This window comes from Burkholderia cenocepacia (assembly GCF_900446215.1).
Lineage (GTDB): Bacteria > Pseudomonadota > Gammaproteobacteria > Burkholderiales > Burkholderiaceae > Burkholderia > Burkholderia cenocepacia.
Window position 1 is genome coordinate 1 of sequence record NZ_UAQZ01000005.1, and the last position, 56873, is coordinate 56873.

The following is a 56873-nucleotide window of genomic DNA, read 5'->3' on the forward strand; positions in this document are numbered from 1 at the left end:
ATGAAGCTGCGAACAATAGCGACACTAATCACGTTACTGGGGGCCGCGCAAGCCGCACTGGGTCTCACCCAACAGCTGCCTAGTCAGGCAACTGCCAACTGGACGATCGCCACGGCATATCCTGCGGACACGGTTTCCGGGCACGCAGCTGTAGACTTTGCTCGCACGCTCGAAGCCGCACTGGGTGGCACCGCGCACGTTTCCGCGCGCTTCGAGTTCAAGACCCTTGGCGCCGCGCTGTCCGACGATTCCACGCGACTCCCCTTCGCTCTCCTATTCGCTGGCGACCTGGCGGCGAAAGAGCCGATCCTCGCACTTTCCGTGCGGCCCTATAGCGTTACATCAGTCGATGAAGCGCGTGAGATGGCCCGACTTGCGAAGCCTGCTTACCGTACAGCGCTCGCGCATCAGGGTCTCGTGCTGCTTGCCGTCGTTCCATGGCCGCCTACGGGGATCTGGTCCCGCAAGCCGATCGATTCCGCTCGCGATTTCGTTGGAATGCGTGTTCGTGCATACGACGAGTCTTCGCGGCGTGTCATGGCCTGGTTGGGCGCGCAGGTCGTGTCCCTTCCAATCCAGGAGGCGCTCGTCGAACTCAAGGCAGGGGCGATCGACGCAATCATTTCGTCGGGCGATGGCGACGCGGGCCGGGCGTACGCGGACGTCCTGCCGAATTTCACCGCTCTGCGATACGCCTATCCGGTCTCATTTCTCGTCGTTAGCAAGCACTTTCTCGACGGCCTTTCAGCGTCGCAACGGTTCGCCGTGTTCCAGTCCGGCGCAGAAGCTGAACGGCTCGCATGGGATAGGCTGCCGGAGCGGGTCCATCGGAACTACCGGTCAATGTCGGCCTGGGGCGTTGCCGTGCACGACCCAGCGCCGAAGCCTTTAATCGCAGCGGTCGAAAGTGCAGCAAAGGCCGACACATCTATCGCGATCGAAAATGACTACGAGACCGCGCAAATGCTGTCGCAGTTTCACAGCTGTTCGGTATCCCGTAGAGCGTGCGATCGGCAAATCGACCGGGAGGCCGCACGATGAGCTCCACCAAGCGAACGCTGACGCTGGTCCTCTTGGCGCTCGGCTACCTCACCGCGCTCCTCATAGGTCAACGCCATGCCGACAGGTCGCCAAGCGAAATCGCCGTGCTGCCGATCGACGGCGTGAATGGAACCTGCCAAGTGGAGAACCACTATGTTGGCGACGGCCAGATTCGCGGCCGTCAAACTTGTTCTCCGCCCGACACGGAGGCGCCGCGCCGTGGCAGCAATTGACCTGAACGTCAACCTCGGGGAGGGGCGTGCACACGACGACGCCCTGATGACCTACGCGACGTCGATCAACATCGCATGTGGCTGGCATGCCGGCGACCCGACCACGATGCACAGGACCGCGTCCGCCGCGCTCGCGCGCGACATCGCGATTGGTGCGAATCCGAGCTATCCGGGTAGAGCGCATTGCGGTCGTCCCTCGTCGGAAATGGATCGCGACGACCTTTGTGCAGGCATCCAATATCAGATAGGCGCGCTGGGGGGCATCGTGAAAGCGCTGGGCGGCCGTCTCGCGCACGTCAAACCACACGGCGCGCTCTATAACGATGCCGAGCATGACGCCTCGATCGCCGACGTCGTCGTGGCCGCGGTTCGTCGCGTCGACCCGTCGCTGGCCTTGTATGGTCTGTCCGGCGGGCACCTTGTCGCCAAAGCTCGCGAGGCTGGTCTTGTTGCCATCGCTGAAACGTTTGCGGATCGTAGGTACCGTCCCGACGGCACTCTGGTGCCCTGCTCCGAGCCCGACGCGTTCATCGACGATCCTGGCCATATCGCCCGCCGCACCAAGGACATCGTTGTTGCGGGTCGTCTCCAGGCCGACGACGGCTCATGGATCTCGATAACAGCACAGAGCCTATCTCTGCACGGACACGGGCACCACGCCGTGGCGTTCGCCCGCGAGATACATGCGGCGCTTCGATCTGCGTCATGCACGCTGAGGCCGCCGATAAGGGTTGACACCAGATCTGCGATACCTTAGCCTATAAATCAAATGTGATATCAAAACATCAATTTTGATTTTTGATTATCTGAACTTGAGAAAACTGCGCAAATCGCCCAAAACGTCTGCTTCTTTGTCTTCGAGGAATGCCGACACCAACATGGGGATCACTCAGGAAGAGCTATCGCGCAGGGTAATTTTGATAGACGAGACCTATGAGGTTGACGTCTATGTAGGACCGTCCAAAACGTGGCAGGTGGATCTGGTCTTGAAGTCCGGAAAGCGGGTCGAAGTTGAGACCCAGCGCGGTACGCCGAAGATGTGGCGAACGCTGGATAAGGCACTGGACTTTGTGATTGCCTACTGCACCCAACGGTCCAGGCTGACCGTTCGGTACCAGGACTTTGAGCTGGTGAGTTTGTCGCAGGACTGAAGTGAGCGGTTGATGCAGGTGCGGGAACACCGGCATCAACCTGACCAATAGTAGTGTCTTGAGAGAGAGCACCCATGGCTTTGGCCATTGTACGCCATCCGGCGGGAGTGACTGCGCTCGCGCGTCTGCGCGCAAGCGTTAATTCGTTACGCGATGTAACGCGCCCCGCCGTTCGCCCGGCAGCTTTCGCAGCTGCGGCTGCGCTCGTCCGCCTCTCTCGCCCCCTCCGTTGCCGGCCCATTCGCGCCGGCGCGCCGCGCGAAACATCCCTCGAACATCGCCTCGCAACCCTTTTTCCTCGTGCCAGCGGATTTTCCGGCCCTCGGATGCTGGCCTTCCGCTTCGTGCAGCTCCCCCCGCACGAAGCGCTTTTTATTCCTGTCCGGTTTTGCAGCTCACCGCTGCGTGACCGACGCTCCTAGTAGCTAGCAGACATGCGTTATCCGGCTCCTACCATAAGACAAATAGGACTACTAATCGCACTCGCAGTCCTTTCTTGTCGAGTTGCTCACGCGTCCTGCTGGGAAGACGCCGGCTCGCAATACGGCATCGATCCCGCTCTCCTCAAGGCAATCGCGTGGAAAGAATCTCGAGGGTGGACGGGAGCACGTGGCCCGATTTTGAAGGACGGGAATCAGGCCATCGGCCTGATGCAGATCAACACCGTCCATCTTCCCACGCTCGCACGTGTCGGCATTCAACGTCGCGACCTGTTCGACGCGTGCACCAGCCAGCGCGTCGGCGCCTGGGTGCTGGCCAACTGCATCTCGCAGTTCGGCACCACTTGGAAGGCTGTCGGTTGCTACAACACCGGCCCGGCCTCCACCAATACGGCGGCGCAGCTTCGGTATGTACGCGACGTCCAGCGCTACTACGCCGCCTACAAACGCGCCCAACAGGAGGCCCAATGACCCGCTCAATCTTGTCGATCGCTGTCCGAATTGCAGCAGCGGTATTCGGAACCGCACTTGCCGCATCGGCGAGCGCCCAGACGCTCGCTTCTCCGCAACCAGTCGGCCGGATATCCGACGTCACGCAGTTCGGCATGCGTCCCGATGCCCAGTTCGTCATTTGCGAAGGCGAAGAATGCCCGCCGCGGACGGTTAAGCACATTGCGCAGGCGCCCGTCGCGCGCGCTCCCGAACCCGAGTGGACGGTTCCCGAGCCGACTACTCGGCCGGCCACGAAACGCAAGGCCGTCAAGCACAAGCGGCATGTCTCGCACAAGCCGCGCGTGCGTCTCTGCAAGTAGTTTTTAACCGCCACCGCAAGGAGCCAGCATGTCCGTCATTTTGAAGTCTGTCGCTAACTCGCTGATCGCGCCGGAAAACGTCGCCTATCAGCTCGATCCCGGACGTCGCGACGCGATGTTCGACGAGCTCCGCCAATGGGCGAAAGCCCTGCTCTTCACCATCCTCATCGTCTCGATCGTGTTCACCTGCATGCACGTCGGCGCCTCCGACGGCACCGAGTTCCAGGACGCATCGCAGAAGTTCGAGAACTGGGTCAAGGGCAACGCCGGCAAGCTCGCCGCACTCGTATGCGTGATGATCGGGATGTTCATGGCAGCGGTTCGCAAGGACTGGAACTGGCTGTTCGGTGGTGTCGCGCTGGGCCTGCTCGTCGGCATCATCGTCGGCATCATCAACGCGAGCTTCACCGCGACAATCTAAAGGAGAACGAAGAATGGCAGCCGAGGATCTCTCCCACGCCATCCCCGTCACGCTCGACGATGGCGCAAAGCTGTTGTTTTGGGATTGGGACGTTGCGATGGTCGTCATGACCGGCATCACTGTTGGCCTTGGCACCGGGTACCCGATCCTCGGCGTCGCATTGGGGCTCGGTCTGGCCACCATCTATTCAAAGTTCTTTAAGGCAGGCACTCACCAGGGTGCTCCCTTTCACCTGCTCGGTTGGATGACCGGGCAGCCGCCGATGTCGGACCTGCCCGACAGCTACCTGCGTGATTTCCAGGGGTAATCGACCATGACTCCCGACCGCGCCGCGAACGAGCGCGCCGACCTTCGCAGCCGCGTGAAATTCCTGAAGCTCTGCCTCGTCTTCACCCTCGGCACGATCGTTCTCGGCCTCATCCTCGTGATGTTTCTCGTCCTTCGTGACCCTACCCGAATTGTGCCCCCAGAAATCCAGCACGCCTACGTAATTGGCTCGGGCACCGCGAATGGCGACTACCTCAGCGACATGTCCGACTACGTGTTGAGCCTGCAGGCGACGACAACACCGGAAACGGTCGACCACAACAACGCCGTGATTCTCAAGATGACCGACCCGGCAGCGTACCCGGTCATCAAGACGATGCTCGACGCGGCCGCGATCCGGATTAAGCGCGAGCGCATTACGACGATTTTTGTGATGCGTACCAAGAGCATTGACCGGCCCAACAACCGTGTGATTACGACCGGCACGTTCAAAACCTACATCGGCGACAAGCTCGTCGGCGAGGAAGATCGGAGCCTTCTCGTCGCCTTCAACATCACCCTGACAGGACAGACCTATGTTCAGCAACTTGCGCAAGTGGATAGCCGCGGCAACGTTGTTCCCAATAGCGGCCGCTAACGTTCTGCCCGCGAACGCAGCGACAGCGGGGGCGAGCGAGCCACGGGAATACACGGTTTCGGCGACCGAGCAGAACCGTCTCGAGATCGCGGGGCGAGCCATCAAGAAGGTTGTGCCCAGTCACAAAGGCGCGCTGACCTATGTGAAGGACAAGGGGAACGGGGTCTTCTATTTTGCCTTCGCAAATGGCGGGGACGGGATGGGAACCGAAACCCTGTACGTGATCGATGATCAAGGCGCTACCTACCAGTTGCTGTTGCAGCCGCGCCGAGTGCCGTCCGCGAACATCATCGTGCCGGCCGCCGGCGACGCTCCCGGTCGGAGCGCCGCAGCCCGCACGGCGGCGACTTCGTCGGCGTACCAGAGCGCGATCAAGGATCTCGTGTACGAGATGGCCGCCGCTCAGGTCGATCCCAGTGCAGATCCTGCAGCTTCAGCTGTTCCCGTGCATCAGGACGTGCCGCTGTGGAAGGAAGCACGCCTCACTTTCGATACGAAGTACGTCGACGACACGTTCGTGGGTGAGCAATACACGCTCACGAACGTGTCCAGCAGCGACATGGTGATCGCAGAACAAGAGCTGTATCGCCCAGGCGTCGTGGTCGTCGCCGTCGAGCAACAAACGCTCGCACCGGGCGACAGCACGCGCGTCTACATTGTCAGGGAGCGAGGCCGCGATGAGTGACCGAAACGATTCTTCCGCAGGGGCGGGCACGAACGATCGCATCAAATCTCGCCAACGCGTGATCATGATTGTGGCGATGGTGTTGATTCTTGCCGCGACGGGTGTCGGCTTGTTTCTAAGCGGAGACGCTACGCCGACGGCTAAGCCGAAGCCTGTTGTTGAAACGATTCAACCGCCGGGCTCAATAAGTGATCGTGACGCGTGGCGGGGCCAATCCGATGCAAAGCTGCTCGACCTCGAGCAGCGAGTTCAACGCGTTGCTGCCGAACAGGCAACCGCCAAGGCCGCAATCGACAAAGTTGCATCCGATGTCGCCGGCCAGAAAGCTGCCGAGGCCAGTGCCGCGGCGAGTGCCGCCGCCGCCGCGTCTGCGGCAGCCGCTGCCTCTGCACCCTCGGGAACGACTTCCGCGACGACGGCGTCGCCGGCCACCCTCAACAAACCTCTCCCTGTTGGCACGACCGGTCGAGGTTTGGGTGGCAAGCGCGTACTGACGCCGCCGGGCGACAACACCGCACTGAATACACCAATCGGCGAGGGCATGCCTGTGTCGAATGAACTCGAGATCATCGATTTCGACGACAGCACAGACGCCGGTGGCGTCGGTGCCGGCCCCGGCGGCACCGGGGGGAAGCTCGAAGTTCAAGGATTTCCTGTCGACGCACGAGCGCGCCGCTACAAGATGACCACCTCAACCAACGGCGGAGCCGCTGGTGGTGCCGGTGGCAAAGGCGACGTCAACTTGTTACCGGCCGGCTCCTTCATCCCGGTTGCGATGCTCAACGGCGTCGACGCCCCGACTGGCGGGCAAGCGCAGAGTGATCCGCTTTCCGTAGACCTTGAAGCGATCAAACCAGCGAATCTCCCGAACGGAAAGAGCCTCGATGTTCGGGGCTGTCGGATCGTATCAAGCGCGTGGGGTGATCTGTCTGCAGAACGCATGATGGGCCGCACACAAATCTTGTCGTGCATTATCGCCGGCCATCCGATTGAGCTCGAAATCAAGGGAAAGCTTATCGGCGAAGACGGTAAGGAAGGCGTTCGTGGGCGACTTGTCACGAAGCAGGGCCAGGTTCTCGCGAATGCGATTCTGGCCGGCTCGCTTGGTGGCATCGGCCAGGCGTTCCAACAGTCCGCGACGGTGACGTCGTTCGGAGGCGGCGGCGTTGCGCAGACGATCGATGGCGGTCAGGTTGGCCGAGCCGCAATCGGCGGTGGTGTCGGAACTGCCGGCCAGATGCTCGCGCAGTACTACCTGAAGGCTGCTGACAAGCTCTTCCCTGTAATCGAAACGGACGCAACCCGAACGATCGAAGTCTCGATCACCAAGGGCGTGTACGTCGATGCGGCCACGGCCGCTCTCTTCGACGCGCGTTCGACGTTCGACCGTTCCCGCAATCGCAATCGGAGAACCCGAGATGAATAACCGCCTTTCGCGCGGTCGCGTCCGGCTGCTCGTCGCCGCGCTCGCTACGACCCTTACCTATACCTCGATCGCTTACGCCGCCGACGATACGGCAGCCGCCCAGCAGGTCTCGGACCACCTGGCGGCGACCTATCCGAAGACACCGTTTCGCGACGTCAAGCCGGCCCCACTGCCCGGCCTGTACGAGGTGTCGATGGGCGAGACGGTGGCGTACACGGACAGCACTGGCCGCTACTTCCTGTTCGGGCACCTGTACGACATGCAGGACCAGGTCGACATCACCGAACAGCGCAAGGCTCAGGGGTACAAGACCCGCTTCCCCGCGGCGGTCCTGAACCACGCAATCAAGACCGTTCACGGTAACGGACAGCGCGTCCTCGCTGTGTTCTCCGATCCCGACTGCCCGTATTGCCACCAGCTGGAGCAGCAGCTCGCCATGGTCGACAACGTGACGATCTACACGTTCCTCTATCCGCTCGAATCGCTTCATCCGGACGCCATGACGAAGTCGATTCGCATCCAGTGCTCGGCAGATCCAGCGAAAGCGTGGCGGGAGTGGATGACGGAGAGCCGGCTTCCGCCGCTCGGCTCCTGCCACCACCCGATCAACGACAACATCGTGCTCGGCTCCCGACTCGGCGTCACCGGCACGCCAACGATCATCGCCGAAGACGGTCGGATGCTGCCCGGCGCAGTGTCGGCGGCGCAGCTCAGCGCGTGGCTCGATGCCGGCACAAGTGCCGCCTCGTCGAACGCCTCGGCTCAGCCGCAAGGAGCCTTCAAATGAACCGGAATCCGATTCGTTGCACCGCGCTGATCACGGCGGCCGCTATCTGCCTCGCCGGCTGTTCCTTCTCTGGACTGGATGCTTCCAACAAATTCTCGTGCAAGGCGCCAGACGGTGTCGCCTGCGCGTCGATGTCCGGCGTGTACGCGAATCTCCGCGCGAACAACCTTCCTGGACAACAAATCAGCCACGGTGCATCGCTGGCGACGACTACCAAGACGCCTGCGCCGGGCAGTGCTGTGCTGTCCCGTCCGTTGTTCTCTGGATCACCGATCCGCAGCGCGCCGCGTGAGCTCCGCCTCTGGTTCGCGCCGTGGGAGGACGCCGACGGCGACCTCTACGACCAATCCTACGCGTATCTCGTGATTGATAACGGCCAGTGGTTAATCGCGCACAACCAACGCCGGATCCGCGATCTGTATCGGCCCGCTCCCGGCATTGCCGTTCGCGACGGCGCGGGTGCGCCGGCGGCGGTGCCCCCACCCGCGGCGCCGGCGGCTGCAACTGTCCCGGCGCTCGATTCCGGCGTGCCCGCGCCAACCGGAGGCCTCTCTGGCATGGCCGACGAAGCCATGCGCCAGGCCGCAATGGCAGGCGACTCGCTCAAGCAGTTCGCGGCCGGCGTACGTATGCCGGACGCGTCGACCGTGGGGCGTTGACCATGGCACAAATCTTCGACCGATCGTGGCTCCGGCAGGCGCGAGACGCCGCGCAAAGCTTCTGGCGCGACGCAGTTCTCGGCGAGACGCCGGCGCATGACGACATCGAGGCCACGCTGAATTCACGCGAGGGCTCGTCGCCATCCGGCCTTCATCACATCCTGAAGTACGACCAGTACGACGACGACACGGGCCTCTTCTACAACGACAACGCTGTGGCGTTCTGTTTCTCGGTCGTCCAGCAAACCGGTGCCGACGAGGACATGGTCAGCCAACTGACAACGCTGTTCACACCGATCCCTGCAGGTACAGGCGTCCAGTGGTGTCTTTTCGGCTCGACGCGCGTGGATGCCGTGCTCGAACACTACGAGGACTTGCGCCACGAAGCGGTCGAGGCCGGGAAAGTAGATCCTATGTTCCTCGAGATTGCCCGTCGGCGGACGGCATACATCCGTTCGATGCAAGGGCAATCGCTGTGGGACTCCGCTCCATTTCTCGTCAAGCAAACGCGGCTGGTGTTTTCGGTCACCCGCTCCGGATCGCACACTGATCACACGCTCGTCAGCGAAATGGCAGACCTGAAGTCGACGCTCATGTCGTCACTGCGCGCTGGCAAGCTGCCGGCGCGCCAGATGGACGCTGACGATCTGATTGCTTTTCTGTTCCCAATCTTTAACCCGGAATACTTGTTCAACGGCGAGCCGATGCCGGATCTTCGGTACGACCCGACACGCCCCATCAAGGAGCAGATCACGGCATTCGGGCACCGCGCACGCGTGCGCACTACCGAGATCCTGTTTGGCGTTCCTCCGGGCGAGGACGAGCCAGACACGCGAGTGGCCGTTCGAGCGTTTGGCGTGCAACGCTATCCGAGGAGCAAGCATCTGTGGGAAATGACGGGCATTGTCGGCTCGTTTACCGACACCCAGCTCCAATACCCGTGTCCGTACCTGATCTGCGGCGGGATCTTCACGCTTGACCGCAACGTGGTCGACAGCCGCGTCCAGGTTCGCACGGCGCGGGCGCAACAGAACGCCGAATCGAAGATGGCAAAGTTCCAGCCGAGTCTCGCTGCCCAGAGCCGTGACTGGAAGATGGTCCAGGTTCAGCTGGATGCAGGCGGGCAGATGTGCGAGCTGTATCACACGTTGATCCTCTTTGCTCCGAGGCAGCAGATCAACCGATACAGCCAGACGGCGATCAACCTCTGGGACCACGTCGGGTTTCGGATCGTCCCGCTTCGGATGATGAATCTGCAGGCGCTGTACGCGAGCATCCCGATGACGCTGACGAAGGGCGCGCGCGGCGACCTGAAGCGCAACCGCCTCATGAGCCAGAAGACCACCGTCAACGCTGTCGATATGTCGCCAGTGCTCGGCGAATGGAGCGGAAACGGCAATCCGATCATGTTGTTCTATGGCCGACGGGGGGCGATCACTCCGGTCGACTTTTACCGGAACAGACAAGGCAATTACAACCTGTTCGCGTCTGGGGTTTCGGGTGCCGGAAAAACCGTGACGCTCAACGAGGTTGCATTCGGCTATCGAAGTGTCGGCGCGCGCTGCGCCATCATCGACGTCGGTGGCGGCTACGAAAACTTCGTGAACATGCTGGACGGAGCGTTCATCCGCTTCACGCTGAACTCAAAAATCTGCGTGAACCCGTTCTCGTGGGTCGGCGTCGACGAAGAGAACACCTTCGAGCAGGAACTTCGGATGCTCAAGCCGCTGATCGGCCGCATGGCGTCGCCGGAGGCGCCGCTCAATGCGCTGCAGTACGCGTTCATTGAGGAGGCAATCACCGTCGTGTGGAATCGCCACAACCGGGCATCCAACCCGACGTTGATCGCCGAGTATCTGATGACCGAGATCAAGAACGAGAAGGGCGAAATCGAACGTATCGCTTACGAGCTCGGCCGGCAACTTCGCCCGTTCTGTGAAGGCGGCGTCTACGGCCGCTTCTTCAACGGCGAGGCGAACATCTCGTTCGACAACGACCTGACCTGCCTCGAGCTCGAAGAATTGAAGGATGCGCCCGAGCTGCGCCGCGTGGTGCTGTTCGCACTGACCAGCAAGATCGCACACGACATGTATATGTCGCCGCGAAACCTCCCCAAGCTGTGTGTAGTCGACGAAGCGTGGCAGCTCCTTGGCGACGATCGGGAGACAGCACTCTTCATCGAGGAAGGCTATCGGCGCGCGCGCAAGTACAAGGGCATCTTCGGACTGGGCACACAGTCGATCGAAGACGCATACAAGAACGACGCGTCAAAGGCTGCATACAACAACGCAGACTGGAAGTTCATTCTTCGCCAGGACAAGCAGAAGCTCGACAACCTCATCAAGGACGGTCTTGCGAGCTTCACGCCGGCGGTCGAGAAGATGATCCGCTCGCTGCAGAAGGAAGATGGCCAGTTCGCGGAGATGATCATCGATTCGCCGGACGGCCAAATGTTGGTGCGGCATATCCCCGATCCGTTCGCACTGCTGGTGGCGACGTCCACCGGCGAGGACGTTGAGGAGCGCAACCATCTTCTCAAACAAGGCTACACACACTTCCAGGCGCTCGAAGTGATGCTCGAACGCCGCCGCGCGAGGGCCGCAGCATGACGACTGAACCGAACGTCTCGCGTCAAGAGCCGACGCTGCCGGCAGATCCTCCGGTCCCCGCGTCGGACTCGGTCGCGGTCGATGCATCAACCGCTCCTAGCCGCACACGACGCGACTGGATGCGCCATGCAGTGCCGGTACTGGCGTCTTCCCTGGTGACGCTCGCCGTCATCGGGCCGGTGCTTTACTCCGTCTCGGCGCACCGTGCGGCGCCCGTTGCTACCGTTGACCTCCAGAAACTCGTTGAGGCGGCGCAGACGCGACAGCTTGCTGCATTCCGCTCGAGCCATGGCGCACAGGCCGCACCAAGCGCCAGCGACGCGCAGGCGGCCGTCGACGACACCGCCCGGTTCGCACGCGAACTCTCCGAGGCCGTCGATGTGCTCGGCCGCAGCTGCAAGTGCGTGCTCGTCAACAAGGCAGCGGTACTGAACACCGAGGCAGTTGTCGACTATACGGACGCGTTGAGCGCGCAGTTCAAGCTCGACCAACCGAAGGGAGCACGGAAATGAACGTGGTCGTCGACTATCCCGAGGAATTCCCGCTCGTCGGCGTGGACCGAAAGGTCTTCGACCATCAGGTTCGTCATGTGTTCGCGCACCTCGATGCGTACTCTGGGCGTGCACTCGCCCGACTCGCAGAGCGCATCGGTTTCGAATCGCGCTTCCATTCGCCCGAGTATGACGAACTCGAAGCGCTGCTTACGCTCGTGCGTACGCAGCCGAATCAGGCTGTGCTCGATCAACTGCTCTTGCGCGCTGGCGAATTCCTGCATGTTCGCCTGCGTCAGCCTGAGTTTATTGACTCGAGCGACGACCGTGACCCTCGACCCGCGCAGGTTCCGCGGGGCTGGGTGGTTGCTGGTGCGACTGCGCTCGTCGCAACCATGGCGGGTGCGTTCGTGTTGGGTGCGCCTGCAGCCGCGTCGGTCGTCGACTGGATCGTCGGCCGACCGAAGGTCTCGCCTCGCGCCGTTGCTCTCGCCGCGACGGGAACTCCGGCTTCATCTGCGCCCGCTTTCGATCTTTCGCGTCAGACAAGCCTTCCGGCCTCGACTGGCTCCGCACTGGCGGTCGACGAGACAACAGAACTCACGCTCACCACCTGGACGCGCGATCCGCTCGCGGCCATGGACGGGGTCAAGCGATTGACGCCCAGGGCTGACGGCAGCGAATACCAAATTGATGTCACTGTGTCGCGCGCTCTTCCGGCGCTGCGTACGCCCGATACCGGAGGTGATCAAAAGTGAAGATGAACATTGACCGTCGCGCCAGCATCGCTGGCGCGTTCGCCCTCGCTGCCTGCGCATTGAGTGCATGCAGCCAGGACTACCGAAATTCGGCCCCCGAACCGATTTTCAATCAGCAGCTGACCGACCTGTTGAGCAAAGCCACGCTTTCGCCGCAAGTCGCGCGGATCGACTGCTACGTTGACACTGGGTGGTTGGCCGATCGTTTGGTCTGCGATGTCGCGATGAGCGACGAACAGTCTCGTAAAGACGGCGCGACATTCCAGGTTCGTAGCTATATCGGGCCGTCTGGAATGAGGCCCGGTACGGAATGGCTTTTCGATGCCGAGGCACTGCACGATTCGAAGTTCCGAATTGTCATCGCGCAGCCGGCTCCGGCCGTCATCCGTGTTCGAGTTCACGCTGACCAGTCTCGGGTGTCCTTTGAGGATGCGGAGCGTCTGGCGGATAGAGCCGTAGCGGCAGTGGACGAATATCTCCGAGCTCATCCGACGAGCGATCCTAAGAGTCTGCGCGAGACGTGGGCGGGGCCTGCCAGCCACGTCAGCGTAACGCCAAGCGGGGCTGCGGGCACTGCGTCGGCTTCGTCAAACACCGGAGCCGCGCGATGAATGTATTAATGCCCGTCTTTCGGTTTCGCGGTGTGGTCGTCGCTCTTGCCATGGCCGCCCTGTCCACCGCATGCAGCAGCGACTACCGCGGTGATGCGAGTGCCTTGCTGGCCGTCATGGACACCGCGTCCGACTACACGGCGACACTGAAGGAGCTTTACGCGACCTCGCCGCGCGCAAATGCCCAGTCCTGGCGCGACATTGGATCTTCCCGGATCGCGGGTGCAAAGGCGCAGTCCATGTCTGGAAGCGCGTCCGCTGGGGCGGCGGACGCGGCCCCGGCAGCATCGGCTGCATCTGCGGTGGACGAATCAGCGCAGGCTAGCTCGGCCGATGCGTCCAACAGCAACCGGAACGACGTTGCTAACCGATCAGGTCGCGCGAAGTGACTGAGAAAAAACATCACTCCGGTTGGTTCGCGCTCGGGCTACTCGCCGAGTGCATCGCCGTGCTGTTTTGGATCGCCGCGGCGCTGTCGCTTGCGCCCGCGCCCAACCCCAACATGTGCCCGACCTTGCTTTACTTCGCCACTCCGGCGGCCGTCGCCATGTACTTGTTTCTTGCAACGAAGATCGGCTTCACGATCTTTCACGAATCGCCGGCGGCAGGTGTGAGCTACTTCCTCGTGCTCGCGATCGTCGCGTTGGTGGTCGGCATCGTCATCGGCTTGTTTTTCTTCGATCTAACGCAATTGTGGGCGCGCGGAGTCGCGCCGTGGTTGGGAAACCCGTTTCAGCGGCAGTGCTTTTGAGCCAATGCTGAAACACATAAGGACAGAGACATGAACAGAAGCGAAGTCGCACGTCACCAATCCTCATTGAGCAACATGCTCGCGGCCGCGATGATCGCGCTCGCGGCGAACGCGGCTGCCGCGCAGCCCGCGTACGCCGCGGTGACCTGTGCCGTCGACGTCGGCTATTCGCCTGAGGGGACTGCAGAGCAGCTCGTGCTGACCGCGCTCGAACGTGCGCGGCAGTCGGTCCGACTCGCGGCCTACACGTTTACGTCTCCGACCGTCGCACGCGCGCTGGTAGGCGCCAAGCGCCGCGGGATCGACGTCGCGGTCTTGGCCGACGCGAAGGAAAGCATGAAGCGCACACAACAGGCTGCGCTCAACGTGCTCGTGCAGGCCGGCATCCCGACGCGCACGATCTCCGCTTACGCGATCCACCACGACAAATTCATCGTCATTGACGGCGCCGCGGTCGAGACGGGCTCCTTCAATTTCAGCGCCGCCGCGGCGCGCCGCAATAGCGAAAACGTCGTGCTGCTTACCGGCTGCCCCGATCTCGCACGCAGCTATCTCAACCATTGGCAGTCGCGCTGGAACCAAGGCGCTGACTACACGCTTGCCTACTAAGCGAGGTGCAGACTTGAATAGCGACGCTCTCAACACCCTGCTGACGCCGTTGACAGCCGACGAGGCGGAGGACGTGACAACCGAGCCCGCGCGGAATGATCGGCAAGTAGCGAGCGCATTCGCGGATCTCACACGTTCACGGGTTGAAGTCAGCCTCGACTTGCTCGCTGGCACGATCGTGACACGCAGCTATCCCGACCAGTTGTTGCCCCCGCAAGATGTCTTGGCCGCCGAATTCGGAGTCAGCCGGACAGTGCTGCGCGAGGCGATCAGCAGATTGCTCGCGCGCAACATGGTTGAGGTGCGCCCGAAGTCGGGAACGCGCATTGTCGACGCGCGGCAGTGGCGCGTGAGCGATCAGGAGGTTGTCCGCTGGCGTCACCAGCGCGAGCCGGATCCGACCTTTCAACGCGATCTCGCTGCAGTCCGCCAATTGCTCGAACCCCTGGCAGCGGCGGAAGCAGCGGTCTATTCGAACGACCCGACGCGCGAGCGCATTCTGGCCGCCTGCTATCGCCGCCTTGCACCGATCAATCATGCGGACTACGAGAAGTACCGCGAAACGCTGCACGTCGCGATTCTAGCGGCAAGCCGCAATCAGCTTTTGAGGCAAATGACCTGCTTTGCGGAGGTCCGCCCACAGGGCGATCTGGATGGCGGGTCGACGCTGGTAGACGTCGCCGATGGCGAACGTCAGGCGATCGCGCAACTCGCCGCGGCGTTTCGCGAGCGCGATGCCGCTGCTGCATTCGATGCGATGGAGAGGGTTAACGCCTGGGACTTGACAGGCATGAGGAGCGGCCATGCTCAAAACGCCTCGTTCTGATTCCGCTCGAGCCGGCGAACAGTCCGTGCCGCCGCGCTGGACGGCCATCGCACTGTTCTGGCTGTTCATCGGGTGCTTGAGCGTCGGGTTCGCAGCAGTCACTCTCGTTGTTGCGGGCATGGATGGCGCGCTCGGCTGCATGACGTACGGCATTGTGGCGATCGTCATTGCCCGCAATGCACGTCGTTGGTCGTGACCGTGTGGAGACCTCAAATGATCCCCGCTCCGACCGAATCCTACTCATGGCCGCGCCGCTCGCGCCGATACTGCGCCGTACGGCTTGCGGCGATCGGCGCCTCCGGCACGCTGGGTCTGGCCGGCTTCGTATGCTGGTCGCTCAATCCGTGGTTTGACTATTCGATCAATCTGACGAGCAGCCTGCCGGGCACGCTCTACGTCACGCATATCGCTGAACCCGTCAAGCGGGGTGATTTGGTCGCGTTTCGTTGGCACGGCGGAGCAACTTATCCCCGTGGTGTGACGTTCATCAAGCGCATCGCCGGTGCAGGAGGCGACGTCGTCTCGGTACGAGACGGCGTCTATTACGTAAACGGTGTCGTGATCGGCCGTGCAAAGACCGTCACTCTCGCTGGCGTTCCGTTGAAGCCTGCCGCGCCGGGGGTGATTCCCGACGGCCACTATTTCGTCGCGACACCGAACCCGAACAGCCTGGATTCACGTTACGCGCTGACCGGAAATATTCCCCAGCACGACGTAATCGGGAGGGCATATGAAATTTTCTAAGGCGGTCGCCGCCGCTATGTTGGTCGCCGGTGCGATCGGCGACGTCCATGCCGGCATGCTTGGCGCAATCGGCCCCGCCTACCCGATCGCGGAGCCGGACGCCGTCGCACAGATCATGGCCAAGCTGCGCGTGAAGGAACGGAGCGGGGAACTGAAGCGGCTGCAAGAAGCGGCGACCCATCGATCGCTCGATAGCGCCCAGAACCCCGCACCGGTGGAGGGCATCCGCACGGCGACTGAGCGCAGCCTGCGACTCATCGATCCGACGGTCACCTATTCCAAGCCGGTCACGACGGATGACGGGCGTGTCGTTATCCCGGCCGGGACGAAGCTCAACCCGCTCGACTTGATGCCCTTCACAGAGACTCTCGTATTTTTCGATGGCCGCGACCGCGAACAAGCGGCCGGCGTTGAGCGCATGATGGCGCACGCCGGCGCACGCGTGAAACCCGTCCTGATCGCTGGATCGTGGCTCGACCTCACGAAGCAGTTTAAGAAACAGGTCTACTTCGATCAGCATGGCGTGCTGTCCGCCCGCTTCGGCATTTCGGTTGTGCCGGCCGTGATTCAGCAGCGCGGCAAACAGCTCGAGCTGTCCGTGATTCCGGCGAAGGAGCTGCAATGATTCGGCGCCTCACAACGATGATCTGCTTCGCCGCGGCGCTGGTGCTTGCTAGCGGTCCCGCATTGGCTGGGGTGTCCTCGAACTGCAACGGCAAATTCGCGAACCCCATCACCGACATCTGCTGGAGCTGCATTTTCCCGATCTCGCTCGGCGGGACACCGATCATCACCGCGGGCCAAGAGGACGGCGACAACCCTGGCGGCCTGCTGTGCGCATGCGGTCCAGTACTCGGGATCAAGATCGGATTCTGGGAGCCCGTACGTCGTGTCGACGTGACGCGTGTGCCTTACTGCTTCGTCTCGCTCGGCGGCATCAAGATCGATCCGGGCATTCGTACGCCCGAGGGTGAGGTGCGGATGCAGCAGGATCTGACAAAGCAATCGAGCTATCAGGTGCATTGGTACCTCGACCCAATCCTGTTCTGGCTGGAGGTGCTGCTCGACTTCGCGTGTCTCGAGACGGGCAACTTCGATGTCGCGTACCTCACCGAAATCGATCCGACGTGGAACGACGACGAACTCACGATGTTGCTGAACCCCGAGACGTTCCTATTCGGCAACCCCATAGCACAGGCTGCGTGCGCCGGCGACTGCGTGCTGTCGACCGCGGGCTTCGGCAGCAACGCGCTCTTCTGGTGCGCGGGCTGCAACGGGTCGATCTATCCGTTCAACGGTCACGTGCAGGCACACGTCTCGCATGTTCAGGCGAGCTCACTGCTCGTGCAGCGGATGACCGCGAAGCTTCATCGGGAAGGACTCCTGTGGGGAACGATGGGCGGCAGCGGGCTGTGCGGTAGCTACCCAATGCCCGTGATGGACAAGACCCAATACAAATACCAGATGCTGTACCCCATCCCGGAGACCGCCAAAACGAACGGGCGCTGTTGCCAGCCGTACGGGCGCACGACGGCTATTTGGGGCGCGGGCAAGAGCTATCCATACAAGGGCGAAGACTTCGCCTACATGGTGTTCCGCAAAAAGAACTGCTGCCTGGGAGTCTTGCCGTGAGCCATATCGCTTTCTTCGCCCGCCCGCGGAACTTCGTGCTCGCAATCATCGGGTTGAGCGCTTCCATCATCGCCAACGCCGCAGGCACCGTCGCCGCGATGCCGTCGGACGCGCAGATCTCTGCAGAACGGGCACGCATCGAGCGGGAGCGCAAACCAATGTTCGCCGACCCGAATCTCGGCCGTTCGACAGCGGGTAACGCATTTCCGGCCATACCGACGCCGCCGCGCGCGCAGCTCGATCCTCTCGCCGTCGCACAGCGCTACGCGGCGCGTGCACAGTCGCGTAAGCAGGAGGAACTGCTCGCGTTCGCCAGCCTGTCCATGCCGGCCGAATCGCTCAAGCGTCTGGTGCGCGACGTCGCGCGCGCCGGCGGGGCCGTCGTGCTGCGCGGCTTCAAGGATGGCTCGCTCAAGACCACTGTCAGTGCGATCCAGGCGCTCGGTGTCGACGCATCGGCTGTGCAGGTCAACCCGAATGCGTTCAAGCAGTACCGCATCACGGCTGTGCCGGCGATCGTGCTCGTCAAGGCGGACCGTGCCCTCGATCTCGATGCCGAAGGCTGTTCGCTGCCAGCGAATTTTGCAGGCGTGACGGGCGATGTGACCGTGGCGTATGCGCTTCGCGAGATTGGTCGCCGCTCGTCGGATTACCAACCCCTCGCCGACAGAATCCTGGCGAGCCTGGGGGAGCACTGACATGTTGACGACTTTCGCTATTGCAGTGGTGATCATCGCCCTTGCGATGAAGGTCGAGAGCGAGCGGATACGTCACTCAGGGAACTGGAAGCTTGTGGCACAGATCGCGCTGTTCGACATCGTCGTCGGGGTGACCTTCCTCATGTTCGTCTTGTGCCGATTCCTGGAACCGTCCCTGCTTCATATCGTTTCTATGCCGCTCTTGGCCGGTCTCGCTGTGGTGGCTTTGATCAGTTTCGGAGTTCGCACGTATGTCCGCAGCAGGAGCGGTGTGAAATCAGAGCTCAAGTGGGATTTCTTGATCCTCCTGACGGCTATGACCGTTCTCTCGTTTCTCCGCGACATGACGGCGGCCCTCCCGCACGCAGGAGGTTATTGAGATGAAACCGTTTGCATTCGCACCCGCAGCACGGCGCCGGAATGGCAGGCGCGCTCCACGCGCGATGTTCTGCATCGTGAGCCTCTTCGCGTCCACGGCATTCGCACAATCCACTCCCGACGCCGCATTCCAGGCTGGCAAGGATTTCGCCGGCAATGGCAAGAACGCGGCCGCTGGTGCGATCAACTCGACGACTGGCCAGCAGAACCTGCCATACTACAACACGAATGCGCCCGAGTCAGCCGATTTCGGCAACGGCATGGGTGCGATCGGCGCGGCCGGATCGCAAAAGCAGATCACCTGCCAGTCCTACAAGGCAGGTTCGGCATTCGACCAGCAAGAATGCGATGCCGTCAATTTCATGACGCGCAATCCCGGTCAGCGCCAGAAATTCAAGATCGACAAGAACAAGGATCCCCTGATGGCGGGATCGAAGAACATTATCGCGAACCCGGGTACCGCGCAGGGTAGCGAAACCCAGCAGTGCCACGTCGAACAGACGAAGATTCCCGGCAAGACAACGACGGAAACCTGCAGCGAGACCCAGACCCTCGGCGACCAGTCGTGCCAGAAGATCCTCTCGGTCGACGTGCAGATGAGCTGTCAGCCGGGAGAACTCTTTCAAGCGCTCGACTTACCGCGCAACGCGGTAGACCACGTGAAGATCTTCGCGAAGTGTGATCCGGCCGCGCAGAGCCATTCGTACATCGCGATGACCGCCGACGCATTCGGGATCCGCGGCGGTACGGTGCGTAACGCCACCGTTCAGATTCCGAAGGATGTCGCTAGCATCCCGCCTTCGTCTTGGACCCAGACGGTCGGCGGGCCGCTGGGCTACCAGCTGGTGATGACTCATCCCGACTGGGAGTACTCCATTCGCAACGTACCGGTATATATCCTGAAGGATTCGACCGGCTGTCAACCGGGCTCCGATCGATGCGCCTATCACATCTACTGGGAGTGGACCGAGCTGATGAACGTGTGCGACATCAACGACAACTGCCCGCTCAAACCGGTCCTGCAGGCGAAAAACGACGGCTGGGCTACCGGTGTGATCCAGAAGACATCGATCACCGACCACTGGGACAACCAGTGCCTGTATCTCGATTCTCGCTCGCAGTAGGTGTCCTATGTCTAAGAGATTCCTTCTCCGGATTGTACTGCTCGCCGCGGCGGCTCTTTCCAGCGGCGCGCATATCGTGCACGCCGAGCCCATGTGCCAGAAGATCAGTGAAGTGTGCGTCGACGGTCCGTCGACGAAGAACATTTCAGGCGTCGACGTGACGCGTGATTGCTGGAGATACACCGCGAGCTACCAGTGCCGGTCGACCGATACGTCGAGTGATTGTCAAGCGCTGCGGGATCGTGGCTGCGGTCAGGTGAGCACGCGGTGCCTGTCGGCAGCGGCCGACGGTTCTTGCATCACCCAGGAAAACACGTTCCTGTGCAAGACGACGCCCGATCAGGTCGTGAATCAGACCGTGTGCGACAAAGGTGCTTTCTGCCAAAACGGGGTGGGTTGTTTCGACACGAGCGCGCCACAAGACAAGGATTTTGGGCAGGCCGTCGCGATGCTCGAGGCGGCTCGCGAGGCCGGTGTGTACGGCGTTAGTTCGAAGGCAGTCGAGATCTTCAAGGGCTACCACGAGACCTGCAGCATCAAAGGTGTCGGTGGCGCCACGCTGTCGAATTGCTGCTCGTCGAACGATGGTGGGCAGACATTCGTCAACTACGCGATGCTCGCGGTCGGCACGGGTAAGGCGTTGGCTACCGGGTCGCACTACATGTACGACGCTCTGTATCAGAACATCGACGGCACGCTGATGAGCAAGGGTATTGGCGCGGCCAACAGCGTGACTTCGCTGTTTTCTGGCGGCGGCTTCACGCCGACCTTCGGTATGTACGGATTCACCTTCAGCTTCTCCTTCTCTTCCGGGTTCACGTTCGTCGGATTCGATCCGTCGAGTTTCGCCCTGTCGGTCGCGATTCAGCTCGTACAGATGTGGCTGAAATGCAATACAGCCGAGCAGACGCTCTCGCTGAAACGTGGCCAGAACCTCTGCGTCCAGACGGGCACGCGTTGCACGAAGAAGGTTCTCGGCGTCTGCCTCGAGCGGGAGCAAGACCATTGCTGCTTCAACTCGATCCTCGCGAAGCTGATTAACCGGCAAGGCCGTTCGCAACTCGGAATGCCGATGGACCAGTGCGGGGGATTCAGCGCAGACCAGATCACGCAGCTGGACTTCTCACGGATCGACTTTTCCGAATTCATCGCATCTGTCGCACCAAAGAACCCCGATCAGGGCGGTATCACCGGCAGCGTTCAAAAGACCGTGAACGATAAGGTGCAGAGCTATTACGGGAACGGGCAATGACCGCCAAACATCACGATCACGCACTGTCGGGCCTGCTCGAATGTGCCATCTGTATCGGCTGTGGTTGCGACGACTTCCATGCCTGCTGCGACGCGAACCGCATCCCTTGCCACTGGCTGAGGGTCGACTACCGCTCGGGCGTGGGCGTATGTAGCGCCTGCGCTGAGCACGTTCCGGCCTGGGACTGCGCGACTCGTCCCGCCGACAACTCAACCGACGTCCGGCCGAACATCGGCCCGGCTGATAAAGGGAGAACCTCGTGAGCCAACCCACCCTTCCGCACCAGGCGCACTCCGACGCGCAACTCGCTTTGGCGATGTTGGTCCGGCACGTCCAACGCATTGCCTCAGACCAGGCGGCACGGATCGCTTTGGGCGAAGTGACCCCACAGCAGGCGTGCTCTGCCGTAGTTCGACAAGGCGCGTCCCTCGCTGTTACCGCCCAGTACTTCGGCGCTGATGACGTCGCAACTGCGATCGCGGAGGCCGCCGACCAAGAGGCGGCCCGACTCAATCCTGAATGGCGAATCGCTCGCGAGCCGGCCGCCAAGATCGGGGCTTCGGCATGAATCGGCAACCCTTTCACCGCTCGGCGCGTTGGCTCAGCGCGCTCACGCTAAGCGCCTTGTTTGCGATCTCGTCGGCCCGAGCTGAGGGTGACGGTCAAGTCTACGACGACACGCGAGCGCTCACTGCCGACGCTATTCGCCATGGGCATGCGCAGGGGATCGTGACGGGCCCGATCGCGGAGCAGTTTCGGCGCCAGTTCCAGGCAACTGGAGCACTGATGGTAGTTGCGACCGTCGAGAGGGATCTGCCTCAGGCCGACTGCAAACGTGTTCAGTTCGTGTGGACTCAGGCGGGTGCCATGACCCCGAATGGCCGCGACGACGCAGTTTTGACCATGCACATGAACATCTGCGCGGACGGTAGCCCGCCCGGCGACCTGGAGTAACACCATGCGCCCTACGCTTCCCATTCTTCTTTCGTCCGCGATCGCCCTGTCCGGCGTCGCCCACGCGGCTGACAATCCGCTCGACTACCCGTCGATCTGGAATTGCCGTGCTGGCGATGTGAGCCCATACGCGCCGCGCACCAACTGGTACTGCGACGACGTGGACCAAGCGCCGCCCACAGCAGCTGCTCCTCCGGCCGCGCCGGCACCGAACGCAGAGCCCCAGCGAATTGAAATTCCAGATATCCGAACGGCAGAGCAGATGCGAAAGGAACTCGCGCGCCGGCTCGACCTCGCGACGATGGAGCCAACCGACGACCACATCCGCGACTACCTGCAGCTTTGGCAGGTGACCCAGCAGAAGGGCTCGACCTTTGCTGATACGTGGCGTCGCGTCGTCTGGCAGAACCCTGCGCTCGACTACACGTTGACCCGGCCCGCAAACAATTCGGCGATCAAGGTGTTCGACGCGCAGCGCGACCAGGATCAGGAAGCGCAGCTGCGTGCCCTAGCCAAGGACCATGGGCTGATCTTCTTCTTCCGCTCTGACTGCCCTTACTGCCACGCGATGGCTCCGGCCGTGAAGATGCTCGCAGACAAATACGGAATCGATGTCTTGGGCGTTTCAGTCGACGGCCGCGGCATCGACGAGTTTCCGCATCCGGCCGATGGCCGTGCACAGGCTGTCGCATGGGGCGTCGAGCGTGTGCCCGCGCTCTTCATTGGCTCGAAGCAGACGGGCGACCACGCCGCGATCGGCTTCGGGGCGATGTCGGTATCAGAAATCGTCAACCGACTGTTCGTGCTGACCGGGACACAGCCCGGGCAGACCTTCTAAGGAGGCTCGCATGTATTCCGACCAACCCAGTGTGGAAATTCCGGACGTGGCGACGACACGCATCTCCTCGGCAGTTCGGCTGAATCGGATGCAGATTTTGCAACTGCTCGCGCTAGCCGTCGACGAGTCCACGGTCGTGACGGTGCAGTTTGGTGCGGCAGGTCATTCGGGAGCTGGTCTCTATGCGTGGGATGAGGAGTATCCCGACGAAGGCGCCAGCTTCCTCGATCCGGCAGGTCACTCCGACAGCCCGGCGGCCGAATCGCTGCCGTCCTCCGGCTGCGCCACTGACCCGATGCCGCACGACCTGCATCCGCGTACGGCTGACTTGGTCCGACGATTTCACATCGCATTGGCATCGAAGCTTGCGAAAGCCGAGCACAAGTACGGATACGCGGACTCGTGGGTAGCGACCAACTGGATGGACGAGTGCCGGGAGCAACTGATGCGTCACGTGGCGAAGGGTGACCAGCTCGACGTCGCCGCCTACTGCGCGTTTCTCTGGCACCACGGTGAGCCAACCGTGAAGGCGGCGGGATGAGCCGCCTCACCAAAGCTCAACGCGATGAATTGCGCGGCAAGTACGACGGGCGGTGCGCCTATTGCGGGATGCCGTTGTCCGAACGTTGGCATGCGGATCATTTCGAGCCCGTACGACGCGATCTAAAGCTCGTGGAGACCGACCGTGGTTACCGCTGGAGGTCGGGCCCGCCAACCCGGCCGGAGTTCGATGTCATCGAGAACTTCATGCCCTCCTGCGCGCCTTGCAACATCGACAAGCATGCGATGGATCTCGAGGCATGGCGCGGGAAGCTGAGCCGCACGCTCGACGTGCTCAACAAGAACTACCCAACCTATCGCCACGCGCGTCGCTTCGGTTTGGTCGTAGAGACCGCGGCACCGATCGTCTTTTACTTCGAACGAGTGGCGGCAGAGGCTTCTCGGACAGTTCCCGTTGTGAACCAGGAGAGCATTTCGTGAGCGAGAACAGCAATATCGAGTGGTGTGACCACACCTGGTCGCCGTGGGAAGGCTGCCAGAAGGTCGGGCCGGGTTGTGACCACTGTTACGCCGAGGCGCGCAACGCGCGCTTCGGCGGTCGCACCGCGGTGAACTGGGGCGCGGGAGCACCTCGTCGTCGCACTGCGCCGGACTCGTGGAGGATGCCGCTGAGGTGGGATCGGAAGGCACGCGAGCTTGGACAGCGCTTTCGAATCTTCCCGAGCCTCTGCGATCCGTTCGACAACGCTGTCGATCCAGCGTGGCGCCGAGATCTGTTCGAGCTGATTGCGCGCACGCCAAATCTCGATTGGTTGTTGCTTACGAAAAGAATCGGTAATGCACGCGACATGCTTAACGAGGTAGTCGACGAGCTGTCCCACGGGCTCAACACGTGGGACGAGCTGGCGTGGCCGACCGTCTGGCTCGGCGCAACGATCGTCAACCAGGGCGAGGCCGATCGCGAAATTCCGAAGTTGCTCGCGGTGCCGGCACGTGTGCGCTTCCTGAGCATGGAGCCTCTGCTTGGTCCAGTCAGCTTCGATGGCATGTTCACAAGTGCGAATTGGCGCGATTGCACCAACGCGCTTGAAGAATTGGATTGGCTGATCGCTGGGGGCGAGAGCGGCCGCGGCGCGCGGCCGATTCATCCGGATTGGGCGCGCCACCTGCGCGACCAATGCCTAGCGGCCGACGTGCCGTTCTTCTTCAAGCAATGGGGCCAATGGCGGCCGGCAACGAATGCGACCAACGAGCAACTCGAAGCTGCGCGCGCCCACGGCTGGGTTTCTCTCGACGGTGCGTTCCACGACGGGAGCGACGAACGGGTATTTCGTCCAGGCGACGAGCGCGTTATCAGCGTCGGCAAGAAGCTGGCGGGCCGCATCCTCGACGACGTCATTCATCACGCGTTGCCAAGCGACCGTTCGACAACCGGGTCGGCCGAGCGCCTGCCTGGCCGGCCTGGCCCGCAATCCCGAACTGTCTCGCATGACGGAGGCCAACATGCCTAAGCTTCTCGCTTCCCCCCTGTTTCGGCGGTATCTGCGCGGCCTGCAGGTCCTGTTGGCGAGCGTGTCGATCGCATGTCTCGCATACACCCAACCGGCGGCCGCAATGTCGATGCAGCAGCTGTTCGACACGGTGAACGCCCAAGGGAACTACACCAGTCCGGCGGCGTTGCAAGGCCAAACGCTCAACATGTACTCGGGCGGTTCGCTGTTTATGCGTATGCCCAAGCGCACGTATCAATTGAGTTCCGTGACACCTCCGTCATGGAATGCCGGGTGTGGCGGAATCGACCTGTTCATGGGCGGATTCTCGTTTATCAACAAGGAGCAGTTCGTCGCGATGCTGCGCAACATTGGCTCCAATGCGCTCGGTTACGGCTTCAAGCTTGCGATTCAAAACCTGTGTCCTACGTGCGACAACGTCATGCAGGCTCTGCAGGCGACCGCGCAGCAGATCAATCGACTGAACATGGATTCGTGCGAGACCGCGAAGGGATTGGTCAACGCGGCACTCCCTGACACGTGGACGCGCGGCCGGCAGGATGCCGCCAAGAACTTCGGCGTCGACTCGAACATCTTCGAGAACGTTACTGACGCGTGGACGAACGTCATGAATGACGAGAACAAGGCTGACGACGTCATCGACCAGGTGAAGCAGAGCAATCCGGCGGCGAAGGACGTGTTGCCGACGGGCAACGTGGTGTGGAAGGCGCTGAAGAAGATCGACGGGATGACGGACGAAGAACGCATGGTGTTGATGTCGTTGGTCGGCAGCATGATTTTCCCGACGCAAGGTAACGCGCAGGCGCCCAAGCCCCTGATGCCGACAGACATCGACGTAGCGACGTTGATTGGCAATGGTGTAGACGGCGACACGATCAACGTGCCGATCTGGCGTTGTGACACCACCACCGACGATGGCTGCTTAAATCCCTACAGCGATCAATTGTCGACCCGCAGCTTCCGATCAATGGTGATGACGAAAATGAACAATATGGTCGACCACATTGCTGCGCGATCGCCGCACGACGACGTGAGCCAGGTGATAGCGTTTCTGAACACTACCGACCTTCCGATCTACGCGATGTTGGCGGCCGGCACGCGCTACAACAACACGCAGATTGCCGACAGCACGATGGGTGTCTACATCGACCTGATCGCGGCGAAATATGCCGAAACGTACATTCGCCGATGCACGAAGGACCTTCAGGACGCGATCGGGAAATATGCAGCGCTCGCTGACTCGTCACAGACGCAGGCGCTGAGCGACCTGAAACCGCAGCTCGAGCGTATCCGCAATACGGCGCACGAAGCGCTGATGCAGGCGTACACGCGCACCGTCAGCACGCATTCGCTCACCACGGAATTAGCGGCGATGCAGCGCGCGGTGGACTCGAACCTGTCGGAGACGTTGCGTTCGTCCCTGGCTTTCGGCAAAAGCTTGAACTAAGGGGCGGCTATGAACATCGAGATCCAGACCTACTGGAACGTCGAAACGCTCTACTACGTGCTCAACGCCGTCGCATCGGTGATGACGAGCGGCGGGTGGCCCGGCTTGATCAAGTTCGTCTTCCTCGTTGCGTTGCTCATCGCGATGTTCGCGTACATGGGGCGCCACGGCGACATGGCGATGTGGTTCATTCAGGCGTTCGCGTTTGTCACGATTCTCAATATGCCGATCGCGCGAGTGATGCTTTCCGATCGCACGGACCTCCAGCCCCCTCGGCAGGTCGATCATGTGCCGGTGGCGCTTGCCGCAATCGCGCAGGCAAGCTCGCTTTCGTTCGGGTTCCTGACGCGCGCGTACGAAACCGCGTTCAATGTTCCGGATGATCTCGGTCTCGCGAAGGGTGACGTAGGCTTTGGTCACCGAATTCTGCGGCAGGTGAATTCCGCAGTGGTACGCGATCCTGCGCTCCGCGCCGACCTGATGCAGTTCTTCAAGGAGTGTACGAAGTACGACATCCTGGACGGGGCGATCGCGCCCAGCCAGATCGTCGGTGCGACGGACACGTGGAACACGATCTTCAGCAATACCAGCCCTGCCCGCTTCGTTACATACAACGTGCTGACGGCTCAACCCGTCACGGATACGTGCCAGAACGTGGCGCTGCTTCTCAAGCCACGAGTGGACGCTGCCGTCGCGGACGCACAAGCATTTTATGGCCGCAAGGCGTTTCCGCAGGTGAGCTCGGACGGGATCGCTCAGCAGATGTTCCTCTCGACCGTCTCGACGTCCTACTCGTGGCTCCTCGACGCATCGCAGTCAGCCTCGGATGCCATGAAGCAGGCGATGTTCAACAACATCTGGCGGGACGCGGGTCCCGGCATCGCGCGCGCGCACGACGACCCGGCGGCGATCGCCGACACAAACGCTCTTATCGCGGAGGCAGAAGCGGCGCGCCAGGCGAACGGGTCGAATAGCGCCCTAAGCCTGCTCGGCCAAGAAACGATCCCGCACATGCGCAACTGGATCGAAGCGATCACCTACGCCCTGTTCCCTGTCATGGTCTTGCTGATGATCGTGGTACCGCAGGAGAAGGCGAAGTACGTCCTCGGCGGCTATTTCATGATCCTCGTGTGGATCGGGTTGTGGCCGCTGCTGTTCGCAATCATCAACCACCTGTCACTAATGTGGCTGCACTACAAGCTGACGGCGCTGCACCTGTCGGCCGGCGTGCCGTTCCAGCTCTCCTCGGCGTTCGATTCGACTCTGGTCGACGAGCAGGCGATGATCGGATACATGGTGGTGCTCGTGCCGTTCATCGCGGGCGCAATCGTCAAGATGGGCGACGGCGCGATCTTCGGCCTGGCCGATCGAGCTTTGAGTGGCTTCGCCACCGCCGGTTCGCGGGCCGGCGCCGCAATTGCGTCCGGCAACTACAGCATGGGACAGGCCGGCCTTGACACCGCATCGGTCAACACTACGACGATGCAGAAGTTCGACGGCAACATGCTGATGAATTCCGGCATGAAGACGGTCCAGCTTTCGGACGGTTCCACGATGTCGGTATCCAGCAACGGCCGCGCTGCGTATCAGAAGTTCGCGAACCACCTTCTGACGTCGATGCAGCTCGAAGATGCCCAGAACTCTGGTCACAGTTTCGACCGGTTTAGCGGTACAACATCGACGTCGGGCTGGAGCAGTTCGACGCGTTCGGGAAGTTCGGTCGGCAGCAGCGAGAGTTTCGGGCACGCGTCCGAGCGCGGTGCGACTCAGAGCATCGGGTCGGAAACTGCGACGACGATGTCCGGCGGTACCAGCGGCCGCGCAATGCACGACGAGAGCGTCGGACAAACCAATCAGATCGGGACACGGTTTGGTACGGGCATCGGTGCCACCGACAGTATTCAACTTCACGCCGGCGGGAGTGGTCACCTTGGAATCGATGCTTCCCAGGGCGGCGCCACTCCGCGCGCACCGGGCGCCGGCGCTAGTGACCGCGACGCGCGTCGGGTTGCCAACGCTATGAAGCAAGGGGGCGCGTCGGCAGAGCAAATCGATTCCGCGATGCAGAACATGCGCGGCAACCAAGCGGCGGCGGAAGGCGCACCTTCTGTCCGGCGCGGCGGTGGCGCTTCGCTGAGCCTTGGGGCGCAAGTAACCGGTATTCGAAACTACACGGCCGGCCACGATCGCGACTGGTCGTCGCAATCGGACCATCGCACTGGTGATTCGGTATCGTCGGGCAGCGAAGTTAGCCAAACGGGTTCGTCCAGCACACGTAACGCAACTGGTACCCAATCGTCGCAATCGGATCGCCATGATTCGTCGGCAACTCGGTCTAGCTTTTCGGAAAGCGCGTTCCAGCGCGAGCATGGCGTGCACAGCGAGGCTGGCTCGCGTTCCACTTCGTCAGACGGCAATTCGATGCGCTTCGCGATCGAGCGAAATCTGGCGGAAGATCCCGACTTCATGATGAAGGTCGGCCAGCGCAACCACGTTTCGGCGACGCGCATGTGGCAGATGTCCGAGGACAAGGTAATCGGCATGGCCGCCGAGTATCTGGACTGGAAAGCGATGGCGCAGAACATGCGCGGCCCACAAGGAGCCGGAGCCAATGACGATGCCGTCGCCCCCAAGTTGGCCCACGACTTTGGATCGTCGTCGCGTGGTCGAGCTGGTGCCGGCCACACCTCCGCTGGCGCCGGCGATTTCGGAGGCCGGGTCAAGGCAACGGGCTTCTCCTCGACCGATCCGGTCAAGCCGAACATGACGTCGCCGACCGAAATCTCGGCAGCACAGCACGCGCTTGATCAAGGTCGCGGCATCGGCCAACGCGCGAAGGATTTTGACGCGGACGTGCACAAGCACGCGAGCCCGGACCGGGCGCTTGGCGAGGGGCGCGTGACCCAGACCGAGGTGAATGCGGCGAACGAGGATCGGGATCTTGCCGATACCGTCCGCCGGTCATGGAATGCCCCGCGCCGGGCGCTCGGGATGAAGGAATACGACGACTACGACACGAAGGATGTCCCGCCGGAGATCAAGAAATGAGCTTCGTTGCGGTTGTCCATTCATCACCGACCGGCGTAGGGGTTACGCCGTGTGCGGTCACATACATCGGAACGCTCGGTGACTTGGGCGCGAAGGACACGTCGTCGAAGCTGGTGGCGACTGCAGAAGTCGCGGATCTGCGGAATGTTGTGCCGACAAGCGCCTCAACCAGCGCGATCACGACTCGCACCACGATCAGGTCGTTCAGCACGGTAACCGCACCAATCCAGCCGACGCGGTTCAGCAGTTCCACCGTGCCTGCCCACAGCAGGAGTGTCGCGACGAGCCACACGGGCGCAAATCGCCGAAACCAAGCAAATCGAAGCAGATACCGCAGCGGATGCCACACAACACGAAGGAAGGCTTTCATCTCGAATCCTTTTCCAACCGTCGTGTCGCGTTCTTGCGCTGGATGCGTGCGATACGTGCCGGTATGTTTGGGGTGCCACAGGGAGCTAACACCATGATTCATCTTGAGTTTACCGCGTTTCGGACGCCTCGTGGTCCCGTGCTGTCCGGTGTGGTCACGGCGTTGACGGTCGTACTGGCCGCCTCCCTAGCCGCCTGCCAGGACATTCCGATCGCCCGCCAGCGGCTAGCGGAGCTTGTTGCCCCGCGAGATGCGGGCGCTGCTGCAGCCACCCCGGCACCTGGCAATGCGTCAACCCCGCCGAGGGTTGCTTCGGGAGTTGCAGCCAGTTCCCCCCGTTCCGGTCGGTCGGGTAGCCCGCGCGACCGGGGCACCCCCTACGAGATCAAGCCGGGCGACATGGCCGGCTACAGCCTGCATATGTAAAGAGACCGCGATGCGCCGAGTTTTGTCCAGCCTTATCACCGTCCGTTTCTCGTGTTGCGTTGCCGCATGCGCGTCGCTGCTACTCGCCGGGTGCGTCAACACGCCTATCAGCGATCCGCAGCGGCAGTTCGCTGGAACGCCGCTGACGCCCTACCAATCGACCGCACCGGCATTGATTTGCCGCGGCTGCGAGCTTCGCTAATTCAGGAGATCAGAGATGCAGAAAAACGCCCTCTTCAATCACGGAATCGTCCGCTACGAGGTGGCGCTTGGCGTCGTTGGCGCGGTGATCAGCAAGTGCGCTGATCAGATCGGTGATGCGTTGCGGCAGACGCCGCCCGATATGGAAACCGTCACACATCTGCAGGCAAAGCAACGCGAGCTGGAAGTATTGCGCACCGCAATCGATCCGTTCGACGTTGAAAAAATCAACTCCGTCATTGCGCAGTACGGCCCGCTCGTCCGCGGCGAGCAGATCCTGTGAGGAGCCGGCCATGCCCCGCGAACTGACCGACAACGAACTCCATCGTCTTTACCGTGCCGTCGAGGTGGCGGATATTTCTCGAACGGCGCACCAGGAAACTCCCATCGCGATCATGACCGGTGGCCAGCCAGGCTCCGGCAAGACCGGCCTCACTGGCATCGCCCTGCAGGAACTGGCATTACGCGGCGGCGCCGTCGTGATCGACGCGGATCGCATGCGCGAATACAACCCGGACTACCGGCGCCTGATGGCATCGGATCCCGAACATGCTGCCGACCTTACGCACCCGACGGCGGCTCAGTGGGCAAATCAGCTGCGCGACCGCGCGATCTTTGAACGGCGCAATCTCGTCGTCGACGGCACGATGCGCGATCCCAACGACGTCGCGCGGGTCGCCAAACAACTGAAGGACGCGGGTTACATCGTGGACGCTCGTGTCATGGCGGTGCCGGGCGACGTATCGTTCGCGCACGCTCGGCTGCGATATGAATCGCTCGATAACGAAGCCCAGGCGGGGCGCGTGGTCAATCAGCGTCAGCACGATGCAGCCTATGCCGGTGTCCCGCAATCGCTCGAGCGCCTCGAGGCGAACAAGCTGGTCGACCGGATCACGATTTACGACACCGCGCGCCGCGAGGTCTACCAGAACGTGCTCGAGGGCGGACAGTGGAAGGCACCGCCGCAAGCCGCGCAAACATTGGTGGCCGTGCGCGATCGCGGCCGTACCCGCGACGAGCGAGCCGATTACGTCGATGCGCTCACGACGATCGAAGCGCAAACGGCCGTGCGCAATTCGGTCTCGCCTGGCAGGGGCCCGCAGGACCGTGCCGACTGGATCGAGAAGATCGACGCCGCCCGCAAGGAACTGGCGCAGTTCGAGCAGTCTCCTACCTATGCCCGGGCCAAGGCGTTCGACGACGGGCCGAGCGTCGCCACGCTCGCGCGCCACCCCGAGCTCGACGGTGCGTACAAGCAATTGGCTGACCTGCGCAAGAGTTTCTCGCCCGAGACGCCCGAAGGTGAGCGCGATCGCCAGTATTCGGCTGCAGTCGCGAGCCTGTCGGAACAGCTCCATCGCGGAGAGATCCCCAAGGGCGACGTCGGTCCGGAGGACTCGCGGCGGGTGATCAACTCAGCCGCGCGCGAGCGCAATCTGGTCGTTCGCGAACCCGAGCCGGATCGCATCGTGCAGGGCGAAGTCTTGGCGCGCTCGTCGCAACACACCCTGGTCCACGTCGCCGGTAGCGACAACATCGCGTTCGTCTACACCCGCGCGCAGCTCGAGCGCGATATCGAACCCGGCGAAAAACTCGGCCTTGCCCATGAGCAGCACGGCGCCACCCGCGTCATGACGCAGCAGCAGGCGCAGGAAATGACCGACCTGACACGCGACCGCGACGCCGGCATGGAAAGGAGCCGATGATGAGTGCCCGCTACGAATTGTTCGGCGAGGTCTACGACGCGGACACTCGTGATCTGTATTCGCACCTTGCGCAAGCGTACGAACAGAAGGTTCGGCCGCTGTGCCGTTGCCGGGATCCGGAACCCGGTGTCCCGATGTACATCGCGCGCTTCGACGGGCGTTTTCTGATCAAGCGCATGCCGGGTACGGCCGGCCAGCACAAGCTCGGCTGCGACTCGTACGACTACCCGCCCGAGTTATCTGGGCTCGGCGACGTCGAAGGTAGCGCGATCGTCGAGGATCTCGAATCCGGCCAGGTAACGCTGAAATTCGGTTTCGCGCTGTCCAAGGGTGCGGCCAGGAAGATGCCCGAGCCATCCGGGAAGGAACCCGACAGCATCAAGGCCGACAGCAAGAAGCTGACGCTGCGCGGCACGTTGCACTACCTGTGGGAACAGGCCGGGCTGAACCGCTGGTCGCCTGCGATGGCGGGCAAGCGCAGCTGGTACGTGGTGCGCAAGTACCTGCTGCAGGCGGCCGCCGACAAGCAAGCGAAGCGCATGAACCTCACCGACATGCTGTACATCCCGGAATCGTTCGTGCTCGACCAGAAAGACCAAATCCAGCAGCGCCGAACGGAACACCTTACGCATATCTCGGTGTCGGAATCGGGCGAGCCGCACTTCATTCTGGTGATCGGCGAACTGAAGGAAATCGCAACGGCGCGCTTCGGCTTCAAGCTGGTGCTGAAACACCTGCCGGACTACGGCCTGATGCTCGAGGAGGCGACCCACAAGCGGCTGAAGGACCGCTTCGAGGTCGAGCTCGAGCTCTGGAACGCGCTCGAGGGCACGCACCTGATGGTGATCGCGACGGCCAGCCTTTCGCGCACCGGCATCGCGACCGTCCAGGAATGCTCGCTGATGCTGACCACTGAGCAGTGGATCCCGTTCGACGACAGCAGCGAGCATGCGCTGCTGCAGGCTCTGGTGCGCCGGCGCTACGTGAAATGCCTGCGCTACAACCTGCCTTCTAGCCGGCCGCTCGCGAGCGCTGTGCTCACCGACGTTGAACAGGCCACGGCGCTCTACGTTGTACCGCCGAGCGCCGACGAAGCCTACCAGACGGCGCTCGACGCACTGCTGGTCGACAGCGAACTTGATGCGTGGATCTGGAAGCCGCTGGAAGGCACGATGCCGGCCTTGCCGGACCCCGCGACGAACTGGCGCAAGCTCGTCGCGGCGCAGGCCGCGCGCGCATCTCAACACGATGCGCACCTGCCGTTCGATGGCGAACCGCCCCACGCTGGCCAACAGGGAAAGCACGACGCATGAAGCTCAACAACGAACGATTCGTGGTCGGCACGCGCGGCTGGGATGTCGCCGAAGCGAAGCGGGTTCCGGCCGGTGTCGCGCGCGCCACTCTGCAGAACGCCACCTGGCGGATACCGATCAGCGGGGCGCCGGCGCCAGTTGTGCGTGAGCGCGATCCATCATGAACACGCCGATCTCTCGCGATCGTGGCCGGTTGGCGACTAACCGCCTCGGACCGTCCGGCGGTGCGCTGCCGCCGATGCAAGATCTGCCAGCCTGGTACGACGCGTCGCCATGCTGGCTGGTCAACCTACCGCAGTTCGCGACCGCGGCTGCGACCGTCGGCCTGATCGGCGTCATTTCCGTGCTCTTGTCGGCGTACACGCCGCTCTGGCCGTTCGGGTTCGGGCTGATGCTTATCCCGATTGCGATCGCCGTGAACGCGGCGGTCGACGCGGCCGCGACGCATATCGTGATCGACCCCGCACGGGTGACGGTCAAAACCGGCATCGCGACCCGCCGGACCGCGAGCGTCGAGCTTTATCGCCTCGTGAACGTCGACGCCGTGACGGCCTGGTGGCAACGCCCGCTTGGGTTCGGCACGCTGATTCTGGAGACGAGCGACGCCTACCGCCCGGTATGGGTGCTGCCGGGCGTGCGGAACGTCGAGTTCATGCGTGAAGTGCTGACGCGCCAGGCGCTCGAGCTGCGTAGCGCGCGTGGCGTGCGTGAAGTGAACATGGGGCGCCTGTGATGGCAAGGGAAGCCATGACCCACCGCAAACCTGATTAAACGAAACAGATTGGAGAATTCAATGATTCGCATACTCGCGCTTGCATTGCTCGTCGTCGCTGTAACGCGTCCGGTGTTCGCCGCTGCCTCCATGGCTGCGGAACCGGACGCTCGCCCGACTCCGTTGATGGGCGTGCCCGTCATGACGGGATTGTCGCGCGTGAGTCAGCCCGCTGCGGTGATCGTTGCTCCGTCCGTCAGTGCAAGTCATCCGACTGCAGCGGTGCGCGACGACGTTGTGGCGACCGCCCGCAAGACCCTTTCCGGCAACGAAGAAGTCCTCTCCCCTCAATAACGACAGCGGAATCCAACCATCCGAGACCAGAGATATTTATGAGCCAGCACGTTAAAGACTACCTGACACCGGACGAGGCCATGCAGATGCTGCATGCACAACTCTCACACGGCGCGGATCTGTACCGCTTTCTGTTGACGCGTCGGGTAATGCACCTGACGGGAGGGGTGGTCCAGCACGGCCCGCTCGCGGGCTTCAACATCGGCCGGCACGCGACCTGGCGGGAAGAGGACAACGCGTCCAAGGTGCTGGGCTTCTACGAACAGGAAGTGTGCGCCCTGCTCGACCGACTTTCCGGACGGTGTGATGTTCTGGTCGATTTGGGCGGCGCCGATGGCTTCTATGCGGTCGGCATGGTCGAACGCGGGCACTTCCGCGAATCGCACTGCTTCGAGATCGAGGATCAGAGCCGCGCGAACATCGCCGCGATCGCGGCCGACAACGGCGTGGCCGGGCGGGTTCATCTTTACGGTGCCGCGACTTCGACGTTCGCCCGTGACCTCACAGCAGCGGGCGTCGACTTTCGTCGTGCCGCGGTCCTGGTCGACATCGAAAGCAACGAGTTCGAAGTCCTCAACACCCAGTGCCTCCACGACCTGCGTCATTCACACGTGATCGTCGAAATTCACGACTTCATGCGCCCGCATGACGGCGCGCAGCGCTACGCCGAGCTGCGCGAGCGCGCGCAAGTCGATTTCCACGTCCATTCCTTTACCACCGGGGCGCGAGATCCGTCGTCGATCCCGTTTTTACGCAATGGCTGGACCGATACCGATCGCTGGTTGCTCTGCTCGGAGAGCCGCGCGACTTTGATGACCTGGCTGTATCTCGAACCGAAGGAGACCTGCTGATATTGATCCAGGAGCACACAAAAAAAGCGCCGCAATCCGATGACCTTGGCCGGGAGACGGATTGCGGCGGGAATTCACAAACCACCGTTGTTATTCTGAGGTAATTGTAGATGAATCACCTTTCATACCCTGCAATGCGCGATTCGTTGCGCGTGCGGCGGAAGTTGATCGCTGTCACGGTAACGACTGCTGTACTCGCGCTTTCCGGTGAGGCGTCGGCGCAGTACGTCAGTGTCAACTCCACCGGAAGCGCTGCCCATGCGAGCGGAACGGACGGCATCGCCGTAGGCTCTGCGGCCACGGCCGCCGGCAGCGACAGCACCGCGATCGGCACAAACGCGCGTGTTTATCCCACTACCGATACCGGTTCAATGGCGCTCGGATACGGAGCGAAGGTCGCGCCGGGCGGTGCAACCACGTCATCCGGAAACCTCGCGATCGGTGTGAATGCGGCCGTTGGCGGGAATACCGCGGGCGACATTTCAAATGCGATCGCCATCGGCACGAGCGCAGTGTCGGAGCGGTCGGGGGGATCTCCATCGGCGCCTCCAGCCACAACGCCGGAGCGGCAATCGCGATCGGCAATAGTGCGTCGACCGGCATCGACGGTCAGATTGCAATCGGCACGGGCGCCCTCGCCGATCCTTCATCGTTCGGCACACCGGGCGGCATCGCGATCGGGCAAAACTCGTATACCAGCGGGGTTGGCGCGGCATTGGGGGTGGATGCACACGCATCGGGCAACTCTGTCGCGGCCGGCGCGAACTCGTACGCAGGATGGCGCGACACTGCCGTCGGCGTGCAAGCGACGGCCACGGGAGACACATCTGTCGCCATCGGTTATCAGAGCAATGACGCGGGTCGCGATCGGGTCGTCAGCGTTGGCGCGAGCGGTCTGACGCGCGCCGTGACGAACGTGACGGCGGGGACGACGACGACGGACGCGGCAAACGTCGGCCAGCTGCCCGGCACGATCAACGGTAACGTCGTGACGATGGGAAACATGTTGACGCCGGGTGCCAGCGTCGGCCCCGCGACGGTCACGAACGTGGCTCCTGGCACGTTGACGGGCGGGAGCACGGACGCGGTCAACGGCTCGCAATTGTTCACAACCAATCTGGCCGTCACGACCCACAAGCAGATGCTCGACAACCTGTCAGGGCGCGTTGTAAACGGCACGATCGGTCTGGTGCAGCAGCAGGCCGGCGCACCAGGCAGCGGCACGATTACGGTGGGGGCACAGACCGGCGGTACGTCCGTCGATCTCACCGGCACTGACGGGGCGCGTACCATCTCCGGTGTTGCCGCCGGCACGGCGACGACCGATGCGGTCAACGTCGGCCAGCTGAACACGGTCGCCAGCGTCGCGTCGAACTCGGTGCAGTACGACACTACCGGCCACACGTCGGTGACGCTCGGCGGAGCCGCGGCTGCAGCGCCGGTCGCGCTGACGAACGTGGCGGCCGGCACGCTGTCGGCAACGAGCGTTGATGCTGTCAACGGCGCGCAGCTGTTCGCGGCCAATCAGGCCGTCGCGAACACCTCGACGTCGGTCACGAACCTCACGAACGGCATCAACGCCGGAACGGTCGGCCTCGTTCAGCAAACCGGCGGCGCACCGGGCAGCGGCCCGATCGCGGTCGGCGCACAGACTGGCGGCATGTCCGTCGACTTCACCGGGACGAACGGCGCACGCACGCTCTCGGGCGTCGCAGCGGGTACGGCAACGACGGATGCCGTCAATGTCGGCCAGCTCAGTGCAGTCGCCGGCGCGACGGCCAATGCGGTCCAGTACGACAGTACCGGCCACACGTCGGTCACGCTCGGCGGCACGACGGCTGCATCGCCCGTCGCGCTGACGAACGTGGCGGCCGGAACGCTGTCCGCCTCGAGCACCGACGCCGTCAACGGCTCACAGCTGAACACGACGAATCAGGCCGTCGCGAACACGTCGACGTCGGTCACGAACCTCATGAGCGGCATCAACGCCGGCACGGTCGGCCTGGTGCAACAGGCCGGCGGTGCGCCGGGCACCGGCACGATCACGGTCGGTGCGCAGACCAGCGGCACGGCTGTCGATTTCGCCGGCACGAACGGTGCGCGTACGCTGTCCGGCGTCGCGGGCGGCACGGCAACCACCGATGCCGTAAACGTCGGGCAGCTCAACGTCGTCGCCAGTACCGCGTCGAATTCGGTGCAGTACGACAACGCTGGCCACACGTCGGTGACGCTCGGCGGCACGGCAGCTGCAGCGCCGGTCGCGCTGACGAACGTGGCGGCCGGCACGCTGTCCGCTTCGAGCACGGACGCCGTCAACGGTGCGCAACTGAACACGACCAACCAGGCCGTTGCGAACACGTCGACGTCGGTGACGAATTTGTCGGCAAGCATCAATGCGGGCACGGTCGGTCTGGTGCAACAGGCCGGCGGTGCGCCTGGCCGCGGCACGATTACGGTCGGTGTGCAGACCGGCGGCACAACGGTCGATTTCGCCGGCACGAACGGCGCACGTACGCTGTCCGGCGTCGCGGCCGGCATCGCAGCGACCGACGTCGTGAACGTCGGGCAGCTCGATGCCGTCGCCGGCACCGCGTCGAACTCGGTCCAGTACGACAACGCGGACCATACGGTCGTCACACTCGGCGGCACCGCGGCAGGAGCGCCCGTCGCGCTGAGGAACGTGGCGGCCGGCACGCTGTCGGCCGCGAGCGCAGACGCGGTCAACGGCGCTCAACTGTTCGCGACGAACCAGGCCGTCGCGAGCACGTCGACGTCGGTGACGAATCTGTCGGCCAGCATCGATGCGGGCACGGTCGGCCTGGTGCGGCAGGCCGGCGGTGCGCCGGGAAGTGGCCCGATCACGGTTGGCGCGCAAACCGGCGGCCTGTCCGTCGACTTCGCCGGGACGACCGGTCCGCGCACGCTGGCCGGCGTCGCGGCTGGCACCGCTGCGACCGATGCGGTCAACGTTGGTCAGCTGAGCACGGTGGCCGGTACCGCGTCGAACTCGGTCCAGTACGACAACGCGGGCCATACGTCGGTCACGCTCGGCGGTACCGCGGCGGCAGCGCCGGTCGCGCTCACAAACGTGGCGGCCGGCACGCTGTCGGCCGCGAGCACGGACGCGGTCAACGGGGCACAGCTGAACACGACCAATCAGGCCGTCGCGAGCACGTCGAGATCTCTGATGAATCTGTCGGCAAGCATCGACGCCGGCACGGTCGGTGTGGTGCAGCAAGTCGGCGGCGCCCCGGGCAGAGGCGCGATCACGGTCGGCGCGCAGACCGGCGGCACGTCTGTCGACTTCGCCGGGACGAGCGGCGCACGCACGCTCTCGGGCGTCGCGGCCGGCACCGCCGCAACGGATGCCGTCAATGTCGGCCAGCTCGGCGCAGTTGCCGGCGTCGCGGCGAACGCGGTGCAGTACGACAACGCCGGCCATACGTCGGTCACGCTCGGCGGTGCGTCAGCTGCAGCGTCGGTGGCGCTCACGAACGTGGCGGCCGGCACGCTGTCGGCATCGAGCGTCGATGCCGTCAACGGTGGCCAGCTGTTCGCAACGAATCAGGCGGTCGCCAACACGTCGACGGTCGTCACGAACCTGTCGAACGGCATTGCGGCAGGCACGGTCGGTCTGGTGCAACAGGCCGGCGGTGCACCCGGCACCGGGCAGATCACGGTCGGCGGGCAAACTGGCGGCACGTCGGTCGACTTCTCCGGCACGGACGGGACGCGCAAGCTGTCTGGCGTCGCCGCCGGCACGGCCGCAACCGATGCCGTCAACGTCAGCCAGCTCAATGCAGTTGCTGGCGTCGCAACCAACGCGGTGCAGTACGACAACGCGGGCCGCACGTCGGTCACGCTCGGCGGCGCAGGTGCTGCAGCGCCGGTTGCTTTGACGAACGTGGCCGCCGGAGCGCTATCGGCCTCGAGTACGGACGCCGTCAACGGCGCACAACTGTATGCGACGAATCAAGCGTTGTCCGGCACAACGTCGACCGTCAACGCCCTGTCGACAGGAATCGCGGCCGGTACGATCGGTCTCGTGCAGCAGGCAGGCGGTGCACCCGGCACTGGGATGATCACAATCGGCGCGAAAACAGGCGGCACCGCTATCGACGTCTCCGGCACCAGCGGTGCGCGGCAACTGAAGGGGGTTGCCGCCGGGACTGACGCGACCGATGCAGTCAACGTCAGCCAGCTCAATGCCACCATCAGTAGCGCGACCGCGAATGCTGTCGTCTACGACAGCGCGGCGCGATCGATCGTGACCCTCGGCGGACTCGGCGCATCGGTGCCGGTGACGTTGCGCAATGTGGCGGCTGGCGTTTTGTCCGGCAATAGCACCGACGCCGTCAACGGCTCCCAGCTCTACATGACGAACCAGGCTGTCGCCGCTAACACGGGTGCGATTGACGCTCTCACGAACAGCCTGACCGACGTCCAGCGCTCCATGGCCAGGAACGCAGCGCAACTGCAGCCGATCGTCAGTGCCGATGCGTTGAAGTACTTCGCGGCATCGTCGACCGGTGCACCTGCGAGCGCGAGCGGCACAGAGACAGTTGCAGCTGGAGGCAATGCACTTGCCGCCGGTGCCCACAGTGTCGCAATCGGTACCGGCGCACAGGCAATCGGCAGTGGCGCTCTCGCGCTCGGTGCGAATACATCGGCCAAGGGAAGCAACTCAATCGCCCTCGGTCAGGGTTCCGACGCGTCGGCCGACAACACCGTATCAATTGGCAACAGTGCGACGGGGCTCACGCGCACGCTGACGAACGTCTCTGCCGGTGGCGCACCGACCGACGCCGTCAATGTCCGGCAGCTCAGCGACGCGGTCGGAGGGCTGCGCTCGCAGATCGAGCACGACCGGGCCGATGCGAACGGTGGCTCGGCCAGTGCCGTTGCGATCGCATCGCTGCCGCAGGCGCCCGCGCCTGGTCACAGCGTCGTGTCGATCGGCGGGGGCACGTATGCGGGTCAATCCGCAGTGGCGGTCGGCATGTCCACCTACGCCGGCCGCTGGATCCTGAAGGCATCCGGTTCGACCAACACACGCGGCACGGTCGCTGCGGGTGCTGGTGCCGCGTACGTCTGGTAACGCCCCGTCGACCCTTTCATTTACCTGGAGACTCAGATGAAACGACCCAACTATCGCTCTGCTCTGCTCGCCGCTTGCGTTGCCGTTGCGGCGTTCCTCGTTACCGCCTGCTTTGGCCACCGCGCCTGGCCGATCGTGGCAGCAACGCTGCTGGCAATTCCGCTGGCATCACTGTTCGTCAAAGCGACAAATCGATGGCGCCGGCAGCAGGCGGTCGACCGACCCTCCGTGACGATAACCGAGGCCACTGTTTGGGAGTTACGTCTCAATGATGTGCCGGCGGCTGAAGTGCCCGAGCACGTCGTCCGTCGCATCGAGCACGAACTCGCGCAGGAGCGGCAATGGGATCTGCGTGTCGCGTCGATCCTCAGCTATGCCGGCGCCGTGCTGTGCCAGCTCGCGTACACCGCACTGTGCATACCGCTCGCGATCTTCGCCTTCGCGGGCCTGTCATGGGCAACCAATCCGGCCGGGTTCGCGCATCTCGCGCGTCAAATCCTGAACGCCAGCGAAACAGAACTGCGTGCTGTGGTCGACGGCCTTGCTTGGACCGCGATCGGCTTCAGCGGCATGGTGCTGGTGATGTGGCACGCCTTCGGGGGGCGGACGCGGATCCCTGACCACTACGACGAAGCGTGGCACGAGGAGATTCGTCTCGCTGCGCGCATCGCCCCCCGCGGTGAGTTCACGCTGCACCTCTCGGGCCAGGTAGTGCCGGCTGGATTTCGCGTGACGCGAGGTCCGCGCCTTACCGTGCACTACTGGCCGAACAGTCGACGCAGCTCGCCTAATCGGCACGACGTCGCTTAACGGAAATCGTCCGCACAAATGAAAAACCCCCGTTGACGGACGGGGGCTCTTCAAGATGAAGCGCGACGGAGAAAGAGCAATCGGCAACACCACAACGAAGCCGATTCTATCGAAGCTCTTTTCGCTGTCAAGCGACATCTGTGTGACCACAACCATCATAAATTGAGCGCCAGATGAATCGAAAGACCGAGGGCGGGAAATACTCCCGAGACGCGCAGCGCACTGCGCCAGCAGGGGCCGTCGACGACTGTCGTTGCCGACACCGGACAACACATTCACGAACATCCGATCGATCGACGTCGATCGGCAGGGAGCGCGGCTGCCGATAGGTTCGCGCGTGAACTTCCCTTTCCTCGATCCGCTTCTGCCCGACCAGTCCAATCCTGTCGGCGTGGGCGCGCCTGATCAGCTGACGGCTGCGGCCGCGCCGATCGGCGCGCACCGCATGCGCGTCGCCAAGACGGTGCTGCCCGAGCGCGTGTGGCCCGACGACATCCCGTCGCCGGCGCCGGCGAACGCACCGCGGATTCTGCGCGAGCTCAAGACTCGCCTGTCGCGCTACCTTGACAAGCCCGCGCAGTGGCTCGCGCAGCTGAACGCGGCGAACGGCAGCCGTCGGCAGCAGCGCAGCGAGCGACGTCTCGCGTGCGTGCAGCTCGCGCGCGCGATGATCAAGTATTGCGACTTGCGCACGATGCGCATCGGTGTGCCGGGCGCGGCTGGCTGGATCGATTTCACGCTGCCGTACCTGGCGGCCCAGGCTGGCCTGTCGGAGCGCCGTGCCGAGCGCGCGCTGCGCGACCTGCAGAAGGCTCGGCTGGTGAAGGTGCGGCGCCAGTGCGAACTCGAGGAAACCGAGCAAGGGGTGCGGTACAAGGGCGTCGCGTCGATCAAGTATCTGACGTCGACGCTCTTCGAGTCGTTCGGGCTCGGGAAATGGCTGCGGCACGAACGCACGCGCGCGCACCTGCGTGCACAGCGCCGCGCGAACCAGCAGCGCAAGCGAACGCAGCAGGGTTCGGCGCTGGGCGCGCAGCTCGTCGAGCAACTCGCCGGCATCGAGGCACGCGCCCGGCGCCAGGCTGCAGCAGCGGGTGCCGCACAGCGCGAAGCGGTCGACCTTGACCGTGCGATCAAGCTGCGTGTCGGCGAACTGCTGCACGCGCACCCGGACTGGGATCGGGACACCCTCTATGCCGCCGCTCGGCGGCAGCTCGCCCCACCCGGCGATTCCGTTTAGCCGGCGCGCTGCGGCCGGTTCTCTAACCTGACCACCTTCCCCCTATCGCGCAAGCGAGGCACCCGCACGTCCGGATGGCCGATTTGCCGGCATTTCGCGCTCGCGCGCGGGGCCCTGCAGGCGGAAAAAGCGCCGGCGATTGCACGATTTTGCGATCGCCGCGTGCAGCGCTGTGGATAAAAGCATTTAAATGTCGGGTCTGATCGTATTTAAGTGTCGGCTCTTATTCAGGACACAGATCTTACCTACCCCTCCAAATCCAGCCGCGGCAATGCCGCGGTGTCACGCGGGCTCCGCCCGCTTGGCAGGAAACCCCCACGGGCTGCATGCGCTTTCCACCGGCAGGCCGTAAGCGCTACGGCGGCCGCCGGCCGCCGTAGCGCTTACGGCGCGACAAAAGATTTCGGGGCGCGTCAGAGCCGCACCCCGAAATCAGCGCGCGCGCGTGCGCGCCCGGCTGCCCGCAAGCACCGTCGACTATCCCCGGCAGCTTAGCTTTCAGAGAGGGGGGCAATCTGAATACGCAACTAACGGTCAAGCGGATCGCCCCCGCCAAAATTTTCCCCTGCCACTCCACGCCCCCGTGTCTACAAGAACGGGGCCGCCCTCAACCCTCGTGGAATCCGCACAATTCTGTTCAGCCCGTGCCTGAGCGCGATACTCTGTCGGAAGAGCAATGGTTATGGGAGACGACGATGTGCTACTCGGCCAAGATCCAGGCGAACTATCGAGAGTACGTCCGACGTTACGGCGCCGACATGGACATCGAGACGTTCCGGCGTATCTTTTTCGCGCGCGCATCCGGCGCCGACATCAAGATCCCGAAAGCGGTCGACGCAGCATTCGCTGGTGTCGATGACGAAATCTCGGCCGCGATCGCTGCGTATCGAAGCCAGCGAACACGGAAACTGGAGACCGAACTGTTCGAGCAGCGAGCGCGGCTCGCCGCGGCCGAGAAGAAGCTCGCCGTGAAGATCACGAAGAAGGCGAGCGAGGACGTTCGAATCGCCACGGACAAGATCGATGCGGCGACGCGCGGGCTCAACGATCTCCGCCGGCAGGACCTGCAGGAGCGTGATTCGCGAATCTTTCCCGGCTGGTATGCACCCGTGCTGATCGAGGTCGACGGCAAGCGCATGGTCGTGCCGATGCGGTATCGATGCCGTATACCGGGCTGGACCGAAGCGGACGAGAAGCAAAAGAACGGAAGCTATAACGCGAGGGCCGATTCGCTCAGTACCGCCTGGCGCAAGGTCTTCGGTTTCACGCATGGCCTCTTGCTCGTCGACGCATTTTTCGAAAACGTGAAGCGCGACGGCCAGAATGTCGTGCTTCGCTTCGACCCGACGCCCCCGCAGCACATGCAGGTCGCCTGCCTGTGGACCCGCACCGAGATCCCTGGCGGCGACGATTTGTGGTCGTTCGCGGCGATCACCGACGACCCACCACCGGAAGTGGCGGCAGCTGGCCACGACAGGTGCATCGTGCCCATTAAATCCTCGAACGTCGACGCCTGGCTCGCGCCCGATCCAAGCCGGCGCGCGCAGCTGCGCGAGATCCTCGCCGACCGCGAGCGGCCGTACTACGAGCACCAGCTCGCAGCGTAAACGCGGGGGTTGGTGGGGCGGTTATCTCTGTCATATGTCGCGGTAGGAATGCCCATTACTGGGCACCCCCCGCACAGATCCCGGCGTGCGCGATTCGCGCACCGGGCTCCTGCCTCGGGTGGTTGGCGTCAAACCGCACGACCGGCCAGGGGTGAAGGATGCGAGCCTTGGGTATCCACTGCTTCGCGAGCCGGTGCATCTTTGCCCACGTGGTGTCGTCCTTTTGGCTGCGGCGCCGAAGCGCCAGCCTCCAGAGGTCGATCACGCGCGCGCGGAAGGCTCGCAACGCAGCGAAGTTGGTCGGCACCGCATGGTAGTTGAAGTACCCTTGAACCACGCGGCGTAACCAGTCCCCTTGCTCGGGAATCGACTGGTGCCATCTGTGCCGCAACTCATCCTTGATTCCCTTCAGCGCCGTTCGAAGACGGTCGCTCCGCGTCTTACGCATGAGCATGAACCTACCGTCTTTCGCACGGCCACTGATGTGGGTGAATCCAAGGAAGTTGAACGTCTCGGGTTTGCCCAGCCCTCGGCTTGCCCGGTTCCGGGCCGCAAAGCGCCCGAATTCGATCAGCCGGGTTTTCTCCGGGTGTACCGACAGCCCAAACTGCTCCAGTCGTTGTTGCATGGCCCGCCTGAACCGCTTCGCATCGTGTGGTTTATCGAAACCAACCACGACGTCGTCGGCGTATCGGACGATTACGACGTTCCCCTCGGCGTGGCGCTTGCGCCACTGGTTTGCCCAGAGGTCGAAGACGTAATGCAGGTAGATGTTCGCCAGCAGAGGCGAGATGACAGACCCTTGCGGCGTCCCCTCGTCTGTGGGCTCGATCACCCCGTCTTCCATCGCTCCCGCCTTCAGCCATTTGCGGATCAGTCGGATCACACGCTGGTCGCCTATGCGATGTTCCACGAAACGGATCAGCCAATCGTGGTCGACCGTATCAAAGAACCTGCTGATGTCGGCGTCCAGAATCCAGCTCACGCTCGTGCGAGCGATTCCCGTCGCAAGTGCATCCAGCGCATCGTGCTGGCTGCGTTGCGGCCGGAAACCGTATGAGAATCCCAAGAAGTCCATCTCGTAGACAGCATTGAGTACTGCCACCAGTGCACGCTGGACGATCTTGTCTTCCAGCGCAGCAATGCCCAGCGGTCGCTGTTTGCCATCCGCCTTCGGTATGTACCGTCTGCGACTGGGCAGCGCCCGATAAGCCTGCCGGCGGAGTCTGCCATGCAGGTCTTCGAGATTTCGGTCGAGATCTTGCTCATAGTCGTGCCACGTCACGCCATCGACCCCGGCTGCCGCCTTCCGCTTCAGCCAGAAGAACGCCGTCGCCAGAAGGTCGAGGTCGATCAAGTGGTACAACGCCGTGAACTTCTCCTTCTTCCTTTGCCTTGCGGCTTGACGCACACGGTCCAGTCTCTGGGACACGCTTATCCGGCTCTGCGTCCGGCGCGTGCGCGACCATTCCGTGTTCCCCTTGGCCCCACCCCTTCGCTCCACTGACTCCGCATCCGGTTGCCCGGGTTTGTTCGCCAGCTTCTTCGCTACTATGGGCGAGTCCGACTTCTCCCATCCGTTCGTCATCGGCTTCAGCTCCTCGCCTTCCCGATGCGGACCGCTCGACCATATTTCCGTCGGCGGCCAGATGGGAGATCTCCCGGTTCCCGCGTAGAGATCGTACTGACATGCCAGGGTCTCAGACCACGCCGAGTCCGCGCAGCGCTCGCGATAGCGCGCCGCGCGATGTTGCCTTCCGCATACAGCAGTACGTCAGCACTCGGGAATGTATCCATTTCGTGGCTCAATGGCTGGCCTATCAGCGCCCCTGTCAACGCTTCGCAACCCGCCTCGCGGCTGGCCACGCATGACTCGGGGAAATCGTGAATCGCTAGTTCTTGCAATGTCGGGGACTTTCACCCCTTGATCTCTACCGGTCTCCCGGCGCACACTGTACAAACATACAGTATTTTGCGTAACCGACCCCATGCACCCCGCCCTCGCCCATCCTGAAGCCATACATCCGGCCCTTTGGCGCGCCAGTCAGCTGGCGCGCCCGAGCGTGCGCGGCGTCGACACGGGCCATCTGGAACTCACGGCCGAACTGCCCGGCGGCGGCTGGCCGGCCGGCGCGCTGATCGAATTGCTCGCGCCACAGCCAGGCATCGGCGAGCTGCGGCTGCTGGCGCCGGTGCTCGCGCGCACGGCCGGCAAGCCGGTCATGCTGATCCAGCCGCCGCATGCGCTGCAACCGCTGGCGCTCGCGTATTGGGGTATCGATCCGTCCGGCTTCGTAACGCTGCCGGCGCCGCGCACGGCCGACGCGCTGTGGGCCGCCGAACAGGCGCTGCGCGCCGGCACGTGCGCGGCCGTGCTGCTCTGGCAGTCGCATGTCCGCGCGGACGCATTGCGGCGGCTCAACCTGGCTGCGCAGAGCGGGCAGGCCCTTTTCTATCTCTTCCGGCCTGTCGCCGCCGCGCGCGACGCGTCGCCGGCACCCTTGCGGCTCGCGCTGGCGCCGAAGCGTGACGGCATCGACGTCACGTTCCTGAAACGCCGCGGACCGGCACGCGACACGCCGCTGTTCGTTCCCCTGTCCCCCTCGCCGATTTTGTTGAACCGCCATGCAAGTCTGGATCGGCGTGCATCTGCCGCACCTCAACCTCGAAGTGTTCCGGCCACGATCGCCGGCGCCGTCGCCTGACGATGCGCGCGGACTCGTCGTGCTCGAGGGCGGCCGCGTCGTGGCGCTCGATCGCGCCGCACGTAAGCTCGGCGTGGTCGCCGGCATGCGCCGCGGTGGCGTGCTGTCGCTCGCGCCGGACGCGCAGATCCGCGAGCGCGACGCCGCGCGCGAGCGCGAACTCGTGCTCGGGGTTGCCTATGCGCTCCTTCAATTTACGCCAAGCGTCGTCGACGCCGACGAGGACGTCGTGGTGCTCGACGTGACCGCGAGCCTGCGCCTCTTTCACGGACTCCGCGCGCTGCGCCAGCGCGTGCGCGACGTCGTCGCGTCGTTCGGCGTCACCTCGGCGATATCCGTCGCGTCGTCGGGCCCGGCCGCGTGGATGGTCGCCCGCGGCCTGCGCGGCGGCCTCGCGCTGTCTGCGCGATCGCTGCGCCGCGCGCTCGCGCGCGTGCCGCTCGTCGTCGCGCCGGACGCGCGGCGCTACGCGAACTGGTTTGAGGATCTCGGCTGCGAAACGCTGGCCGATCTGCAGCGCTTGCCTCGCGCCGGATTGAAGAAGCGCTGCGGCACGCAGCTGCTCGACTGGCTCGACCAGGTCGCCGGCACCGCGCCGGCCGCCTACGACTGGCTCGAAATGCCGCCGTCGTTCGACACGCGCGTCGAACTGATGGATCGCGTCGAGCACGCCGAGGCGCTGCTGTTCGTCGCGCGCCGGCTGATCCTGCAGCTGACGGGCTGGCTCACCGCGAAGCAGCTGGACGTCGCCGCGTTCGCACTGCTGCTCGAGCACGAGCGCGGGCGGGAGGCGATCGCGCCGACCGAGATCGAGATCGCGTTGGGCGCCCCTACCCGCTTCGAGGAACACCTCACGCGGCTCGTCAAGGAGCGGCTCGGCCACGTCGAGCTCGCCGGGCCCGTGATTGCGGTGCGCCTGGTCGCCCGCAGCGTGCAGGAAGCGGCCGCGCCGAGCGACTCGCTATTTCCGGAGCCCGGCGGCACGCCGCAGGACCACGCGCGGCTGCTCGAACTGCTGACTGCGCGGCTCGGCGCCGAAAACGTGCTCGTCCCGGCTCCCATGGCCGACTACCGTCCGGAGCCGGCCGCCCGATGGGTGCCGATGCGCGACGCGCCGAAGCCGGCGCCGCTGCCGGCGGATCTGCCACGCCCGGCGTGGCTGCTTGCCAAGCCGGTGCCGCTGCTCACGCGCCAGCATCGCCCGTTCTACGGCACGCCGCTGCGCATGGTATCGCCCGGCGAGCGCATCGAAGGCGGCTGGCAGGACGGGCAGACCGTGACGCGCGACTACTTCGTTGCCGAGGACGACCACGGCGTCTGCTATTGGATCTACAAGGAGCGGCCGACAGCTAGCGACGAGAGCGAAGCGCGCTTCTTCCTCCACGGCCTGTTCGGCTGATCCGTCATGGACGCCGGCAGTTTCGGCGCCCTGCCCGCCTACGCGGAACTGCAGGTCGCCTCCGATTTCTCGTTCCTGCACGGTGCATCGCGCGCGGAGGAATACGTCGCGCGCGCGGCGCAGCTCGGCTACAGCGCGATCGCGATCACCGACGAATGCTCGCTCGCCGGCGTCGTGCGCGCACACGTCGAAGCGAAGTCGGCGAACATGCCGCTGATCATCGGCTCGCACTTCCAGCTGACGGCCGCCGACGGCTCATCCGCGCTCGCCTTCACCGCGCTCGCGATGAATCGCGACGGTTACGGCAATCTCTGCGAATTCATTTCGCTCGGTCGCATGCGCGGTAAGAAGGGCTCGTATCGACTCGCACCGCTCGACGTCGACCATCCCGAAGCACCATACGCACACCTGCGCGGCTTGCCGGATTGCCTGGCGATCCTGTCGCCCGACTTCCCCGCCAACGAGCAACGCCTTGACGCGCAGGTCGAATGGTTCGCGCGCGTGTTCGGCGATCGCGCATGGATCGCGCTGACGCTGCACGCACGCGCGATGGACGACATCCACCGCGGCGTGCTCGAGCGCGTCGCCGCGCGTCACGGCGTGCCGGTGGTGGCCACCAGCTGGCCGCTGATGCACGTTCGGTCGCGCAAGCCGCTGCAAGACGTGCTGACGGGAATTCGCGTCGGCCGACCGGTAACGGAGTGCGGGTACGAGCTCGCACCGAACGCGGAGCGTCACCTGCGATCGCGCCTGCGGCTCGCCAACCTCTATCCCGCCGGCGCGCTCGAGGAAACCGTACGCGTCGCGCGGCGCTGCACGTTCTCGCTCGACGACCTCAAATACGAGTATCCCGACGAACTGGTACCGGCCGGCACTGACCCGGCGACGTACCTGCGCGAGCAGACCTACATCGGCGCGCGGCGGCGCTTCCCCGCCGGCATCCCGGTCGACGTCCAGGCGCAGATCGAGCACGAACTGCAGCTGATCGCGGACATGCATTACGAGGCGTATTTCCTGACCGTTTACGACATCGTGCAGTTCGCGCGCGAGCAAGGAATCTTGTGCCAGGGACGCGGCTCGGCGGCCAACTCGGCGGTCTGCTATTGCCTTGGCGTGACCGAAGTTGACCCGTCACGACAATCGATGCTGTTCGAGCGCTTCATCAGCAAAGAACGCAATAGTCCACCGGACATAGATGTCGACTTCGAGCATCAAAAACGCGAAATCGTTATGCAGTATATCTACCGCAAGTACGGCCGCGATCGCGCAGCGCTGACGGCCGCCGTCACGACGTACCGGCCGCGCAGCGCGTTGCGGGAAGCCGGCAAGGCGCTCGGCGTGGATACGGCGATCGTCGAGCGAGTGGCAAAGCAGCATCACTGGTTCGACTCGCGCGCCGATCTGCTGCAGCGGTTTGCCGAGGCCGGCCTCGATCCCGAGGCGCCGCTCAACCAGCAATGGGCCGCGTTTGCCGCGCAGCTGCTCGGCTATCCACGGCACCTGTCGCAGCACTCGGGTGGCTTCGTGATCAGCCGCGGCAAGCTCACCCGGCTCGTGCCTGTCGAGAACGCAGCGATGGAGGATCGCTCGATCATCCAATGGGACAAGGACGATATCGAGGCCCTCGGCATCCTCAAGATCGACGTCCTGGCGCTCGGCATGCTGTCGATGGTGCGCCGCGCGCTCGACATGATCTCGGAAAAGCGCGGCGAGACTTTCGAACTGCAGGATATCCCGGCCCAGGACAAGGCGACCTACGACATGCTGTGCGAAGGGGATAGCATGGGCGTGTTTCAGGTGGAATCGCGCGCGCAGATGTCGATGCTGCCGCGCTTGCGGCCGCAGTGCTTCTACGACCTGGTGATCGAAGTCGCGATCGTGCGCCCGGGCCCGGTGCAAGGCGGGATGGTGCATCCGTTTCTGCGCCGGCGCCAAGGGCTGGAGCCCGTCACGTTTCCGTCGGAGGGCATGGAGAAGGCACTGGCGCGCACGCTCGGCGTGCCGATCTTCCAGGAGCAGGTGATGCAGGTCGCGATGCTGGCGGCCGGCTTCTCCGCCGGCGAAGCCGACCAGCTCCGCCGGGCGATGGCGGCATGGAAGCGCAAGGGTGGGCTCGAGCCGTACCACGAACGTCTCGTGAGCGGTATGCTCGAGCGCGGCTACGATCGCGAGTTCGCCGAGTCGATCTTCGCGCAAATCAAGGGCTTCGGCGAGTATGGCTTCCCGGAGAGCCACGCGGCGAGCTTCGCGCTGCTCGTCTACTCGAGCGCATGGCTGCGTCGACACGAACCGGCCGTGTTCCTGGCCGCCCTGCTCAACAGCCAGCCCATGGGCTTTTACACGCCGTCGCAGCTGCTGCAGGACGCGCGGCGCCGCGGCGTTGAGGTACTGCCGGTCGACGTCAACGTGAGCACATGGGATTCGGCGATCGAAGGGTCGACGACGTCGGCGCCTGTGCGCCTCGGCTTCTCGCTGTTGCGCGGCATGCGCGAGGATGTCGCCGGCCGTATCGAACTCGCACGCGCAGCGCGGCCCTTCGTCGACGTCGCGGACCTCGCGCGCCGCGCGCAGCTCGATCGGCACGACCTGCAGGTGCTCGCGCGCGCGAACGCGCTTCGCTCACTCGCCGGCGGCAACCGGCGCGCCGCGCTTTGGCTCGCGGCCGCTGCCGTGCCTGATCGAGATCTATTGCGCGGCACCGAACGCGACGACGCAGTGCCGGCGCTGCCTCAAGCATCGGAGGGCCACGAGATCGTGACGGACTATCGAGCGATGGGCTTCACGCTCGGCCGGCATCCCCTGGCGCTACTGCGCGATCGCCTCGCGCTCGATCGCCTGCAGTCGGCCGAGCAGCTGGCGACATTGCGCAGCGGCCAGCTCGCGCGCGCGTGCGGATTGGTCACCGTTCGGCAACGTCCGGGCACGGCGAATGGTGTGCTGTTCATGACGCTCGAGGACGAGACGGGCCAAGTCAACGTGATCCTCTGGCCCGGCCTGCTGGAGAAGTTTCGAAAGGATGCGCTCGGCGCTTCGCTGCTGGCCGTGTACGGCGTATGGCAGGCCGAAGGTAAGGTGCGGCACCTGATCGCGAGCAAGCTCGTCGACCGGACCGAGTTGCTCGGTGCACTGCCGACCACGGCGCGGGAGTTCTGTTGATCGACGAACGGAAGCTCAATCAAATGCGACTTGACGAAGCTAGTCCGGTCATTTTTCGGACTTAAGCAACTGATATGTCCCGCTGTATTGAAGGTGTGCGCCTTCAACGGGTGGCTGTACCCACACCGCATTTCCTTCGACTGCGGTACAGGTAGAGGACGCGGTCATCTGCCCACTTTGATGACGTCCAAAAGGATCGCTCGAGACAGATATAACAAGTCGAGGGAAATTCGAACATACGAGCAGCCGCTGAGACTTCACTGACGACAGCAAAAACGTCCGCTCAATTCGACCTCGATCAATAAGGAATCGACCCGAGCCTCGAACGAACACGGTCGCGTCATCGGCTGATGCCGATTCAACATAGTACATCCCGCGATTTGAGAGATTGCCCTGAAATCCTATGTACGACGGCTTCCCGTCCTCGTAACACCAATTCTCCCAATGAATCGACGAGCAATTCGGAGCCCCCTCGCATCCGCTTGAAATCTCAGCCCTAGGAACGAACGTATCCAGGCACGACCCAGATGCAACGTCAATGACGCCACTTTCTCCGTGGGCTTCGACGTTCAGATAGATGGGCTTTGATGCGCCGTCAATACAAGTCCTCGCGCGTAAAGGCGACAACCCGTCGTTCAATTTAAACGGAGTTGGCTTCATATGCGGCGGATCGCCGATGTGAAAAGCCTTAAAGGGTGCCTCAATCCGAGGCGCCCACGGCGGACGAGCACTATTAGGACCCAATCGACACACGGAAGCCGCTGATACCGAGAAGCTTGCCATGCATGCCAGTATTACCACCAACCTTTGGTCGTATCGGCCACCGCCCATTTGTCTGGCGCTCCCTTGGACGAGCAAAAAAGCAAAAAACCGGGCTTGCAAGCAAGATTACTTCTTGATCTTAATCCATCACGAATACAGCAGACCACCAACACCAGCGATCCTCGTCGGACTACGATTGCAGCCGTTTACCTTTGCCACTCGCACTTCAGGCCGCTATAGCACCGCGTGACGATGCTCGTACAACATGCACAAGGTCAGACTTATCAATGGTCCAACTGACCAAGAAGCCTTCTTTCACGAGCTCGTCGAGTGCCTTCTTCAAGTTCGCGCGAAAGTGGAACAACTCTTTCGTCTGCGAACCGCACTGACGATGAAGGAAACGGACGGAATGCGCGAAAGGCACTGCATGCGTGTGGTAGTACGTATGCAACCACTTCGACAACTCATATCGCAGTCGCTGACGCTGCTCGCGGGCCAGCCGCGTGTAGTCGTCGTCAGAGAATAGCGCAACGATTTCGGGTTCCACGTACGCGACCCATCGCGTCTTCCCGTCAGTTCCCGTTTCGGTGCCTTCCTTCCACAGGAATTTACGGATCAGCGACCCGACAAACCCCTTTTTATTGCCCGTGAAGCGAACCTTGACTTGCCCCGCCTGCAGCCGCTCCAGCGTCGTCACGAGCCTGTCGTAACACTTTACCGACGTGCCCCAGCCAAGCGACTTCAACACACTGTAGCCAGTGAATTCCACCTTCTCGTTCAGCTGAGTATCCCGGGCCAAGTGAAGCACTTCAAGAAAGACGTCCGCGTCGTCCTGTCTAAGCTCTTCCCCGCTAAACGAAATTTCGACGCCATCAACGCTTGCGATCAGCGCCTTCTCCATTCGGCTACGCGGCGCATTCGATTTGTTCACGTTGAACAGAGCCGAGCGCGCGAGGGCGTTTGGCATCCCACGAACGTTCGCCGGCCACAGTGGAATCTGTGTCGGATGAGATTGCGTTTCCACACCCGCGCTGCTAGCGCGTGCTGCGATCGCTTTCACCTGGTCGACGATGGAATTTGCCATGCGAGAAGTATAAGTACGTGAATTGCGCCATCAAGACCCTTGTCTCGTCTCTCCAGCGATGGTTCAGCAAAAAAACTACGGGACTATCGTGCCTCCAGCGATGTACCACGGCGCATTCGTCACTGCAGCGATGTTCCTCGTTCCTCCAGCGTGATGTCCCTATCGTGCTTCCAGCGTGGTCAATCGTGCCTCCAGCGAGGCAACACTCGTATCGCCAGCGATGCCACTATCGTTCTTCCAGCGAGCGGCCCTTGCAAAAAACGCCTTTACAATCAATCCGCTACCACTGTTGTCCACAGCGCCTAATCTTCTTTTAATCTTTTTCTAATCGACCTATCCATCGTTGTAAGCACGATACCTATGCGCCAACAGAGCAGCGTCGGCATGGCAAATCATCGCTGGAAGAACGACAGTACAGGACAGAGAGGGCATCTCGACCATCGCTGGAGGAACGACCGCGCCCTATCAGCATCGCTGGAAGAACGACACGACACCGTCAAGCTGCCCCCCGAGCAAGGTGAGTACACACTCTCACGCTCATGCCCGTCCCATATAGAGCATCGCTGGAAGAACGTCACCCTCCATCGCTCCAGAGACGAGTCCAAAATACTAGGTAACGCTGGCTCCCATCGCTGCATAACCGATAGTCGTGTGTCCTGCCCGGTCACGTGAGCGATGTCCTCCAGCGTCATCCAGGAGACACTCTTCACGGTCTAACAGTCGCCCTATTCCTTTGGAAAAAGGGCCAAGATTTTTTCGCTGATCTCTGCCGCGACGTCCGGAGCCAAACCCTTCAGCTTCAACTCGATCCGGCCATCCTCCTCGAACGACTTGAACTCTCCCTTTGCCCCACGGAACGACAGTTGCTCGCGCGTAGACCGCGGCCGCTTAACCGTCCCTTTTGCCGCAGCCTTTCTGCGAGCGGCGACGTCGCGGTACCCGATCCCGGTCTTAGCAGCATCGAGGACGAGTTCGAGGGTCTCCTCTTCCCCTTTCACTTCCCAGAACTCCCGAATTGCGTTCAGCATTTTGAGAGAGAGAAGTTCCGGATACTCGGCGGCGGCTTGAACAATCCTGCTTGGCAGTTGAGCGAGCGACAGAGTCCGACTTACATGGTCTTCCCCGAGATTGAGCGCTTTGGCCAAAGCCACTTGTGTCGGATAAATCTTCCGCGAAAGCAGCTCTTTCCACTTGAGCGCGTCATCGAGCGGGCTTTGATCCTTACGCTCCACGTTGGCAGCGCGCGCTTCCTCATACAGTTCCCGCTCACTTGCTGGTTTAGGACGAATCTCTACCCGCAACGTCGGCAGCCCGGCCGCTCGAGCACCACGAAGGCGCCTCTCTCCGTCAATGAGCACGATGTCGCCTGCTTCATCGACATACGCGCTCGCCGATTGGCCTTGCCCGCGGGCCGTTAGGGACTCTGCCATCTCGGATACAGCAGAAGCTGTATAGATGGCTCTCGGATTGACAGAATTTGATTTAATTTTGCCAATTGGAACTTCATATGTCTGCCCAATTTCGTACTTCGTGGCACCTTGGCTCGAGCCAACCTCTCCGCCCCTAAGCTGCGAGATAGTCGCCAACGACGGCGCCATGCGCGGATCGCCGACGATCGGAGCCGACGAAGCTGCTTCCTCCACTGCGGCAACCCTCTCGACCGCTACCGCTTTTTTCCGAAATGTAGCCATTATTCGACCTCCGCCCCGTTGATCCGCTCAATGATTTCCCGATAGACCGCCTCCATCTCATCGATCGCCTTCTTCGACCGATCACGGCCCTTCAGCTCATGAACGGCCCTGCCGGTCTTGCCGGTCGCACGCCAAGCTTCTCTCTGCGGAATCTGGGAATCGAAAACTCGAATGTCTTCGCTTTTCAAATATGCCCGCAATTCCGCAGTCGCCTTCGATCCTTCTACCGGCGACACCCGAGTGAGCACCACGTATGCTGGGATCTCACCGCTTTCATGCCGCGGCCCCATGTCTTTAAGGGTCGCGAAGACATTCAGGGTCGACTCCACTTCTTGTTGATCAGGCCCGCAGGGGACCAGCACGAGATCGGATAACAGTGCGCATTCGAGCATCGTCCGATAGTTCTGCGCGCCGATGTCAACCACGACGAGGGTGTACTTGTTGGCAAGGTTTGCCAGTTCCCGGGCCGGATTAGCCGGGAGAGCGAGCACTGGAATGGCAGGTGTAACGCCCTCCTCGTTTCGAATTCGCGACCAACTCATCGCAGACCCCTGCTTATCAGTATCCAGAAGAACGACATCCACGTCTTCCGCGGCAGCCAGGGCTGCAATGTGCGTTGCTAACCGCGTCTTAGCAACACCTCCTTTTTCCGCCCCAATCGTGATGACCATTTCACCTCCACTGGAAAGTGTTTGTTTCAACGATCGGAGTTTTATTCTTCAGTCAAAATAAGTCAATCAAATAGCTATATTTTTTTGTGGCCTTTACAAAATGTGGTCAAGGAACAACGTTCGGAGCAAAAATGCCACCGACTTGGCCCGAGCCACGATCGCAGATCCGATGTTGGATGATTAGCCATGAACCGCACTTCTAAACAGTCTTGGCTCGAGCCAAGACCGGTTTCTATAGGGAGTCTCACAAGATGTCCAAGGGTTGGCTCGAGCCAAGATCCCACGGAAGCAGCTCATTGAGATTGGGGTGGTTACGCTTGCCACCGACCCAAAGAGTGCATTCGCCCTCTGTACGGCCGATCTTGGCTCGAGCCAAGACCGGCCTGGCCTAGTCAAATGCCCCATGCAACGGGCATATAGATTGCCCACATACCTGCAAAGCGAGGAGGGCATATGGGGCGGTGGACAAGTGAGCGCGGCATCCGTGCCCGGACGCCAGTAGCCAGAAATGGACGCATGCCGGAATTCATCGAGCCGTCGCTTGCTGTGCTTGCTGCAGAACCCCCAACGTCGGGAGAGTGGGGATATGAGATCAAATTCGACGGCTACCGGATGCTCGCGCGTATCGACGCTGGTGACGTTCGAATCTTCACCAGGAACGGCCACGACTGGACCGCCCGACTACCGCACCTGAGGTCAGTCCTTGAACGATTGCCGGTCAACCGTGCATGGATTGACGCGGAGGCCGTCTGGTTCGATACAGAAGGGCGCCCAAACTTCAACGGCCTGCAGAATGCGTTTGATAGACGTCGAACTGCGGGGATTTCGCTTGTCGTCTTCGACCTGATGTGGCTTAACAACAATGATCTCCGGCCGTGGACGTGGCGTGAACGCCGCGCCACGCTGACGAAGCTCGTTGCCGAAATTCTCGGGGACGAGGTGCGCTTCTCTGAGGCGATCGATGCCGACCCTGACGCCATGCTGGCCTCGGCGTGTGCCCTCGGCCTAGAGGGAATCATGGGCAAGCGGGTGGACGCGCCGTATCGCTCAGGAAGATCGGACCGCTGGATCAAACTCAAATGCAGTAAACGCCAGGAGTTCGTCATTGGCAGATTTTCGCGCCGTAAGGGCGCCACCGGGGGCGTGCGAGCGGTTCTGCTCGGTGTGTACGAGGAGGGCGGACAGCTGCGTTACGTCGGACACGTCGCGCCGCGCTTCGCGCCCCGCCAGGCACGGGAATTCGAAGACCGCCTTCCATCCTTGGGCCGCAAGCGCTCGCCGTTCGTCCGCGCGCCGGAACCCGAAGCCGATCGCGAGTTCCACTGGCTGAAGCCGGAGCTCGTTGCCGAAGTAGCGTTTCTCGAGTGGACGCCGAC

58 protein-coding genes (1 of these 58 running past the window's edge) are annotated in these 56873 nt (G+C 62.9%); 53 read left to right on the plus strand and 5 right to left on the minus strand.

Features of this window, described 5'->3' with window-relative positions; all coding sequences use genetic code 11:
- The 38 genes from dctP to DTA15_RS13255 all read left to right on the plus strand — a co-directional run.
- On the plus strand, window positions 1–1041 hold a 1041-nt coding region (dctP, locus tag DTA15_RS13070; RefSeq protein ID WP_006493948.1), incomplete at its 5' end, for a TRAP transporter substrate-binding protein DctP.
- Entirely contained in the window at window positions 1038–1274 is a 237-nt protein-coding gene (locus tag DTA15_RS13075; protein WP_006487429.1) for a hypothetical protein, read from the plus strand. The genes dctP and DTA15_RS13075, both read left to right, overlap by 4 nt.
- Window positions 1261–2031 (plus strand): 5-oxoprolinase subunit PxpA, encoded by a 771-nt coding sequence (pxpA, locus tag DTA15_RS13080; RefSeq protein WP_006487404.1) that lies wholly within the window; start codon window positions 1261–1263, stop codon window positions 2029–2031. Before DTA15_RS13075 ends, pxpA begins: the two co-directional genes overlap by 14 nt.
- A 121-nt stretch (window positions 2032–2152) precedes the next feature.
- A complete protein-coding gene (locus tag DTA15_RS13085) occupies window positions 2153–2425 on the plus strand; it encodes a hypothetical protein (RefSeq protein ID WP_006493934.1) in 273 nt (90 codons plus the stop codon).
- A 434-nt stretch (window positions 2426–2859) separates the two neighbouring features.
- Window positions 2860–3336 carry a lytic transglycosylase domain-containing protein gene (locus DTA15_RS13090; RefSeq protein WP_006487418.1) on the plus strand — a complete coding sequence of 159 codons (477 nt, stop codon included), beginning with the start codon at window positions 2860–2862 and terminating at the stop codon, window positions 3334–3336.
- A complete protein-coding gene (locus DTA15_RS13095; protein ID WP_006493942.1) occupies window positions 3333–3677 on the plus strand; it encodes a hypothetical protein in 345 nt (114 codons plus the stop codon). Before DTA15_RS13090 ends, DTA15_RS13095 begins: the two co-directional genes overlap by 4 nt.
- A 28-nt stretch (window positions 3678–3705) precedes the next feature.
- Window positions 3706–4098: a hypothetical protein gene (locus DTA15_RS13100; protein ID WP_006487426.1), complete on the plus strand. Its 393-nt coding sequence runs from the start codon at window positions 3706–3708 to the stop codon at window positions 4096–4098.
- A gap of 13 nt (window positions 4099–4111) precedes the next feature.
- On the plus strand, window positions 4112–4405 hold the full coding sequence (gene traL / locus DTA15_RS13105) for a type IV conjugative transfer system protein TraL (protein ID WP_006487365.1): 294 nt from the start codon (window positions 4112–4114) through the stop codon (window positions 4403–4405).
- A gap of 6 nt (window positions 4406–4411) precedes the next feature.
- On the plus strand, window positions 4412–5002 hold the full coding sequence (locus tag DTA15_RS13110; RefSeq protein WP_006487381.1) for a TraE/TraK family type IV conjugative transfer system protein: 591 nt from the start codon (window positions 4412–4414) through the stop codon (window positions 5000–5002).
- Window positions 4941–5687: a TraK domain-containing protein gene (locus DTA15_RS13115; RefSeq protein WP_012493842.1), complete on the plus strand. Its 747-nt coding sequence runs from the start codon at window positions 4941–4943 to the stop codon at window positions 5685–5687. The genes DTA15_RS13110 and DTA15_RS13115 overlap by 62 nt, the downstream gene beginning before the upstream one ends.
- A complete protein-coding gene (locus DTA15_RS13120; protein ID WP_006487384.1) occupies window positions 5680–7113 on the plus strand; it encodes a TraB/VirB10 family protein in 1434 nt (477 codons plus the stop codon). The genes DTA15_RS13115 and DTA15_RS13120 overlap by 8 nt, the downstream gene beginning before the upstream one ends.
- The gene (locus DTA15_RS13125; RefSeq protein WP_006487398.1) at window positions 7106–7900 is read left to right on the plus strand and encodes a DsbC family protein; all 795 of its coding nucleotides are present in this window, start codon (window positions 7106–7108) and stop codon (window positions 7898–7900) included. Before DTA15_RS13120 ends, DTA15_RS13125 begins: the two co-directional genes overlap by 8 nt.
- Window positions 7897–8559 carry a type IV conjugative transfer system lipoprotein TraV gene (gene traV, locus DTA15_RS13130; protein WP_006487356.1) on the plus strand — a complete coding sequence of 221 codons (663 nt, stop codon included), beginning with the start codon at window positions 7897–7899 and terminating at the stop codon, window positions 8557–8559. The genes DTA15_RS13125 and traV overlap by 4 nt, the downstream gene beginning before the upstream one ends.
- 2 nt (window positions 8560–8561) lie before the next feature.
- The gene (gene traC / locus DTA15_RS13135) at window positions 8562–11168 is read left to right on the plus strand and encodes a type IV secretion system protein TraC (RefSeq protein ID WP_006487362.1); all 2607 of its coding nucleotides are present in this window, start codon (window positions 8562–8564) and stop codon (window positions 11166–11168) included.
- On the plus strand, window positions 11165–11680 hold the full coding sequence (locus DTA15_RS13140) for a hypothetical protein (protein WP_006487408.1): 516 nt from the start codon (window positions 11165–11167) through the stop codon (window positions 11678–11680). Before traC ends, DTA15_RS13140 begins: the two co-directional genes overlap by 4 nt.
- Entirely contained in the window at window positions 11677–12417 is a 741-nt protein-coding gene (locus DTA15_RS13145; RefSeq protein ID WP_006487402.1) for a hypothetical protein, read from the plus strand. The genes DTA15_RS13140 and DTA15_RS13145 overlap by 4 nt, the downstream gene beginning before the upstream one ends.
- Window positions 12418–12419: 2 nt before the next feature.
- Window positions 12420–13028 carry a hypothetical protein gene (locus DTA15_RS13150; protein ID WP_034178476.1) on the plus strand — a complete coding sequence of 203 codons (609 nt, stop codon included), beginning with the start codon at window positions 12420–12422 and terminating at the stop codon, window positions 13026–13028.
- Window positions 13025–13417, plus strand: coding sequence for a hypothetical protein (locus tag DTA15_RS13155; RefSeq protein WP_006493936.1), 393 nt, complete (start codon window positions 13025–13027; stop codon window positions 13415–13417). Before DTA15_RS13150 ends, DTA15_RS13155 begins: the two co-directional genes overlap by 4 nt.
- Window positions 13414–13779 (plus strand): hypothetical protein, encoded by a 366-nt coding sequence (locus DTA15_RS13160; RefSeq protein WP_006487376.1) that lies wholly within the window; start codon window positions 13414–13416, stop codon window positions 13777–13779. Before DTA15_RS13155 ends, DTA15_RS13160 begins: the two co-directional genes overlap by 4 nt.
- Before the next feature lie 75 nt (window positions 13780–13854).
- A complete protein-coding gene (locus DTA15_RS13165; protein ID WP_020980048.1) occupies window positions 13855–14388 on the plus strand; it encodes a phospholipase D family nuclease in 534 nt (177 codons plus the stop codon).
- Between the two features lie 13 nt (window positions 14389–14401).
- Window positions 14402–15214 (plus strand): FadR/GntR family transcriptional regulator, encoded by an 813-nt coding sequence (locus DTA15_RS13170; RefSeq protein WP_006487420.1) that lies wholly within the window; start codon window positions 14402–14404, stop codon window positions 15212–15214.
- Window positions 15192–15410, plus strand: coding sequence for a hypothetical protein (locus DTA15_RS13175; protein ID WP_006487354.1), 219 nt, complete (start codon window positions 15192–15194; stop codon window positions 15408–15410). Before DTA15_RS13170 ends, DTA15_RS13175 begins: the two co-directional genes overlap by 23 nt.
- A 17-nt stretch (window positions 15411–15427) precedes the next feature.
- Window positions 15428–15958, plus strand: coding sequence for a signal peptidase I (lepB, locus tag DTA15_RS13180; RefSeq protein ID WP_006487449.1), 531 nt, complete (start codon window positions 15428–15430; stop codon window positions 15956–15958).
- Window positions 15945–16583 (plus strand): type-F conjugative transfer system protein TraW, encoded by a 639-nt coding sequence (gene traW / locus DTA15_RS13185; RefSeq protein WP_006487379.1) that lies wholly within the window; start codon window positions 15945–15947, stop codon window positions 16581–16583. Before lepB ends, traW begins: the two co-directional genes overlap by 14 nt.
- A 17-nt stretch (window positions 16584–16600) precedes the next feature.
- The gene (traU, locus tag DTA15_RS13190) at window positions 16601–17590 is read left to right on the plus strand and encodes a conjugal transfer pilus assembly protein TraU (protein ID WP_085964417.1); all 990 of its coding nucleotides are present in this window, start codon (window positions 16601–16603) and stop codon (window positions 17588–17590) included.
- The gene (trbC, locus tag DTA15_RS13195; protein WP_006487447.1) at window positions 17587–18288 is read left to right on the plus strand and encodes a type-F conjugative transfer system pilin assembly protein TrbC; all 702 of its coding nucleotides are present in this window, start codon (window positions 17587–17589) and stop codon (window positions 18286–18288) included. Before traU ends, trbC begins: the two co-directional genes overlap by 4 nt.
- A gap of 1 nt (window position 18289) precedes the next feature.
- Window positions 18290–18667 (plus strand): hypothetical protein, encoded by a 378-nt coding sequence (locus DTA15_RS13200; protein ID WP_006493944.1) that lies wholly within the window; start codon window positions 18290–18292, stop codon window positions 18665–18667.
- 1 nt (window position 18668) lies between these two features.
- On the plus strand, window positions 18669–19790 hold the full coding sequence (locus DTA15_RS13205; RefSeq protein WP_006487394.1) for a hypothetical protein: 1122 nt from the start codon (window positions 18669–18671) through the stop codon (window positions 19788–19790).
- A gap of 7 nt (window positions 19791–19797) precedes the next feature.
- Window positions 19798–21042 (plus strand): conjugal transfer protein TraN, encoded by a 1245-nt coding sequence (locus DTA15_RS13210; protein ID WP_006487422.1) that lies wholly within the window; start codon window positions 19798–19800, stop codon window positions 21040–21042.
- Window positions 21039–21305, plus strand: coding sequence for a hypothetical protein (locus tag DTA15_RS13215; protein WP_174900806.1), 267 nt, complete (start codon window positions 21039–21041; stop codon window positions 21303–21305). Before DTA15_RS13210 ends, DTA15_RS13215 begins: the two co-directional genes overlap by 4 nt.
- Window positions 21302–21610, plus strand: coding sequence for a hypothetical protein (locus DTA15_RS13220; RefSeq protein WP_006493941.1), 309 nt, complete (start codon window positions 21302–21304; stop codon window positions 21608–21610). The genes DTA15_RS13215 and DTA15_RS13220 overlap by 4 nt, the downstream gene beginning before the upstream one ends.
- On the plus strand, window positions 21607–21996 hold the full coding sequence (locus DTA15_RS13225; protein ID WP_006493947.1) for a hypothetical protein: 390 nt from the start codon (window positions 21607–21609) through the stop codon (window positions 21994–21996). Before DTA15_RS13220 ends, DTA15_RS13225 begins: the two co-directional genes overlap by 4 nt.
- Window positions 21997–22000: 4 nt before the next feature.
- Entirely contained in the window at window positions 22001–22834 is an 834-nt protein-coding gene (locus DTA15_RS13230; RefSeq protein ID WP_006487410.1) for a conjugal transfer protein TraF, read from the plus strand.
- A 10-nt stretch (window positions 22835–22844) separates the two neighbouring features.
- Window positions 22845–23375 (plus strand): hypothetical protein, encoded by a 531-nt coding sequence (locus tag DTA15_RS13235; protein ID WP_006487388.1) that lies wholly within the window; start codon window positions 22845–22847, stop codon window positions 23373–23375.
- Entirely contained in the window at window positions 23372–23815 is a 444-nt protein-coding gene (locus DTA15_RS13240) for an HNH endonuclease signature motif containing protein (RefSeq protein ID WP_006487377.1), read from the plus strand. Before DTA15_RS13235 ends, DTA15_RS13240 begins: the two co-directional genes overlap by 4 nt.
- Window positions 23812–24846: a phage Gp37/Gp68 family protein gene (locus DTA15_RS13245; RefSeq protein WP_006487369.1), complete on the plus strand. Its 1035-nt coding sequence runs from the start codon at window positions 23812–23814 to the stop codon at window positions 24844–24846. The genes DTA15_RS13240 and DTA15_RS13245 overlap by 4 nt, the downstream gene beginning before the upstream one ends.
- On the plus strand, window positions 24839–26293 hold the full coding sequence (locus tag DTA15_RS13250; RefSeq protein ID WP_006487442.1) for a conjugal transfer protein TraH: 1455 nt from the start codon (window positions 24839–24841) through the stop codon (window positions 26291–26293). The genes DTA15_RS13245 and DTA15_RS13250 overlap by 8 nt, the downstream gene beginning before the upstream one ends.
- 9 nt (window positions 26294–26302) lie before the next feature.
- On the plus strand, window positions 26303–29341 hold the full coding sequence (locus DTA15_RS13255) for a conjugal transfer protein TraG N-terminal domain-containing protein (protein WP_006487373.1): 3039 nt from the start codon (window positions 26303–26305) through the stop codon (window positions 29339–29341).
- On the opposite strand, the gene DTA15_RS13260 is transcribed toward DTA15_RS13255, so the two are convergent.
- Entirely contained in the window at window positions 29331–29711 is a 381-nt protein-coding gene (locus DTA15_RS13260; protein WP_020980049.1) for a hypothetical protein, read from the minus strand. The two genes, DTA15_RS13255 and DTA15_RS13260, sit on opposite strands and share 11 nt — an antisense overlap.
- 643 nt (window positions 29712–30354) lie before the next feature.
- Between DTA15_RS13260 and DTA15_RS13270 the strand changes: the two genes are divergently transcribed.
- The 11 genes from DTA15_RS13270 to DTA15_RS13320 all read left to right on the plus strand — a co-directional run bounded on the left by DTA15_RS13270 (window position 30355) and on the right by DTA15_RS13320 (window position 44029).
- A complete protein-coding gene (locus tag DTA15_RS13270; protein ID WP_006487406.1) occupies window positions 30355–30621 on the plus strand; it encodes a hypothetical protein in 267 nt (88 codons plus the stop codon).
- 10 nt (window positions 30622–30631) lie between these two features.
- Window positions 30632–32044 carry a zeta toxin family protein gene (locus DTA15_RS13275; protein WP_006487358.1) on the plus strand — a complete coding sequence of 471 codons (1413 nt, stop codon included), beginning with the start codon at window positions 30632–30634 and terminating at the stop codon, window positions 32042–32044.
- Entirely contained in the window at window positions 32041–33357 is a 1317-nt protein-coding gene (locus DTA15_RS13280; protein ID WP_006487416.1) for a DUF1173 domain-containing protein, read from the plus strand. The genes DTA15_RS13275 and DTA15_RS13280 overlap by 4 nt, the downstream gene beginning before the upstream one ends.
- On the plus strand, window positions 33354–33521 hold the full coding sequence (locus DTA15_RS38545) for a hypothetical protein (protein WP_006487400.1): 168 nt from the start codon (window positions 33354–33356) through the stop codon (window positions 33519–33521). Before DTA15_RS13280 ends, DTA15_RS38545 begins: the two co-directional genes overlap by 4 nt.
- On the plus strand, window positions 33518–34090 hold the full coding sequence (locus DTA15_RS13285) for a PH domain-containing protein (RefSeq protein ID WP_006487431.1): 573 nt from the start codon (window positions 33518–33520) through the stop codon (window positions 34088–34090). The genes DTA15_RS38545 and DTA15_RS13285 overlap by 4 nt, the downstream gene beginning before the upstream one ends.
- A gap of 60 nt (window positions 34091–34150) precedes the next feature.
- Window positions 34151–34423: a hypothetical protein gene (locus tag DTA15_RS13290; RefSeq protein WP_006493940.1), complete on the plus strand. Its 273-nt coding sequence runs from the start codon at window positions 34151–34153 to the stop codon at window positions 34421–34423.
- 38 nt (window positions 34424–34461) lie between these two features.
- Window positions 34462–35274, plus strand: coding sequence for a hypothetical protein (locus tag DTA15_RS13295; protein ID WP_006487412.1), 813 nt, complete (start codon window positions 34462–34464; stop codon window positions 35272–35274).
- Window positions 35275–35989: 715 nt separating this feature from the next.
- Complete coding sequence (locus DTA15_RS13305; protein WP_006487390.1) at window positions 35990–40372, plus strand: beta strand repeat-containing protein; 4383 nt, start codon at window positions 35990–35992, stop codon at window positions 40370–40372.
- A gap of 36 nt (window positions 40373–40408) precedes the next feature.
- The gene (locus DTA15_RS13310) at window positions 40409–41182 is read left to right on the plus strand and encodes a hypothetical protein (RefSeq protein WP_006487427.1); all 774 of its coding nucleotides are present in this window, start codon (window positions 40409–40411) and stop codon (window positions 41180–41182) included.
- 337 nt (window positions 41183–41519) lie between these two features.
- Window positions 41520–42422 (plus strand): hypothetical protein, encoded by a 903-nt coding sequence (locus DTA15_RS13315; protein WP_012493832.1) that lies wholly within the window; start codon window positions 41520–41522, stop codon window positions 42420–42422.
- Window positions 42423–43117: 695 nt separating this feature from the next.
- Complete coding sequence (locus tag DTA15_RS13320) at window positions 43118–44029, plus strand: SOS response-associated peptidase family protein (protein ID WP_006493938.1); 912 nt, start codon at window positions 43118–43120, stop codon at window positions 44027–44029.
- A gap of 55 nt (window positions 44030–44084) precedes the next feature.
- Here DTA15_RS13320 and ltrA read toward each other — a convergent pair whose 3' ends face one another.
- Window positions 44085–45617 (minus strand): group II intron reverse transcriptase/maturase, encoded by a 1533-nt coding sequence (gene ltrA, locus DTA15_RS13325; protein ID WP_012492258.1) that lies wholly within the window; start codon window positions 45615–45617, stop codon window positions 44085–44087.
- Between the two features lie 400 nt (window positions 45618–46017).
- Between ltrA and imuA the strand changes: the two genes are divergently transcribed.
- Genes imuA through DTA15_RS13345 form a run of 3 tightly spaced genes read left to right on the plus strand, consistent with a single transcriptional unit; the run spans window position 46018 to window position 51289 of the window.
- Complete coding sequence (gene imuA, locus DTA15_RS13335) at window positions 46018–46734, plus strand: translesion DNA synthesis-associated protein ImuA (RefSeq protein ID WP_006493623.1); 717 nt, start codon at window positions 46018–46020, stop codon at window positions 46732–46734.
- Window positions 46655–48133 (plus strand): Y-family DNA polymerase, encoded by a 1479-nt coding sequence (locus tag DTA15_RS13340; RefSeq protein WP_012493831.1) that lies wholly within the window; start codon window positions 46655–46657, stop codon window positions 48131–48133. Before imuA ends, DTA15_RS13340 begins: the two co-directional genes overlap by 80 nt.
- Before the next feature lie 6 nt (window positions 48134–48139).
- Entirely contained in the window at window positions 48140–51289 is a 3150-nt protein-coding gene (locus DTA15_RS13345; RefSeq protein WP_006482121.1) for an error-prone DNA polymerase, read from the plus strand.
- Window positions 51290–52277: 988 nt separating this feature from the next.
- Here the strand turns inward: DTA15_RS13345 and trfA are convergent.
- From trfA to DTA15_RS13365, 3 genes are all read right to left on the minus strand, one after another.
- Window positions 52278–53135, minus strand: coding sequence for a plasmid replication initiator TrfA (gene trfA, locus DTA15_RS13355; protein WP_006482109.1), 858 nt, complete (start codon window positions 53133–53135; stop codon window positions 52278–52280).
- Between the two features lie 725 nt (window positions 53136–53860).
- Window positions 53861–54826, minus strand: coding sequence for a ParB/RepB/Spo0J family partition protein (locus DTA15_RS13360; RefSeq protein WP_006482114.1), 966 nt, complete (start codon window positions 54824–54826; stop codon window positions 53861–53863).
- Window positions 54826–55497 carry a nucleotide-binding protein gene (locus DTA15_RS13365; protein ID WP_006482119.1) on the minus strand — a complete coding sequence of 224 codons (672 nt, stop codon included), beginning with the start codon at window positions 55495–55497 and terminating at the stop codon, window positions 54826–54828. The genes DTA15_RS13360 and DTA15_RS13365 overlap by 1 nt, the downstream gene beginning before the upstream one ends.
- Window positions 55498–56013: 516 nt before the next feature.
- Between DTA15_RS13365 and ligD the strand changes: the two genes are divergently transcribed.
- Window positions 56014–56873: the 5' portion of a non-homologous end-joining DNA ligase gene (ligD, locus tag DTA15_RS13370; protein WP_077176027.1), read on the plus strand. It continues 109 nt past the right edge of the window; 860 of the gene's 969 nt are visible here — the first part of the coding sequence; its start codon is at window positions 56014–56016; the stop codon falls past the right edge of the window.

Bases quoted from the DNA above. Each gene is read 5' to 3' on its own strand.
- DTA15_RS13075 (WP_006487429.1), top strand. From the start codon at position 1,038: ATGAGCTCCACCAAGCGAACGCTGACGCTGGTCCTCTTGGCGCTCGGC.
- DTA15_RS13085 (WP_006493934.1), top strand. From the start codon at position 2,153: ATGGGGATCACTCAGGAAGAGCTATCGCGCAGGGTAATTTTGATAGAC.
- DTA15_RS13090 (WP_006487418.1), top strand. From the start codon at position 2,860: ATGCGTTATCCGGCTCCTACCATAAGACAAATAGGACTACTAATCGCA.
- DTA15_RS13095 (WP_006493942.1), top strand. From the start codon at position 3,333: ATGACCCGCTCAATCTTGTCGATCGCTGTCCGAATTGCAGCAGCGGTA.
- DTA15_RS13100 (WP_006487426.1), top strand. From the start codon at position 3,706: ATGTCCGTCATTTTGAAGTCTGTCGCTAACTCGCTGATCGCGCCGGAA.
- traL (WP_006487365.1), top strand. From the start codon at position 4,112: ATGGCAGCCGAGGATCTCTCCCACGCCATCCCCGTCACGCTCGACGAT.
- DTA15_RS13110 (WP_006487381.1), top strand. From the start codon at position 4,412: ATGACTCCCGACCGCGCCGCGAACGAGCGCGCCGACCTTCGCAGCCGC.
- DTA15_RS13115 (WP_012493842.1), top strand. From the start codon at position 4,941: ATGTTCAGCAACTTGCGCAAGTGGATAGCCGCGGCAACGTTGTTCCCA.
- DTA15_RS13120 (WP_006487384.1), top strand. From the start codon at position 5,680: ATGAGTGACCGAAACGATTCTTCCGCAGGGGCGGGCACGAACGATCGC.
- DTA15_RS13125 (WP_006487398.1), top strand. From the start codon at position 7,106: ATGAATAACCGCCTTTCGCGCGGTCGCGTCCGGCTGCTCGTCGCCGCG.
- traV (WP_006487356.1), top strand. From the start codon at position 7,897: ATGAACCGGAATCCGATTCGTTGCACCGCGCTGATCACGGCGGCCGCT.
- traC (WP_006487362.1), top strand. From the start codon at position 8,562: ATGGCACAAATCTTCGACCGATCGTGGCTCCGGCAGGCGCGAGACGCC.
- DTA15_RS13140 (WP_006487408.1), top strand. From the start codon at position 11,165: ATGACGACTGAACCGAACGTCTCGCGTCAAGAGCCGACGCTGCCGGCA.
- DTA15_RS13145 (WP_006487402.1), top strand. From the start codon at position 11,677: ATGAACGTGGTCGTCGACTATCCCGAGGAATTCCCGCTCGTCGGCGTG.
- DTA15_RS13150 (WP_034178476.1), top strand. From the start codon at position 12,420: ATGAACATTGACCGTCGCGCCAGCATCGCTGGCGCGTTCGCCCTCGCT.
- DTA15_RS13155 (WP_006493936.1), top strand. From the start codon at position 13,025: ATGAATGTATTAATGCCCGTCTTTCGGTTTCGCGGTGTGGTCGTCGCT.
- DTA15_RS13165 (WP_020980048.1), top strand. From the start codon at position 13,855: ATGCTCGCGGCCGCGATGATCGCGCTCGCGGCGAACGCGGCTGCCGCG.
- DTA15_RS13175 (WP_006487354.1), top strand. From the start codon at position 15,192: ATGCTCAAAACGCCTCGTTCTGATTCCGCTCGAGCCGGCGAACAGTCC.
- lepB (WP_006487449.1), top strand. From the start codon at position 15,428: ATGATCCCCGCTCCGACCGAATCCTACTCATGGCCGCGCCGCTCGCGC.
- traW (WP_006487379.1), top strand. From the start codon at position 15,945: ATGAAATTTTCTAAGGCGGTCGCCGCCGCTATGTTGGTCGCCGGTGCG.
- traU (WP_085964417.1), top strand. From the start codon at position 16,601: ATGATCTGCTTCGCCGCGGCGCTGGTGCTTGCTAGCGGTCCCGCATTG.
- DTA15_RS13200 (WP_006493944.1), top strand. From the start codon at position 18,290: ATGTTGACGACTTTCGCTATTGCAGTGGTGATCATCGCCCTTGCGATG.
- DTA15_RS13205 (WP_006487394.1), top strand. From the start codon at position 18,669: ATGAAACCGTTTGCATTCGCACCCGCAGCACGGCGCCGGAATGGCAGG.
- DTA15_RS13210 (WP_006487422.1), top strand. From the start codon at position 19,798: ATGTCTAAGAGATTCCTTCTCCGGATTGTACTGCTCGCCGCGGCGGCT.
- DTA15_RS13215 (WP_174900806.1), top strand. From the start codon at position 21,039: ATGACCGCCAAACATCACGATCACGCACTGTCGGGCCTGCTCGAATGT.
- DTA15_RS13225 (WP_006493947.1), top strand. From the start codon at position 21,607: ATGAATCGGCAACCCTTTCACCGCTCGGCGCGTTGGCTCAGCGCGCTC.
- DTA15_RS13230 (WP_006487410.1), top strand. From the start codon at position 22,001: ATGCGCCCTACGCTTCCCATTCTTCTTTCGTCCGCGATCGCCCTGTCC.
- DTA15_RS13235 (WP_006487388.1), top strand. From the start codon at position 22,845: ATGTATTCCGACCAACCCAGTGTGGAAATTCCGGACGTGGCGACGACA.
- DTA15_RS13240 (WP_006487377.1), top strand. From the start codon at position 23,372: ATGAGCCGCCTCACCAAAGCTCAACGCGATGAATTGCGCGGCAAGTAC.
- DTA15_RS13250 (WP_006487442.1), top strand. From the start codon at position 24,839: ATGCCTAAGCTTCTCGCTTCCCCCCTGTTTCGGCGGTATCTGCGCGGC.
- DTA15_RS13255 (WP_006487373.1), top strand. From the start codon at position 26,303: ATGAACATCGAGATCCAGACCTACTGGAACGTCGAAACGCTCTACTAC.
- DTA15_RS13260 (WP_020980049.1), bottom strand. From the start codon at position 29,711: ATGAAAGCCTTCCTTCGTGTTGTGTGGCATCCGCTGCGGTATCTGCTT.
- DTA15_RS13270 (WP_006487406.1), top strand. From the start codon at position 30,355: ATGCAGAAAAACGCCCTCTTCAATCACGGAATCGTCCGCTACGAGGTG.
- DTA15_RS13275 (WP_006487358.1), top strand. From the start codon at position 30,632: ATGCCCCGCGAACTGACCGACAACGAACTCCATCGTCTTTACCGTGCC.
- DTA15_RS13280 (WP_006487416.1), top strand. From the start codon at position 32,041: ATGATGAGTGCCCGCTACGAATTGTTCGGCGAGGTCTACGACGCGGAC.
- DTA15_RS38545 (WP_006487400.1), top strand. From the start codon at position 33,354: ATGAAGCTCAACAACGAACGATTCGTGGTCGGCACGCGCGGCTGGGAT.
- DTA15_RS13285 (WP_006487431.1), top strand. From the start codon at position 33,518: ATGAACACGCCGATCTCTCGCGATCGTGGCCGGTTGGCGACTAACCGC.
- DTA15_RS13290 (WP_006493940.1), top strand. From the start codon at position 34,151: ATGATTCGCATACTCGCGCTTGCATTGCTCGTCGTCGCTGTAACGCGT.
- DTA15_RS13295 (WP_006487412.1), top strand. From the start codon at position 34,462: ATGAGCCAGCACGTTAAAGACTACCTGACACCGGACGAGGCCATGCAG.
- DTA15_RS13310 (WP_006487427.1), top strand. From the start codon at position 40,409: ATGAAACGACCCAACTATCGCTCTGCTCTGCTCGCCGCTTGCGTTGCC.
- DTA15_RS13320 (WP_006493938.1), top strand. From the start codon at position 43,118: ATGTGCTACTCGGCCAAGATCCAGGCGAACTATCGAGAGTACGTCCGA.
- ltrA (WP_012492258.1), bottom strand. From the start codon at position 45,617: ATGACGAACGGATGGGAGAAGTCGGACTCGCCCATAGTAGCGAAGAAG.
- imuA (WP_006493623.1), top strand. From the start codon at position 46,018: ATGCACCCCGCCCTCGCCCATCCTGAAGCCATACATCCGGCCCTTTGG.
- DTA15_RS13340 (WP_012493831.1), top strand. From the start codon at position 46,655: ATGCAAGTCTGGATCGGCGTGCATCTGCCGCACCTCAACCTCGAAGTG.
- DTA15_RS13345 (WP_006482121.1), top strand. From the start codon at position 48,140: ATGGACGCCGGCAGTTTCGGCGCCCTGCCCGCCTACGCGGAACTGCAG.
- trfA (WP_006482109.1), bottom strand. From the start codon at position 53,135: ATGGCAAATTCCATCGTCGACCAGGTGAAAGCGATCGCAGCACGCGCT.
- DTA15_RS13360 (WP_006482114.1), bottom strand. From the start codon at position 54,826: ATGGCTACATTTCGGAAAAAAGCGGTAGCGGTCGAGAGGGTTGCCGCA.
- DTA15_RS13365 (WP_006482119.1), bottom strand. From the start codon at position 55,497: ATGGTCATCACGATTGGGGCGGAAAAAGGAGGTGTTGCTAAGACGCGG.